Raw genomic sequence first — 57,238 nt, forward strand, 5'->3', positions numbered from 1 at the left:
TCCGGTGTGGCAAGGACGTAGCGACCGTTGAGATCATTATTAGGCAAACGAATTTGGCTCATTTGATCACGTATGATCGTGGAAATAATATGCTCTTGAGTAACGCTGTAACTTCCTTCAAAGACAAGTCTTCCAATCTTTTGCATAACTGGAAGAACTACTGAGAAGATAAAGTCTTGGGCACTAAGACTTAGCCTTAGAAACTCTATTTCATTTCTCACATTTTCAATTTCATATTTAGCTAATGCCGAAAAGAGCTTATCAATCGATTGATCAACCTTGTCTTCTTCCGACAGGCTTGACTCACTAATGGCAAGACTCAACTCTTTGAGCTCATCTAGTGATAGCTTGGCCACCTTAGAGATCGTTTGTCCTGACTTTATAAGAGAAGCAATCATCTTGGCACGGGCCAAGTCTTCTGGGCCATACAAACGTTGACCGGCCTCATCGCGAATTGGGCTAAAAGCATTATATCTCTTCTCCCACATGCGAATTGTGTGAGGCTGAACACTACAAATACCTGATATTATTCGAATTGCGACATTTTGCTTCATTTTTAACCTCAATATCTTACAATTAAGTGTTTAACTGTTGTATATTATATTATATATACAAGACCTATACAAGGAGTAATTAATGGGAATTCTAATTACTGGTGCAACAGGGCTTATCGGCCGTGAATTAATTCATGAATTGGCCATTCATGGCCATGAAGATATTCGAGTGCTGAGTCGAAATCCAGAGAAGGCACAGGCCTCTTTTAATATTCCAATAAAGTGTTTCTACTGGGACCCTGAAAAAGCTCAGGTTGATAAGGCCGCATTTGATTCAGTTCATACTATCATTCATCTTGCTGGTGAAAATATTGGAGCAAGAAGATGGTCGAAACAGCAAAAAGAAAAGATCATTAACTCACGTGTGCTATCAACTCGCCTACTTGTGAATACCATTAATGAAAATAATACTTTGAAGATTAAGAAGTTTATTAGCGCAAGCGCCATCGGAATCTATGGCAATCGAAGTGGAGACCAAGTCTTAGACGAGCAAGCAGATTATGGAAGTGACTTTCTCGCTAAGACTTGCATTGCTTGGGAGAAAGAAACAGCTAATATCCAAAATAAAGAAATTATCGTCAATCATGTAAGAACAGGTATAGTCCTTTCCCGAAATGGTGGAGCACTAGAGAAGATGCTTATTCCATTTAAGCTAGGAGTGGCAGGAAAACTAGGAAGTGGTGAGCAGATGATGAGTTGGATTCATCTTGCGGACATGGTTTCGATTTATCGCTTCTTAGTGGAAAATGACTTTGGTGAAAATGTATTCAATGCAGTAGCACCTAAGGCCCACTCAAATTCAAATTTTACGAGAATTATGGGGAAGGTTTTGAAACGTCCAACATTACTTCCAGCTCCAGGTTTTGCATTAAAGATCGCTCTGGGGGAAATGGCCACACTTGTGCTTGATGGACAAAATGTATACCCAAAGAACCTTCTAGAAAAAGGCTACAAATTCAAATTTGATCATCTGGAAGACGCACTTACAAACCTCGTTGGCCCAGAACAAGAATTTAAGCAAGTACAATGGGTGGAGCATCCATTAGATGAAGTTTTTGACTTCTTTAGTGACGAAAGAAATCTTGAAACAATCACACCCGACTCACTTAGCTTTAAAGTTCTTGGAAAAAGTACTGAACAAATTGAGGCCGGTACAATCATTGACTATAAATTAAGCCTCTATGGTTTACCATTCAAATGGAAGACTGAGATTTCGAATTTCAATCGCAATAAAGAGTTCACTGATACACAGCTTAAAGGGCCATATAAGAAGTGGGTTCATACTCACGGCTTTAAGAAATACGCCAATGGAACATTGATGACTGATAATGTTTCTTACAAAGTTCCTATGGGTGAGATCGGAAGTATCGTTGCGGGCGCCTTTGTTAGAAAGGATATTAATAAAATTTTTAATTATCGTAGCCAAAAATTATACAAAATTTTTGGTGAGACTAATAAACATGTTGAATAAAATTATAAAGGAGAAAAAATGAAGAAGCTCATGTTACTTATTGCCGTTTTATCAAGTTCACTTACTTTCTCTGGATCTTCACTCCCCCTGGATACAGTTGATTATGTCGAGCTACAAAAGTACCTTGGTAAATGGTATGAAATTGCACGCTTTGAGCAAAGCTTTCAAAAAGGTTGTGCCGCAGTTACTGCTAATTACAGTCTGAGATCTGATGGAGATATCGAAGTTCTAAACACATGTCGCCAAGACTCTCCATCTGGAGAATTGAAAACGGCCAAGGCAAGAGCTTGGGTTGTTGATAAAGAAACAAATGCAAAGCTTAAGGTTCAATTCTTCCTACGTGGAATTAAACTACCTATCTTTGCTGGAAATTATTGGATCTTAGACCTAGGTGATAATTACGAATATGCCATGGTTGGAGATAAATCTAGAAAGTATCTATGGATTCTATCAAGAACTAAAGAACTTAATGAAAAGATCTACCTTGAGCTAGTTGCCAAGGCCAAGGATCTTCACTTTGATACTTCTAAACTAATAAAAACAAAACACTAGTCACTAATAAGGAGAACCCAATGTCTTTGCGACCAAAAATTGCCATTAGCTCTTGTCTTTTAGGTGAGAATATTCGCTACAATGGCGGTCACTGCCGTGAAGACTGGGTTTTCTCTGAACTTTCGAAGTTTGTAGACTTTGTTCCAGTGTGCCCCGAATTTGAAATGGGCCTAGGAGTTCCACGAGAAGAAGTACATTTATTCAAAGTTGATAAAGACTCTAACGAAGTTCGCTTAAGATCGAAATTTTCTAAAAAAGACCTCACAGAAGAGGCCAATAAAGTATATCAAAAGATTCAAGAACGAATTTCACATGAAAAAATAAACGGCCATATATTTACAAGAAAGTCCCCTACTTGTGGAACTGATAATGTAAAAACAATCACCCTTAGTGATGAAAATTATGTCACAAAGTCCACAGGTCTTTATGCTCAATATATCATGGAGGCCATGCCAACCCTTCCCTATATCGATAGTGGAAGAATAAAGAACCTAGAATTAAGAGAGAATTTTGTAAAAAAAATCTTTTCGCATTTAAGATTTCAAGAACTTGATGGGTCAATTCGAGAGCTTCAACTCTTTCATCAGATGTATAAGTATTCCATCATGGAGCATAATCAGAATAATTTAAGATTACTCGGAGCAATTGCGGCAAATCACGACAAGCTAGAAGCGAAAGAAGTCTATGTGAAATACTTCAACCTCTTTATGGAAACACTAGATATACTTCCAACGAGAAAGAATCGCCTCAATGCCTGTTTTCATGTATTCGGTTACTTTAAAAAAGATCTAACTTCTCATGAAAAAGATATCCTGATAAAAATGATGGAAGACTATAAGAATGGTATCTCTAACTATCTAACAGTGAATTCCTTTTTAAACATTCTCACAAATACACACAAGAAAACTTACCTTCAAGATCAATATATTTTTGGGCCTTACCCAAAGGACTTGAAGCTACTTAAGAATATTGCGTAAGATGAAAAAGAAAGAAGAAGTTAATATATTTTGGTTTAGAAGAGACCTAAGATTAAAAGATAATCGCGGACTTCTCTACGCACTCCAGTCTAAAAAAACAGTCATACCTATTTTTATTTTTGATAAGAATATTCTTTCTAAATTAAAAGATGAAGATGACCTGAGAGTAAGCTTTATCCATGATGCAATCAAAGAGATTAAAGATGAGCTCAATAAGATGGGGAGCGATCTCTTAGTCTTTCACTCAACTCCTGAAGATGCATATCAAGAATTATGCAAAAGTTATCATATAGAAGAAGTCTTTACTAATGAAGACTATGAGCCCTATGCAATTAAAAGAGATAATAAGGTAGAGCAAATTCTTAAAAAGAACGAGATAAAGTTTTCTCGCTACAAAGACCACTGCATCTTTGCCAAAGATGACATTCTTAAGGAAGATGGCAAGCCTTATGTCGTTTACACTCCTTTTAAGAATAAATGGCTATCAACTCTATCTCCCAAAGATATTGCGACAATTGAGACACATAAATACTTCGATAACTTTCACAAATTTAAAGCGAAGTATTTCCCAAGCATAGAAAAGTTAGGCTTTCTCTATAATGAGAAGGCAAAAGATCAGGTTAAAACGATAAAGGGCAAAGTTATTGATAGCTACGATCAAAACCGTGATATCCCTGCTCTTGATGCAACTTCTAAGCTAGGCATTCACCTACGTTTTGGAACAGTTTCTCCAAGAAAGTGTGCACAGGTTGGTTTTAAAAGAAATCAAGTTTGGCTAAGTGAGCTTATCTGGCGAGAATTCTTTATTCAGATCATGTATCACTTTCCTCATGTCGTTGATGGGCCATTTAGAGAAAAGTATAATCAAATTAAATGGGACAATAATAAGAAGCTATTTAAGAAGTGGTGTGAAGGAAAAACCGGCTACCCTATCGTTGATGCAGGAATGCGAGAGCTAAACGAAACTGGACATATGCATAATCGCGTTCGCATGATTGCGGCTTCATTTCTTGTCAAAGACTTACTTATCGACTGGAGATGGGGAGAGGAATATTTCGCCCGTAAGCTTAATGACTTTGAACTGGCCTCTAATAATGGCAATTGGCAATGGGTTGCTGGAACAGGCTGTGATGCTGCTCCTTACTTTAGAATTTTTAACCCTTATACTCAGCAGAAGAAATTTGATCCTGACTTTAAATATATAAAGAAATGGGTACCTGAATATGGAACATCAGAATACCCAGATGAAATTATTGATCATAAAATTGCTTACCATGAAACGCTTAAGGCCTACAAGGCCTGTAGTTAAATGCTAACACATGGACCGATATTACGAGTCACACTGAAGTCTGATCCATAGTCATCACTTAGCTTATATTCCACAACGATTTCGTCGTTTGAATACTCATCTGTAGCAAGATTTTCAACACAACTTAGTATTTCGATACGATCGTGTGAGCCTTGGTAATAGCGTCCATTCATGTCATTAGCTGCTTGGTAGATCTGATGACAAACTTGAGTTGCTTCGCCTACAAAACAAAATAGACGTGCCCTGATTTTATCATTCTCATTGTAGTTAAAACTCGAGTCACTAAAACCAATAATGGCCCCAAGCTTTAAATCCGATGTAACGATAAAAGTAGAATTTGGTGAATTTGCAAATGCTGAAACAGCACTCACAAATATGAGTGTTTTTAAAATGTTTTTCATATTGAGCTCCCTAATACTAAATATGCTTGGCAATTTCTAGCATGGTAAACTCAATAAATAAAATATTAATACAATCTTAACGAAATCTAAAAATTGATAACGAAAGTAGTATTCTCACTTTCATTGTCGATAAATAGCTTATATCCGGAACGTTCAATAATCTGCTTTGTAATGGCAAGTCCTACACCATGGCCCTTACCGCTTTTCTTTCTTGTATCACCTAATTCAAAAATCCCTTCTTGAACTTGCATAGGAATACCTGTTCCACTATCAATGATCTTAATAAAGCGCTCTGTGGAAGATGTAACAACCTTAATCCAAGGTGAATCTGTTGTCTTTATCTCATCTAAAGAGTTTTTAATTAAGTTAACTAGGCAAAGACTTAACTCAGTCTCATTTCCTTCAATAGCAAAGTCATCTATTTCAATATCAACCCTCACACTATGTCGTGCAATCTTGTCGTCAACAAGCTCAAGTGCTTCCTGTGTGATATGAGAAATTGAAATTTTTTGTTTTGAAGATGAGTAGTTCTTTTTAAAGATATTCATATAGAGGTCAGTTACCTCAAGAATCTTACCGATGTGGCGACGTAGCTTTTGCGTATAAGGAGAAAGATCTTTATCGATCATTTTATCAAGTCGATCATTTGTCGTATTTAGAACAAAGAGATGATTTCTAATATCGTGAGCAATACTTGCAGAGGCAAAACCAAATTGGGCGACCTTTGAAAGCTTAACCATATCTTTTTCAAGGTTATACATCTTAGTAAAGGCCAAGTCCTGGTAGTACATATTAAAACGCATCGATTCAAATACATAACCAAGATAATAGATCGGCACAAGGTAACCAATTGTTTCTGTTCCAATCATCGTATCCCAGCAAGACACAAATAATGTGAGAAGAATACCTGCCTTGAAAAGATACTCCTTGCCTTCTCTCTTATTAAGCTCGTTCCAAATGACAACCGTTGTATAAAGAATTGTAATAATTCCGAAGAATCCAACAACAACAACTAAATTGCTTGGGTATATTGTTAAATTTAAGGCCTGAGTAAAAAGAGTTGCTGGTGGAGTTGCGCGAGGAATAAACATAAGGTCAATATCAGTGAGAAGGTAGAGGAAGCCTCCAACGACCTGGAAGATAGAATGACCAATACAGAAAACCTTAGCTGGTTTTAAGAGCTTTATATCATGGCCAAAGAAACCTTCGATTGCCTTGATATAACAATAGTAAGTAAAGTATGCGAAAAACCAATAGGTAAGAAGTAGGAAGTTTGAAAGCTTGATATCTGTAATATGAGTATTAAAAGCAATTAAGATGGCGTATGAGCCCGCACTTAAGCACATAGCGATATGCCAGAAGACCTTGCGACTAAGCAACTTCCTAGAGGTATAAACCCCTATCGAAGCTTGGTACAAGAAAAACGCAAATGCGAAGGTCGTAACATATCTAGTAAGTACCTTGTATTCTTCGATGCTCATAAATTAAATATACTATATTTAAAATAATTAAAACACCTAAAAATACCCGAATTTATTAAAATTATCTCAAGACAGTTGGTAAAGGTCTTATCACACCAAATTTTGACTCAATTGAGTTCTTCTTAATACTCTGTTTCTTCATTAAATCGACAATTTCTAAAGCGCTCATATTCGGATTTTGTTCCTTCAGATGAGCTGCCATATTAAGTGCCATTGGTGATGCCATCGAGGTTCCAGAATGACGAATCTTCATATCTCCAAGAAGAGCGGCCTCAACTTTTGTACCAGGGGCAAAGAAGTCAACATAGTTAGAGCTATAATTTGAAAAGTCGGCCATCTCATAATTTTCATCACGACGCCACTCACTATCAGTTGTTGCTCCAATCGCCACAACATTTGGATAAGAGTAACAAGCTGGGTACATACAATCACGACTACCATTTAAGAAACGCCCATCATTTCCTGCGGCAACAAAGAAGACCACATTAGGGTTATTTAAAAACATATTTTGAAGGCTGCGATAAGTCTTACGATCCACAAGTCCTAGGGATTGATGAGGAAAAGAAAAACTCATATTCACAAAATCAACTTCTGAATTTTGTAGTTTTTTAGAAATCATATCCAAATACTTCGACTCTCCGAAGTCTCCAGCAAATGCAAGAAGTGAAGCTGATTTAAGTCCTTTTAGAGCAATTGAAGAGACATGTGTTCCGTGAGAAGTAATTGGGCCAGTTGTCCCCTTTGCTTTAATCGTCTCAAAAGGAATACCATAAATACCGGCCTTCTGACTTGATGCACCTCCTGTACGAGGAAGGAAACCAGAAAAAGGATTCATAAATTTGATATCGCTGTCTCCATCAAAGTGGACACCTAGAATATTGTCGACAAAGCCGTCACCATCATTATCTTCTTTATTAAAAGATTCAATGGAGTTGATGAGGATATGGTCTTGAATATCTTGGTGATTATGATCAAAGCCAGAGTCAATAACAGCTATCTTAACAGTTGCATCACGAGGCCCGCCAGCGACCTCTCCTATTTCATTCTGAATATAATCACCAATCTTGACGTCATTATTATTGAAGACATCAAAACCGATAATGCGTTTATCATCATAGATAAACTTATATTTAAAGTCCTCTCCATCAGGGTTAATCACTTTTCTTTCAACAATTAAGTCATCAGAAATTGTATCGATATTTTCTAAAATATGAGTTCTCTTATCAAATCCATACTCTTTAAGGACAATTTCTTGTTCACCGATTTTTTGAATTAAAACCTTAGATTGGACGTGATTATTTTGAGTGTTAAATACCGTCTTATAAAAAGTGGAGTCACTTTTGTACTCATAAGTAACTCTTGAGATCTGTTCTCCTTCTATCGTGTAGAAGTTTTGCTTTATCAGTCTATTATTTAAAAAGAATTCTTCGGATGAAATTTTATTATTCTTTTCAAAGTATTTAGAAATACTTTTCTTAGTACCGTCAATACATGTTTTGACATTACCATCAAGAGTGCATGACTCTGTTGCTAAAATATTTGTAACTGAAACAAGGGAAATAAAAAAAGGGATTATTTTCATAATCCCTTTATATCTTAATTTTGAATTTTATATTTGAACTTTGAAAATTCTATGTCTAAGTTTAAAATTTAGACACTTCTTAGTTTAGCTCACAAGTGTAGTTAATTTCATTCTTCTTAAATAGAAAACAACGGTAGCTAATATCAATTGAAACAGAATTTGCATCGATAATAATTTTCTCTTTGTAATTAGAAGCTCCACCGAAATCACCACAAGCATCACCACCTGGACGATTAGAGTTTGTTGAAACTAAAAGTGTATCATTATCTAAAAGTTCTGCGCGATCAAGAAGAGCAACAGAAACTGGATTTGCATATAACTCAGGAGTATCAAACTCTACTCTTACAGCGTCACTATCACTCTCAACAAGAACAGTACAATTACCTCTTTCTTCACCATTCATCATAACCTTTCCAGATTTACCATTTAGGTCATTTAAATCTGAAACGAAGTTATCTAGATTAGAGTTTGCTGATACGTTTGCAGAAAGTGCAATTAAGACTGCTAAAGATAGTAATTTCATATGATTCTCCTTCGATTTTAATGTTTTATAGAGAGTCTTATACCGAAGAAATAAAATTTAATCAGCTTAATATGTAATATTAACCTACCTGTCAAAAGTTTATGATAAAGGTTGTATTGGGCATATTTCGGTCCAAATCCAGCTCAAATCCGGCCCGTCCTAGTAATTCCTTAGTGATAGCAAGTCCAATCCCATGGCCACCATCGTTATTCTTAGTTGTATAACCTAATTTAAATAGCTCTCGTTTACTGACATTCTGTATCCCACTTCCACAATCAATAATCGATAGCTTCCTCTCTTTAGAGACTGATTTAAGCTTAACCCAGGGAGATGTGTATTTTCCTTCATTTGAAACTTCCTCCAATGCATTTTTTAGGATATTAACCAAGCAAATTGTCACTTCCGTCTGATTACAACTCAATTCAAAGTCTTCAACTTCTACGATTAATTCCACCTGTGCTTTTTCAAACTTTTCCTTCAACAACTCTAGAGCTTCTTCAATAACGACATTAATCGATGTCAGAGCTTTCTCATTATTCGTATTTTTCTTAAAAACATTCATGTAGAGATCTGTAATTTCAGTGACTTTGTTGGTGTGCTTATCAATTGATAAGTAGGTTTTTTCAATATCCATTGGTCTCTTTTTAATCAGCCTTTCAACAGATGTTTTTATGATGAAAATATGATTTTTGATATCATGAGCAATACTGGCCGCAGCAAAGCCAAATTGCGCAATTTTAGAAAGTCGAATAACCTCGCTTTCAAGGTTGTACACTTTTCGATAACTAAGATGGCGATAATAGACATTGAACCTTACTGCCTCAAAAGCATTTCCAAAGTAGTATAGTGGCAAGATCGCACCTGTTACCTCAAGCCCAAGAAGAGAATCATTTAAGACCACAAGAAAGCTTACAACAATACCTATTCGTAGGAAGAGTTCTCGCTTTCTTAAGCGATTTAATTCAAGCCAAATCATCGTACACGAGTAGAAAACGACAATAGCACCAAGTCCTCCCAGGAGTTTTCCTAAAAGATTAGGAGAGACATTAAAATGCATTGTTTTGGCAAAGAGATTATCTTTTATGTAATGATGATTATCAAAGAGAAAGTTATAGTCAAAGAGAGTCGTAGAAAAGGAGCATACTAGAAGGATAGAAACAAAGCTTAAACAGTACAACTTAGCAAATGAAAGTCCTCTAACCTTGTGACCAAAATAAACTTCAACCGTTCGCAAATAACAGTAGAAGGAACTATATGCACAAATCCAAAATATAATTAAAATAAAGTCAGAGAGCTTTTGATTTATAAAATGAGTGTTAAAGGCAAAGACAAAACAATAGCAGGCCGTTGATAAACACATTGCTGCCGGCCAGAGTATATTTCGATCTCTTATCTGATAATAATTCGTTAGACTCGCAAAGAATTGATAAACGAAGAATGAAAAAACAAAAGTCGTTAAATATCTTGTAAATGATATATATAAGTCAAGTTCCACAAACGTTCCTCAAAAATTAATGACTTACTTCTTAGTATAGTTGCTATCAAAATACAATTTATCAGAATAACAAAAAGAACTTGAAAACCACCAAGGATATTAACCACTTACAATAGATTTATTCACTCAGATCAATCGTAAAGGTTGTATTGGGTGATTTATCATTTAGCCACAAATTAAAGCCGGAGCGACTTAAAAGCTCCTTAGTGATGGCAAGCCCAATTCCATGACCGCTGCTCTCCTTATTATAGGTGAAGCCAAATTCAAAAATATGCTCAGCAGTACGAGGCTCGATTCCGCCTCCACTATCAACGACATGAATAGATTTATCATGCCCTTTAAAGATTAGCTTCACCCACTTATTTGTACCTTCATGACCTAGAACAGCTTCAAGAGCATTTCTGATTAGGTTAACCACTGAGATAACTATTTCTGTTTTATTACAGTGAATGGTAAATTCATCGGCCACAATTTCAAACTTCACATTAGTGGCCTCAAACTTAGGAGACACTAATTCTTCAATATCTTGAATAATTTCTAAACTAGAATAGTCCTCTTTCTTTGAGCCAATATTATTTTTAAAAATATTCATATAGAGATCAGTTATCTCAAGAAGTTTATCATTGTGTTTTAAGATATCCTCATAGGCCCTCTGCTTATCTTCGATTTTATTTCGAAGAAGCGAGCTAATCTTTACCTTGATAACAAAGATATGATTCTTTATATCATGAGCAATGCTTGCAGCAGCGAAACCAAATTGGGCGACCTTGGAGAGCCTAATGACTTCATTTTCAAGATTAAATAATTTTTCAAAGGCAAGCTTTCGATAAAAGAAGTTAAATCTAACGGCTTCAAAAGCATTTGCTAAATAATAGATTGGAATGAGGGCCCCTGAAACCTCTAAACTTAAGCATGTGTCATTAATTACCGATAAAATAGTTAAGACAATCCCTATTTTTAATAAGTATTCTTTCGAGTTCGACTTCTTTAACTCTTTCCAAATAACAGCACTTGCAAAGAAAACAGAAAGTGCACCTAGGCTGCCGACAATTTGTCCGAAGATATTAGGAGACATTGCAATCTGGGCCGACTGATAAAAGAATGACTCATTTACAGTACTCTGGCCTGTAAAGATAAAGCTATTGTCAAAGATGATATAAGATCCCAAAGAAAGGAATTGAACAATAGTAAGGACGAAAATAACAACTTTAGGAATCTTTAAAAATCGTAAAGCCTTACCCAAGAATGCTTCAATTGCATGCATATAACAATAGAAAGCGATAAATGCAAAAATCCACAAGAGATTTAAAATGGCGTTAGACATCTTAATATCTGTAACATGAGTATTTATAGTGAAGAATAGACAGTACATAGCAGAGAAGAGACACATCTGCGTATACCAAAGACTAGAACGTTCCTTAATAGTGTAAGAGCTAACCAGTCCTGAAAAGAATTGATAAGTGAAGAAGGCCAAGAAAAATATCGTAAGATAACGTGTAATATGAATATAGATATCAAGGCTCACGCCATCTCCCTCTTAGCAGAATACACAAATATTATGTACCTTACGTATCAAACATTCAAGAATTACTGTAGATTCTCACCCCCATCATCCATGTGTTCAGGACGCTTCCAATAACTATACTGCGGAGTCCAGTCACTTGAAGAGACTCCGGCCAATGTTAAAATATTCCACATTGAACAAAATTCATCCCCAGGACCGAAAACCGCAGAATTCTTTCGATAGACCTTAGTGCCAACTTTTTGATAACAGACAATTCCAGGCATATTCACCTCACCCGCAACGACGCTTTGTTCTTTTATATAATCTCCTCCCCCATGAGATAATATATTAAAGCGCCACCCTCTCTCATTTGCAAAGCGACGTTGAATTTCTGGATCATCCTTAGAAACCAAAACCAACGAACACACACTCTCAATATGAGAAACAAGGCCGTTAATTCCATCTCCCCACAACGTGCAATAACGGCATGCTTGTCCCATATTATGAATCATAATAAGTTGATCTTTATCCCCAAAAAGATCATATAAATTCACGGCACCAGTTGTGCTTCGAAAAGTGTAATCTTTTACTTCTTGAGCTGGTTGATCTTTACGCAAAGCTGCAACCTTTTGAGTTAACTCAAATAGCTCTTTTTCTGCTTCTTTTAGTGCTGAAACATTTCCCATATAAACTCCAATCGAATGAAGATATATTCGTTTGTGGATACGGGGCCGTCAATTTACGAAAAGGTAAAGAATTGGAAATCTATTTTAAACAATTGATTAGTTCTGTAATAAGCTTTTTTGTATCTCTATTTTCAAGATAGTTTTGCCTGACACAAATATAGATACCATGACTACTTTCTTTCTTCTTATAGATCTTTAGCTTTTTAGATTCATTAAAGCTTGATGAGGGAACAACACAAAAAAGACCACCAACTTCACAAAGAGTCAGCATTGCTTTGTGAGAGTTTACACAGCCGACTGCTTCAAATTTTGATCGCCAACTCTTTCCTAAAGAACGAGACAAAAAGTTTTCGGTATAGAGATCTTCTTTACGATAAGTAACAAGCTTTCTTTTTTGCTTGCAATCTTCATTTAGAGGGCCAACTAAGAATGTCCCATCACGACAGACCTCAAAGGCGGCCAAGCTTTTTTGCGTCGGAATAACATGGGTCATAATAATATCTAATTCACCTGCTTGTAGCTTTTCAATCAGGTTAACGGCAGAGTCAAAATGTAAATCAAAGTGACCAATATTCTCCCTATCGTGTAATTCACTTAAGGCCGGCAGTAGAAACTTCTCTCCAGCTTCAAAAATACTTCCGACCTTTAAATCAATTCTTTGGGCTTTATTTTGAATAGCACCACTTATTGTATTAAAGCTTGGAAGAACTTGATCGAGGAAAGCCTGGCCTTTAACAGTTAAAGAAGTTGTTTTATTTGATCGAACAAATAGCTCATAGCCTAGCTCATCTTCTAAGAGCTTGATCTTACGAGAAATCGCAGGCTGAGAAGTATTAAGCTCTCTTGCCGTTTGCGAAAAATTTAAGTTCTGCCCGAGATGGCAAAAGACTTCAATATAGTTGAGATTTATATTCATGCCATTTCATACCATATCATTATGATATTTCAAAACAGCATCCATACTCTTTCATTATTACATGTAAAAAAAGGGAGCATGAAGCTCCCTTTAAATTTTTAGTAGCAATAAGCGTTTTGAGTAAGTAGAACTTTTTTTGAGTCCACTAGGTAAACCATTTCCTGCTCGCAATCTGTTTTTACAGGAACATAAATTTGCTCACCTTCATCATAGTAAACATCAGTCGTCTCTTCTGACCATAGGACATTGAAGAAGACTTCTTTATCTTCTGCACTACTATTTGAGTAGTATACGTAAGTTTTTGGACCAAAATATGCTTTTGCAGTTTTTTCAACAGCTTTCTTTGCTTGTGCAATTACTGAGTTTGAAACAGGTGCTGCAACTGAAGTAAGTGATAGCATCGCTACCATTAATAATTTTTTCATCTTATTCTCCTCATAGGTTTTTTGTCTAAATAACAATTTTTCTATTTAAACGTCTACGAGTATTCGTAGGTATGTAATTTATTCTTCTAAATATTTTAGATACTTATAGTGTCTACTTTTTTGACTCCCTCATGATTATTTACACTTATCACCACTTATTTCACCACTAAGCTATATTGCACGCATGAAAAATATAAGAAAGATCGTAACTAAAGGTATAATTTTATCAACTCTCGTATCGAGTGCTTTTGCACAAGAGAATAACTACTTCTGGCAACAGGAGTCTTTTAATCCTCTCCAACATAATTGTGAGTGGCGCTATGAAGGCTGTGTATCCGTAGATGAAAGTCAAATTGATATGCGCTCTCAAGCAAAGAGGATGCTAGATGAAATCTATAGCTGTAAGAATACTATTCAAGGCTGTAGTGATGAAGAACAAAAACGCATTGATGATATGGAAGGTATCAAAGGGCGTATTGGTAATGAAACCATTCGTGGTGGAATGAACCCAAAAGAATTCTCTGAATTCCTAAGAAAGTATGATCCTAGTGATAATAAGAAGGGTTACTTTATTCCTCTAGGTCTAAGCGATAAAGAAGCACTTATGCTTGCCGCTTCCACTTCTCTTGGACTTGTTATGTTTGCTTCTGATGAAGAAACAATGGACTTCATTCAAGATCATAAGAATGGCTTTACTGAAAAACTAGTATACCCAACTAATAATCACGAGCGTCTCATTATGGGAGGTGCTGCTGCAGGTTCTTACTTCATGGGAGTAGTCCTTGAAGATGGAAAGCTTAAAAAAGCAGGTCTCTATGTTGTCACATCTCAAATTGCGACACAAATTGTAACGGAAGGCTTTAAGAAAACTTTTGGCCGTCAAAGACCAAATAAAGATCTTGGAGCATATGCATTTGGAACGGAAGGAAAATCATTCTTCTCAGGCCACTCTTCAGGAGCATGGTCATTTGCAACTGTATTTGCTGAAATCTACAAAGACAATAAAGTCGTCCCATACCTTGCCTATGGTGTTGCGGCCCTAACTTCATATGGACGTCTACACGACAGAAAGCACTGGTTATCTGACGTATTTGCAGGTGCTATCGCAGGTCACCTCATCACAAAGCTTGTTATCAGAATGCACGAAAGTGATGATAGCGAAGGTGGACTAATGGTTTTTCCAAGCTGGAATGCTGAATCAGGAACATTCATGGTTAATTTTGAATGGACTCCTAAGAGAAAGAACTCGCAGGGAGAATTTCAGTGTAAAAAGATGCCTGAAGGAAAAGAGAAAATCCGTGCTTGTATCTATGAAGCTTACTTAAGATCACAAAACTAAAACCCGGGCCAGCAAAGCTGGCCTTTATACGTATAAATTTTATCGACTAACTATGATAAATTTCGATATCCCCCTATAATCAGGCAACTTGGAGATATTATGAAGAAGTTGAAATCCCTAGCTCTATTAGCTCTTATTGGTATTAGCGCTCAAGCTCAAGCGGCCCGTATCTGGTCATCAATCCCCTTTGTAAGAGGAGCGGATCTTTGCGCCTATAAGCAAGCCTACTCGCAAACTCGCTCAGAGTATATGAGTGAGATGACAGGTTTAGCATCAGAGCTTATGCAATCAGGAGCAAAAGGAAGCGAGGCCTTACAAATGCTTGTTACTTTCGATGCCTTATACGACAAGAACGTAAGACTTGCCACTCAACATAAGTATCTTGATGTGACGCTCGAAAATACATTAAAAGCATATTTTGATGGTTACTATCGTGACTTTCCAGTGGTTGATAGAAAACTAGAATTCGTCCAAATGAATAATATTCGTTATATCTTTAATTCAATCAATAATGGTCAAAGACCTGGATGGATTCCTGATAATGCAGGAGAGCTTGTTGATTATATGGCCTATGGTTCATATTCATTTGCCCCTAATTGTCGAGGAAATATCCAAGTAACTCTTACTCTTGTAGGATCAGATGGATCGACAAAGAATTATCAGGGAATAGGACAACCTTCAGTTGTGATGTCTCAAATTGCTTCACGTATGTTTGAGGACTTTCAAAGAACTCAATTTCCATCAACACTTAGAGTGAATGGAAGAAAGCTTACAATTATTGGAACTCATAATGGATCAGTCGGAAGAGTAACATCATTAAGACAAGCAGAACGAGCTTGTGACAATATGTATGCAAGACTTCCTAATGGATCTGAACTTGAGGCAATTGATGCTTACGGTGATTGGAACGGTGGAGTTTCAATTCATCAAAATATCTGGGCACTTCGTGGTGGAAAGGTATATCACCCAGGACTTATGAATCCCTCACCAGTACGTGATCCATGGTCAGTGAATGCAAAAGTCTTGAATTACTACTGTGTTCGCTAGAGCTTAAAAAGCTTTTTAATTTCAGTGTCGGGTTTAACCTGCCCGGCACGATAATCCATAACTTTCTTTCTCTTCTCATTAAAGTAGTGATGAAGATGAATAAGAACTCCAAATTTATCGTCAATTTCCATTTTAGAAATAAGAAAGCCGGCCTTAAGCTTTGGGATAATAACCGCATTATTGGTAGCGCAGTGGCGAGAATAAACCATTTGAAAGCCCTCTGCCTCTAAAATAGCGAGAGTCTTATCAAGCATGGCCCCATAAATACCATGGCGACGATACTCAGGAAGAACGGCCGAGTTACACATATAATAAGTTGTACTATTTTCTTGGAAACCCCAACTCCAGCCAATGAAATTCTCATCCTTATCGAAGGCCGCAAGACAGAGTTGATATGGACTGCCCATATTCTCTTTTAGTCTTTTAATATTAGCTAATTCTTCTTCTGAGAGAATGTCCCAAAGAACATAACTATGGTCTTCTTCAAAGACTTCTTCTTTGTGTGCTTGATAATACTTATCAAATTCTTTGCCTTCTAGGATTCTAATTTCAAATTCCATCATAGAGAAATGATACAGGAAATACGGATGGGTGCAAATGAATTAAGCAAGATTTAAAGAGGAGGCTACGCCACATAACCTCCCCCATTTTAGAGTCTTAGAATCTAAAACCAATACCGACACCAACAAGGAGAGGATCGATATCAACTTCAGCATTCACAACTCCAGATCCAGTATCAACTGTTGCATCTGTTTGTAAGTAAAGTTTTTTTACGTCAAAGTTTAGATACATATTTTGTGCAACCTTGATATCTGTACCAAGCTGTAATGCATATCCAAATGAATCATCGTACTTAGTTGAGGCCATGTCTCCAGGAACTTCTCCATAAAAGATTGTGTAGTTGATCCCTGCCCCTACATATGGTTTAAAAATACCAAAGTCCATATGGTACTGAGCAAGTAATGTTGGAGGTAGAAGAGAAACACTTCCAAGGCTTCCTGTTCCATTTAGATTTACGTCATGAGTTGCTGTTGCAAGAATTAATTCAACAGCAAAGTTTGGATGGAAGAAGTAAGAGAAGTCGACTTCAGGTACTGATTCGTTATTAATTGCAATATTACCACCAATATTATCACTAACATCAGGGCTTACACCAAGTGCTCTTACACGCACCATCGCGTTTTCTTGCGCGAATGAAAAAGAATTAAACATTAAGAAAAATAGAATTGAAATGATTGATGTTTTTTTCACAAAAACTCCTTATGTGTTTTTTATATAAAAAAAATAACAAAAGAGTTTTTAAATTTTTATGAGACAGATCAGAGATAAAAATAAAAATAAAAAAAAGCCTACTTTTGTAGGCTTTCATTTTTAATTCTTAGTAATGGAATCCCCACTGTTGCATGAATGCATGATCTGAATCATCAAACATTGGCCACCAGCCTTGAGAACCTAGCTGCTCACCTGTTTCATAATCGATCGTATGGTTGATCCAACCTGTTGGCTCTGGCCCAACAAAACGACGAAGAACAATTCTTCCATCAACAATATAATCTGAGCGGTGATACGTTACAGTGAAGACAGAACCGTCGGCCTTTCTTCTAAAGAAACGAATAACTTCACGATCAGTTAGATTATCACCAAGGTTCCACATAAGAGTTGTGTCACCAAAGTCTTTTGCCTTATACCAATCACCTACTAGGTAATCGTGCTTCATTGTTGAAACCATCGAACGAAATTCTTGGTATTCAGTCATAAGTGTTTTTGCGTCTGGGTGGTTATAACCAAAAACAAGGCAAGGCAGCATTGCCAGCATTAGAATGATAGATTTCATTAACTTCTCCTTTAAATTGAACGAGTATTTTCGCAATAAAGATCATGGAATGGCAATAAATGACAACTTAAGAAAGTTAAATTTATTGATTTTCAAATACTTACAACACCATAAATAGCAGTAATTCTTATAGGATTGAAGAAGGATAGGGCCATAACATACCTATTTATGGTAGTTATAGCGCTATGCAAGTAAACGTAAAATACCTCGACAATTTAAAAATCGAAGCCAGCTTCGACGACTTCAAAATCATTTCAGACCAGCCTGTTCGCTACAAAGGTGACGGTACAGCTCCTGGCCCATACGACTATTTCCTAGCATCATCTGCCATGTGTGCAGCCTACTTTGCCAAGGTCTATTGTAATAGTCGTGATATCCCGACAGAAGATATTCGTATCAGTCAGCAAAATATTGTGGATCCCGATAATCGTTACAAACAATCATTTGTGATTCATGCAGAACTTCCAGCTTCAATATCTGAAAAAGATAAGAAGGGAATTCTTGCATCAATGAACCGCTGTACTGTAAAGCGTGTGATCCAAAATGAAATCGACTTTAAAATCGAGGCCAAAGAAATCTTAGGAAATGATGTCAAACTTGAATATGAAGTAAATGACGCTAAGACCATGATTGCAGGAAAGGACTGTTCTCTTGAGGAAACAATTGAGAATATGACTTCGCTTCTTGCAGATCTAGGAATAAAGATTGAAATCGCCTCTTGGCGTAATCAAGTCCCTCATGTTTGGTCTGTTCATATCAGAGATGCAGACTCTCCAATGTGTTTTACCAATGGTAAAGGAGCAACAAAGGACGCTGCCCTTGCCTCGGCCCTTGGTGAATATCTTGAACGTATCAGCACGAATTACTTTTATAGTGATTACTATCTTGGTGAAGAGATCGCTAATGCAGACTTTGTTCACTACCCTAACGAGAAGTGGTTTGAAATACCAGAAGATGACACACTTCCAGAAGGTCTAATGGATAATACCCTAATTGCTGCTTATGATAATGATGGTGAGCTTTCAGCTTCTCACCTAGTTGATACAAACTCAGGAAATTATGAGCGCGGTATTTGTGCACTTCCTTATGAGCGTCAATCAGATGGTCAAACGGTTTATATCCCGGCAAACCTTATTGCCAACCTATTTGTAAGTAATGGGATGAGTGCCGGGAATACAAAGTATGAAGCGCGCGTACAATGTCTTTCTGAAATTTTTGAAAGAGCAGTAAAGAAACAAATTATTGTCGATGAAATAACTCTTCCAGATGTACCAAAAGCAGTTCTAGAAAAGTACCCAACAATTATGGAAGGGATTGCTAAACTTGAAGAAGCTGGCTTTCCAATTGTCATTAAAGATGCTTCTCTTGGTGGCCGATTTCCTGTCATGTGTGTGACGCTAATGAACCCAAGAAACGGTGGAGTCTTTGCTTCTTTTGGGGCACACCCTCGTTTTGAAGTAGCACTTGAGAGATCATTAACAGAACTTCTGCAAGGAAGAAGTTTTGAAGGAATGAATGATACTTTCCCACCAACATTTAACGAGTTTGCAATTCGTGAACACAATAATATTGTTGATCACTTTATTGACTCAACAGGTGTTATCTCGTGGAAGTTCTTTGGGGCAAAACCACAATATGAATTTAACGAGTGGAACTTCTCAGGAACAACGCAAGAAGAATATAACTACTTGATGGATATTCTTAAACAACTTGAGAAAGAAGTTTATATTGCCGATTACAATGAACTGGGTGCGGCTGCATGCCGAATTCTCGTTCCAAATTATTCTGAAATCTATCAGCCAGAAGATTTAATTTGGGATAATCATAATCAAGCTCTCGACTACCGAGAAGCGATACTTAATCTCCATGCTCTTGATGAAGAAGACCTGTCTGAACTCGTTGGCCAGCTAGAAGAAAGCTCATTGGATAATTACATGCCAGTATCAGAGCTTATCGGTGTGGCCTTTGACGAAAGTACCGTATGGGGACAACTTGTAATTGGAGAACTTAAGGCCCTGACTTATCTTGCACTAAAGCAATTTGAAGATGCCAAAGAACTAGTTGAAATGCTTGGAACATTCAATGACAATACGATTGAGAGAAGACGCTTCTATCAGGTACTTAATATCGCTCTCGATATTGAACTTGGTGAAGATCTAGAAATCACCGATTACAGCGAAAACTTAACTCGTATGTATGGTAGCGAATTAATGGAGCGAGTAACTAAGACAATTACTGGAGAGAATCGTTTTGATGGACTTACACCAACAGGAATGAATCTTGAAGGAATTGATAAGCATTTAAAGTTAATTGAAAGTTATAAAAAGCTTCAATTAGCACGCCACAACTTTCTAAAATAAATCTTTATGGTAACCTCTTAAAAAACTTTAGGAGGTTACCTATATGAATCTAAATACAATTCACTTTAAAGATGGCAAAGGACTAGATAAGACACTTAAGGACTTTGATGCCAAGGCTTATCTTATTGTTAATGTTGCTTCTAAGTGTGGACTGACTCCACAATATGAGGCGCTACAGAAACTTTACTCTGAGTATAAGGATCAAGGCCTAGAAATTTTGGCCTTCCCAGCAAATGAGTTCCTTGGGCAAGAGCCTGGAACTAACGAAGAGATTCAACAATTCTGTAATCTAGAGTACAACGTAACTTTTCCAGTAAATGAGAAAATAATAGTTAAGGGTGAAGGACAGCATCCTTTATACAAGGCCTTAACAGAAACAAAGAAGGAAGCTGTTAGAAATGACAAACCGGACTTTGAACAACTTCTGATTAGTAAGGGACTTATCTCTGGCCAACCTCATGACATTCATTGGAATTTTGAAAAATTCCTTCTCGATAAGAATGGAGAGATTGTTGAAAGATTCTTCCCAGATATCGCACCAACAGATGAGAAAATCACATCTAAGTTAAAAGAGCTTTTATAAGTGAGACCTGCACTAAGCAGGTCTCTTTCTTATGTCACTAACATTTTTATTCATCAAGAAGCGAATAAAATACTTATAAAAGAATTTTCTTATTCCTTTCGGATTTGTTCCAAATTTCTCATAGAATTCATCCGGTGTTTCATATAGCCCTAAATCTCTGACAATACCTTCTTTTTGAATATAAGTTGAGTTTCCACCTTTCCAGTCAACTTCGGGGTTTTGTAAATCCTTACAAGCAACCCCATAGCCACAAAAAGAGCGTACATTTTTTCCGGCCATCTTTTGAATTGCTTCAAGATAGTCAGTATCGAGAATGAAGCCTTCAAGGTTATACCACTGCCCCTGATATTTCACTTCTACCCAGCTATGAAGGATTTCACGTGGGGCAATTTTATAAAAGATTCCGGTAATGGCCCCATATTGTAACTTCTTATCAATTGTAAAACCGTGTAGTCTATTTTCAATCCCACATGCCGTTAACAGACTCATTAGCAGCGTGGCCTTTGTATTACATTGGCCATAACCATCACGTAAGACCTCAGATGCAGTCAAATCATCACTCGAATTATAGCCAAAATTAATCTCATCTCTAACATAGCGGTAGCAAGCTCCAATGATTTGAGACTCATCTCGAGAAAACTCGAGAATTTCATTTTTTAATGCAACGATATCGGGATGGTCAAGATCGAGTAATTTTGATTTCATATATTCTCCTTAAGAAGATCATACGAACTTTTGTTATTCTATTCTTGTATAAACTGGCTATTTTTAAAGATTTCCTTCGGTGATAGGCCAAAGCTTTGTTTAAAAAATTTTGAAAAATGAGCAGAGTCACTAAAGCCAGCAGCGATAGCGACATCCGTAATACTTCTTCCTTGCGCTTGAGCTTCCACTGCCCTTTTTAATTTTTGCCAAAGGATATACTTTCTAAATGTAACCCCTACTTCATCCTTAAATAAGTGTAGTAGCCGACTTTCTGAAAGGGCAACTTTAGTGGCCACATCCTTGAGCTTTATTTCATCGAGGTTTTCATAGGATTTAATGATATCAAATAATTTAACAATTCTTTGATCCATCTCTTTATCTGAAAGAAGCCCCAGCTCCTTTAGGAATTTTTCAACACTATTGTGATTGATATCTTCAAGCTCTAAGTCCCTAAGCTCAATAACCTTAGGATCTAATTTAAAACTAGCTTCATCATCTATGAGAATATTTAGATTGTGGCATGCTTCACTTAGAAAGCGATGTTTTTTTAGAGAAGGAAGATAGACGGCCATCTCTTCGAATACACCATCTTCTGTTTCGTATTTTAAGGGGCATGAATCGAGAGAGATCGAAATCTGTTGAGCAATATGAGAGTGAAACTCAACATTTAAGGATTTAGATTCAATAACAGTGAAATAGTCGAAGAGGTAAATTTTACGATTCATGGCCCTATTATAAGGGCCATTTGAATCAATTGCTAGTTTGTTATGCTGCGATTTTTTCTAATTTTTCAACAGCTGTTTTAATTTGTTCACTCTTTTTAACAAGGTCTTCAACTTCACGAGCAGAAGTCTCTTGCGAACTCTTTAGTTGCCACTGAGATTCATTAAGAGTGTTAATCGATGTATTTACATCTGCAATACCATTTTCTTGCTCTGAAAGTGCACCAAGAATTTCATTACACATGCTAGAAGATTCCATTGATTGGCCAACCAGCTCCTCAAGGGCATCACGACAATCAGACATTAATTTCTGACCTTCAAGTAAATCCTTTTCTGTTACCTGAACAAGGTTTTCAACAGTCTTAGTCGTCATATCTGTTAGCTCTTTCACTCGACGAGTTGACTCTTCAATGATTGTTGCAATTTCAATGGCAGACTCACCGCTGACTTTAGCAAGGCCTCCAATTTCCTCGGCCACAACACTGAACCCCTTACCGTGCTCACCTGCTCTCGCCGCTTCAACAGATGCATTGAAAGAGAGAAGTTTTGTTTGGAAAACGATATCACTAATGACTTCAGTCTTTTCTTGAATATCATTAATTGTATTTGAAATATCATTTAACTGAACACTATTGTCACGAATAACTTGAATAACTTCTTCATTATCTTTTTTAATAATATCAAACGATTGAACTAGTCTTAAGATTTTCTCTTTAGATTCGTTTGAGATATTTGCAGTATGTTTGGCAAGGCCACTTGATCGATCGGCGTTATCTCTTGTTGAATCAACCATTGACTTGATTTCAGTGATGGCCGCTGCAACATTGTCCACAGAGTCAGTTTGCTTACTGGATACATCGAGGATTTGCCTTGAGCTCGAATTAATATTATTCGCAATGCGCTCTAGTTCAACATATTCTGTCTTAAGATTTCTAATCACGTTTTTAATTGGCGAAATAAAGTTTGCATACATTGAGTGGGCATTCCATAGAGATAGCCCCAGAGCAATGGCAACACAAATCATAAGTCCAATAAGAGTACTCTTTTTAGCTTCAAAGACGGCAACCTTTACGTCATCAATATAAACACCAGTTCCGATAACCCATCCCCAAGGAGCGAAGTATTTGATATAAGAAGTCTTTTCAATGACATCACCTTCTTTCTTACGAGCGCGGTAATAAGTGAGAGGCCCTTCCCCCTTTTCAAGTCCAATTTTTAGAAATTCTTTATAGAGATAAGTTCCCTTCCCATCTTGGTACTTGGCCATATTATTTCCGACTTTATAAGGGTCAGCACCATGAGCAACGACATTTAAATTCTTATCACTAACAAAGAAGTAGTTTTTGCCATCGTAACGAAGGGCCTGTAGTAAATTCTTAGCATGTAGTTTTGCTTCTTTTTCTGTAATCTTTCCGGCCTGTGACTCATCATAAAGATACTTCACCATACTATAGGCGTTGTGAATTGCGACCTTTACGCTCTCATTCTTACCATTTCGGGCAGTCGAGTTAATCGATGGCAGGGTCACAGCAAATAGTAGGACAACAAAGACTGCCGATGACAAAATTGAATAAACTGACGCAGAAAAGAAGTATTTGATTCTCTCTCTTAAACTAACCATTAGTTTTCCTCCTAAATACCTCTTACTCCTCGTCAGTTTACAGAACAAATTAATGAACCAAACTCAATTATTTTTATGATTTTAATCAGGGTTAGAAAAATGTAAACTTTAATGAAGTTGATGCTTATCCCTAATGGAATTATCTTAATAAGGATGTTTTTAATGAAAAAGCTAGTTTTCTTTGTCCCAAAGGCCAATGCAGAGGTCGTCAAAAATGCGGTTTTCGATGCAGGAGCAGGGACAATTGGTAATTATGACCGCTGCTCATTTGAAGTAGAGGGTGTGGGGCAATTTAGGCCAAATCAAGAGGCCAATCCACATATTGGAAGAAATGGTGAAATAGAGAAAGTTGTCGAATTAAAAGTTGAGACAATTTGTCCAGATAATAAAGTCAAAGAAGTCTTGGAAGCGCTCAAGAAGGCCCATCCCTATGAAGAGCCTGCTATTGACCTCTACGATCTCGTTAACTTTGATTAGTTTGGAGGAGAATAGATGACAGCACTAAGTGAGAAAACTTGTATCCCATGTCAAGGAGGAGTTCCTCCCCTGCCAATGGATGAGAAACTTCAATTAAAGGATCAACTTGATCCTCGTTGGAGCTTTTCTAATGACAAAAGAAGACTCAGTCTTGAGCTCTCATGTGACAAATTTGATCAACCTATGGCCATAGCAAATGAGATTGCAAAAGTTGCAGACGAACAGTGGCATCATCCAGACCTCTTCATTAGTTTTGGAAAATTAAAGGTTGATCTATGGACACATAAAATTGATGACCTCGTTGAGAGCGACTTTATTTTTGCCAGCAAGATTGATCAGATTTTAAAGTCACATAAGCTTTAGTGCTAAGTTATAAACAAATGGTATAACCTCGATCGCAATTAGGATGATAATAATGATCTCCATTAAGTGGCTTTTGCGGTTATTTACTTCTGCCATATACATCTGAGAAACATCTAGAAGGTTCTTAAGTTTCTGGTCAACAAGAGATTGCCATTGTTCTACTTGTAAACGCTTTAAGCAGATTCGAAATAAGCGAGCATAGTAGATATCACCAATAACTTTTACAGAGTTCTCAATTCGATCAACTAACTCACTTGTCTCAAAGTACAACTGACTGGCATCCTTAGCAAGCACTGATACCTTACTAAAGATGGATGGGTTCTTTTCAACAACTTTTCGATATAGCCCAGATAATTTCTTATCGAGAAGATCATCGAAATAACGTAGTTCAAGAAGCTGAATATTTGCAAACTCAATAACATCACAAATATCATGGCCATCAACTTCAGAGTAGACAAAGGCATTATCCCAATCAATTGCCACAAGATCGTCAGGTCCATAACTAACAGTACAATCAACAACAGGTGCTAACATTGCCGGACTCAACTTTACATTCTTTTCCATCGCCAATAATTGATAGACGAAAGAATCTTCTAGCCAGTAATCTTTATTATGATACTTAGGAGAAGTGACAAAAATACTATATTCTTCACTTTGCTCCCATATTTTAGGCTTTACGAGTGACTCTCCTAGAGACTCAATAAAGAAGCTTATTCTTTCACGACAAAAATTCTCAACTGAATCCCCTTGAGACCAATTCTCAACCCATTCAATTAATTCTTTCTTGTCCACAAAGAATGGACATTCGATATCCACAGAAAAAGAAAGAGCACCATAGCTCCATAATTTTGCCGTGACGGCCACTTTCAAATTCTCAATCGAATGCTCTCCTAAGAAGACCACTAATGGTGGATCCTGAAAAAGCATATTCTTGGAAGGCCTATTTAGACTAAATTTTTTAAGAATAGTAAGGCTTTTAAGCTTTTCATAGGCCTTGTCTAATAATACCTCATGAGCAATATCAAAAATTCGATAAACCTTAAGGACACCCATCTTCTTATTCATAAATCACCGATACCAAGATTAAGAAAAAAGTGAAATAACACATTTAAGCTGTCCACTTCCATACTTGGCCATTTTTTCAAATTCATTAATCCCCACGGGGATATTAATATTATCAACCTTGTCCTGATTATCTTTCAAATCAGAGTCGTTAAAATAAATAAATTCATCATCGATATTCGTAATAACAATCCAATGAGGTACCTTCGTTTCAGTTAAGCGATAAGCACTTATTAGAACGAGGGCCAATCCTCCGCCTTCTATTATCTCACGAATTTTAGCGATGCCATAATTTTTAAAATGGGTTTTTACACTTACTTCTTTGAGCTTTTTTTCAAAATTTCGTTGAACGAGCTCAATAACCTCTTTCTTCTTTTTATCCCTGACAGAGTCTGTAAAAAGCGAAGACTTGCGATTAATATAAATCTCCGTTTTAAGCCCCCTCTTTGCTGCGGCCAGGGCAATCCCATGGGGGCCACATCCGCCATGCCCTGAGGCCATATAAATAGTTGTGGCCTCACGCCAGAGGTCTAGCTCAAGTTCTTGATTTAACTTTATCTTAGGTTTTAAAAATTTTAAGGCCATCATTAAGGCACTTGGCCCGCAGGTAAAGTCCGTCGTTTGCTGGTAGTAGGCAATATTTCTTTTGGCCTTGGCCGGAGCCTTACGGATACGCTTCTCATAGCAAAGAGCATCTTGGTGATCTTCATAATAATCTTGTTTTATTTTGAATTCTTTATAACCAAGTTTTTCATACAATGAGATAGCACCTTTATTCGTTCTCTTAACTTCAAGACGCAGGTATGAACAAGAGTGCTCTTGCCCCACCTTTTCTGCCAATAACATAAGCTTCTTGGCAAGGCCCTGTCCCTGAAAGCCACGACTAATAGCAATCGAGTAAATTCTCCCTAAGGATGTCCCACGATGGAAGAAAATGAGAACATAGCCAGCAATAACCTTGTTAACAAGGATCAGTTTTAGGGCCCCATGGGACTTAGTAATGGCGTATTTAAAATTCGTGGCGCTCAGGCGATCGCCATCAAAAGACTCCTCTTCAATTTTAAGGAGTGCGTTCAGATCTTCTAAGGTTGCATCTCTAAAAATATGCATAAAAAACTCTCGCTTTTTTTTTATAATTTATATTATTCTTAGATAAAAAAATATCTTTATTTTTATGTGGAGATAAAAAAAGATGGAAAAACTTGTTGTCATCGTTGATCGTCTAAAAGACTGGCAACCCTACTTCCCTACCGACCAGGTCATTACGGCCAAGGACTACCTATCAAAAGAAGAGTATCATCAACTTAAGAACCTTAGGGTTTTGAATTTATGTAATTCTTCCAAGTACTTATCCCTTGGTTACTATACTTCTCTTATTGCTGAGGCAAGAGGCCATAAAGTCATGCCCACAGTAAAAACCATTAATGATCTTTGCAAGAAGAAGCACTATACATATGATCTTGACGAGCTTCAAAGCTTGGCCCAAGAAGTGGCCACAAAGTATATCGACAATAAAGAGGAAGTCCGCTCAATTGCTTTTCGAGTATTCTTTGGAGAAACAAAAGAGAAGCTCTTTAGAAATATTGGCAAAGTAATATTTAATAACTACCCTGTCCCTATTTTTGAGGTACGTTTAGTATTTAACAAAATATGGAAAATCAACTCCATTGTACCTATTCACATAACTGACCTTAATGAACATCAGGAGACTTTCTTTGCCCAACATCTTGAACGTTTTAATAATCGTATCTGGCGTCTTCCAAATACCAGAAAACAATACAAGTATGACCTTGCAATCCTAGTGGATGATAAGGAAAAGCTTCCGCCGAGTAACCCTGAGGCGATAAGAAAATTCATCGATATTGGAAATAAGAACGGACTCTATGTTGAAACTATTTCCAAATATGACCTTGCACGAATCAATGAATTTGATGCCCTTTTTATTCGAACAACAACGTCTCTAGTAAACCCGACCTATGCCTTTGCAAAGACAGCTGTTGATGAAGGGCTCGTTGTTATTGATGACCCCAATGCAATCTTGAAATGTACGAATAAGATCTATCTTCACAATCTATTCAAGAAGAATGGAATTAACACAATAAAGAGTGAAATAGTCAGCGACTATAGTGATGCAACACTAGATCTTTTAGAAGAGAAGCTTAAGTTACCAATGGTTCTAAAAATCCCAGATGGAAGCTTCTCGATAGGAGTTTCAAAGGTTGAAACAAGACAAGAACTTAAAGAAAGTCTTAAGGAATTCCTACAAAAATCGGCCCTAATCCTAGTTCAGCAATTCCTATATACCGATTTTGACTGGCGTATTGGTGTTATTAACAAGAAACCATTCTATGCTTGCAAGTACTTTATGAGTAAGGAACATTGGCAAATCTATAATCATGCCAGTGGTGAAGAAGACAGCTCAGGGGATTCACAATGTTTAGCAATTGAAGATGTCCCACAGTATGTAATTGATACTGCGACTAAGGCCTGTACAAAAATTGGTGACGGACTCTTTGGCGTTGATATTAAAGATGACGGAAAGAAGGCCTATGTTGTGGAGGTTAATGATAATCCAAACTTAGACTTTGGTGTGGAAGACGAGTTAATTGGCGACGAGCTTTATGAAATTGTCATCAAGCATTTCATTCACAAAATTGAACAAACTAAGAATCTTTATTAGAACCATAAGTGTGGCCTAGCCACACTTTCTTTAATGCTTCATATAGAGCTTCATTAATATGCATTAACCTAGCATCTGAACTTTGCCCTAAGAGATATATTTGCTTAGCAAAATCCCCGATAACAGGTGCTTCATTTGGATCAAGTGTCTTTACTCGCTTAGGATACGCTTCTTTTAAGCGCTTACATATACTCATTGTTTTGCTCCCGTTCTTGTCACGGTAAGCAGCAACACCAAATGAGCGACAAACGGCAGGCCTTGTTAAATAATTCATACAATAACCTTTAGTCCCATCTTCAGAGTTACGATGATAAAAGACACAAGTTTTAGAAGGAGTCCCTTCAAGTTCTTCTAACAACTCTTCGACTCTTTCAATTCCTTCGTCATTAAGAAGACGAAATGCACTAGGTAACATTTCTGAAGTTGAAGCAGATATCTCCTGACTCAAGCAACATGCTCCACATCCACTAAGGCAAGGAAGTTCCTTGGTCAATTGATAGCTAGAGAAAGTCCTTGCAGACTCTTCAAAGATTGATTCAATATGCTTAGAGATCTCTTTATTTAAACTCACAAAACCTTCAACATGTAAAAACCGAAGGCCATTCTATTCATAAAAACTTAATTGGCAATAAAATTCGACATGCAAAACCACTTAAACAATTTCAACAACTTAACATTTAGTAATTTATACAACATAACTACTCTAGATAAATTTACTAGAGTATAAAGCATCCATGAAAATCTTAATCGCTACCCTACTTCTAAGTTTCACAACTTATGCAAAAGTCTTTAATGTTATGGCCCCATTACTTGTTGGTGACCCTAATAATTTAAATTCTAATTTTTCAAAATACCAAATTGAAGACTTTAAAAGACAGCTTCATGAAATAAAGGCCCTGGGGGCAACAGGCGTCAGTACAGATATTTGGTGGGGATTAGTTGAAAAAAATGATAACCAATTTGATTGGCAATACTATCAGCTCTTAAGTGATTTAATTATTCAAGCAGGTCTAAAGTGGGTTCCAATTCTTTCATTCCATCAATGTGGTGGAAATGTTGGAGATACATGTAACGTCCCTATTCCAAATTGGCTTTGGAAAAAATACGGACACGATGCCATGTCAAAATCAGAGCAAGGTAATTACTCAAAAGAATTCTTATCTGTATGGACAACTCAATATGCCATCGGAGAATTTTACGATGTCATGCACTCATTTAATTATCACTTTGGCCACAAGATGAATGATATATATGAAATCAATGTAAGTCTTGGGCCGGCTGGTGAACTCCGTTACCCATCATACAACTCTCATGACAATGGCACAGGTTATCCGACAAGAGGTGCAATACAAGCTTACTCAAGGCCCGCAATTGAAAGTTTTCAAAATGCAATGAAGTCAAAGTACAAGAGTGTGCAAAACTTAAATCAAGCTTGGGGCTTTGGGCTTCAAAACTTCGCTCAAGTTTTTCCACCAAATCCAAATTTCTTCTTTCAAAATAATGAACAGTATACTCAATACGGCAAGGACTTCTATCGCTGGTACTCTAATAGCCTTAGAGAGCACGGGAAGCGAATTCTATCTGCGGCCATTGATGTCTTTAGAATCCATGTACATATTCAACTTGGCTTTAAAGTTCCCGGTATACACTGGCGAGTTGCCCCAGGAGGAGACCGTCTAGCAGAACTGAATGCAGGGCTCATTTCAACAGATAATGATATTTATAGCGACCAAACTGGCCATGGCTATAACCGTATTATTGGCCTTGTTAACGAATTAAAGGCCGAAAAGAATTTTTATAATATCAACTTTCATTTTACTTGCTTAGAAATGGATAATTACGATGGGCCAGATCATGCTCAAAGCTATGCTAAGGCACTCGTTTTTTGGGTTGCCCAAGAAGCAAATCGCCAAGGCGTTAGAATTCTTGGAGAGAATGCACTTGCTGGAACACTCTACTCACAAAGAGCATGGGATAATATCGCCGATGCCCTATATTTCGGAAATTATGATGGTGTGACCTTTCTTAGAATGGGAACGATCCTAAGTAGTGGCCTTGCCAGAGATAATTTCTATCGACTTACTCATCCACACTAACTTTCTTTAGAAGAAAGTCCGTTCTTGCGCTAAGAGTATCGTAATTTTCTCTTGAGAGCTTCCCTCCCAAAAGAGAGAGCTCTCTTACGCTATCACCTAGAACAAAATCACTATACTTATTATTCAAGTAAATGACACTTGAGTTGACCCCTAAGACCATTTGATCGCGTCTTGTTATTCTCATGGACTGATCGATTGAAACCTTTTCTAAGTTTTTAAAATATCTTAAGAAATAATAATTCCCAACAATTGACCATTTCCCTTGAATAAACTCGGCCTTACTACTTGGTTTTTCAGAATAATTAGTCTCAGAAGAGAACCAATCATTCATTGAATCGCATTTAAAACTTCCAATAACACGAGAAGCATAGGTATAGAGTCCTTGCCAACGAGCGATGCTCAAAGACTTTAAATTATCACATTCCAAAGAAGATGAATTTTCACTTTCCGTTTGCGCAAATTCAAATGGATGATAATCAAAATTAGATGGACTATATTCAGTTTTATTAATGACACTTACGATCCAAGTTTTATAATCCGGTAAGAATGTATACATCCCTTTTCCAGAAGAGCAATCGAGGTCCTCAACACCATCAAATGCAGCCTTAGCATACCCTTGAGTTGCACCAATTAAGAACGTCTGATTATCAATTGTAATTGTAGCAGGACCACCTGAATCCCCACGGCATGCTCCACTCTCATCTTCGTATAGAAGAATTGAGCGCTCTAAAAGATTACGCCTAATGGCCGTAGCTGTAACATCAACTTTTTTAGGCTTACCAACAACGCCGTTTGCATCTTGACCGAAGCCAATTAGCTTAACTTTCTTATTTAGAACTTCATGACTTTCTGATGCCTCAAGAATTTCAATAACCTCAGCACTCTCCGGAGCAGCTTCTTCTAATTCTAAAATCGCAATATCAAAATTGTGACCAAAGTCTCCTCTTACACTTTCCAGACCATGCATCTCTAACAACGCATCCTGTGCGAGGTATGCTTCTTTGATATTAATAAACTTAGGCACCTCAGAAACAAAGGCCACCTGCATATTTTTATAAGAGCTACCAATTAAGCAATGGGCCGCCGTAATAATATGATGTTTTGAAATTAAACTTCCTGTACAAAATGATTTATCAAGATCATTTTCTTTAGTAATGGCAACTGTATATTTGAGTTCATTGGCCTGAGCAGAGAGTTTCTCTCCACCAATAATGGCACCTGATTGTGTGTTAACTTTCAAGCCCCTTTCAGAACAAGAAATAAGTGATAGAAATAGGACAATAAATAATGGGGCTTTTCTCATGCTAAGAATGTAGCAAAACAAGAGAGTGACATGTGAAACTTGGCCTAATTCAGATAGTAATTATATGTAAAAACCTTAGTCAGAACTAGTCATTTCAAACAGTTAAGAGAACAACGAGATAAGTAAATCTTATCCACTCCCTATTCATAACTACTTTATTTTACTACAAAGCAATATGAGAAAAATAAAACTTCTATTCCTAGCACTTATTCAATTATCAATCTTTGCCATCTCGTTTGAGGGTCGAGTTCTGTATATTCACGATGGTGATACCATGACAATTTATAGTGACTTTCTAGGAAAGAAGAAAAATATTCGCATGCTAGGAATTGATACACCCGAGGTCGACTTCAACGGAAGTACTCAAGGGCAGATCTCCCTTGATGCCAGAGACTACCTCAGAAAGCTTGTTCCAATTGGAAGTACTGTTGTCATTGACTTGGGAAGAGATGGAGACCTAAACACGCGTCGTCTACTTGGTACAGTTCTATACCAAGGCCAAGATATAAATTTAGAAATGCTAAAATCAGGATTAGCTGTACCTTACTTTATTGAACCTTTTGATAAAGACATTATGTACGAATATATGGCCGCTTCTGAAAAAGTCTTCCTTGAAGAAATTGGAATTTACGCTCTTAACGTCCAGCTGCCATATGAATTTCGCATGAGTGTTCAAAATCGTATTGGAACAAATTACGTCGGTGACTTAGAGACAAAAATTCTTTATTCACCTGAAGATGGCCACATGGTCCCACCTTACCGCAGGCTCTTCATCCGATCTTTTGAGAGAGCAAAGCAGCTAGGTTATAAGTTTTTTTCAAAATAAGTTATTCACATACGTGTCTAACAATTTCACTTACACCATCACCTGATTCAACTTCTGTTGTATAGATGAATTCATTGTCTTTTGGCCCGTATGCAATGGCCTCTTGCTGATAGAGCTTCTTAGTCGTTACGATTCTAAATTCACTCTTGGCATCTAACTTTCTTGCATTGAACTCTTTTAAAGAATTGAACTCAATATTAAATTCAAAAATAGCTCCATAAGTTAGAACAAGAAGTGTCTTACCGTCTTTAGAGATATCCATTGCCGTCGCAATTCTTCCCCAAAGGTTGTAGTTATAAAGATGATAAGGAAGATCAACTGTAGCGACCTCCTCTAATTCGGCCTTCTCATTTTTCTCGATAGCTTTAGCAACTTTCTTTTTGCCTAACTTAAAAAGCTTTGCAGGCATAGCACGGCGATTTTCTTCGTCCACAATCTTAGTTAAAATATAAATATCACCACTTGGATGAACAACCATACTCTCAGCATCGTACTTTTCTTTATTAGGATAAACGAAACGTAAGACAAACTCTGGCCCAACCTCAGTAGTATCCGCTTTCAATTTCATCTCATCGATGGCGACAATTGAAAGAAATTTTCTCTTCTTACGATTATCTCCAATATCTGCAATATAAACACACTTAAGATCACCACATGGACCTAAAGACATATCTTCCATATCATAAGGCTTGAAATTGTTGACCTTAACTTTCTTTGTATTCTTTCCAGAAATCGTTGTCCAAAAAATCTCTGGGCCAGAGCCAGAATCATTTAAGTTATACATACGATCATCATGAACTTGAGAGATTGCAATCCCAGACGTCTCATTTAAAACTGAAGTATCAAGGCTTCCAATAACCTGTGGACCAGACCATTTCTGACAAATAGCAAAAGTTGAAATTGACACTAAAGTAAGTGTGAGTAGACGTAACATAGCTCCCCCAAATTGTTGCTGGACTATTAAATCACTCGTCGTTTACTATGACAATACACATGCATGGAGAGATTAAATGCTAGACTTTAAGGCAAAACCAATAATTGCAGTTATTTATCTACGCCCACTACTTGGCTACACGAGTCATCCAGGAATAAATCAGGTCATTGATTACGCCCTTGAAGACCTTGAAGTTCTAAGAAAGTGCGGAGTCGATGCGGCCCTCTTAGAAAATGAGCACGACAGGCCTTATACAGTTGAGGCCTCTAAAGAAGTTATTGCAAGCATGAGTGTTGTGGCCAACATGGTCCAAAGACAAGCGGGCAACTACCCAATTGGCTCAGAGTTTTTAATCAATGATCCAGAAGCTTCCCTTGCAATTGCGAAGGCCGGTGGCAATTCTTTTATCCGTACTGATTACTTTGTTGATCGCATGGCACGCGAGGAATACGGCGGAGAGATGAAAATTGATCCTCAAGGTCTACTCAATTATCGCAAAAAAATCGCAGCAGACGATATTCAACTCTTAACAGATATTCAGGTTAAGTATGCAACCATGTTAGAAGAGAAAACCCTCGCCCAATCTGCTCGCGAAGCATACGAGTTTAAAAGTGCTGCGGCCGTTGTCTCTGGCCGCGAAACAGGAATCGCTCCAAGTATAAAAGAAATCATGGAAGCAAAAGAAGGCGCACCAGAGCTTCCAATTATCATTGGCTCAGGTCTTTCTCATAATAATCTAGATGAACTCTATCCTGCTCTTGACGGCGCTATCGTTGGAAGTGCACTTATGACAGACACTCGTATGGATTATGAAAAAATTGCACCATTTATGGATATCGTAAGAAGGCTTAGACAATAATGTATACCTTCATTGGCGATGCAGGTTTTGATGATTATACATCCGTACATGAAAGGCATCTTGGTGGTTGTTCTTTAAATGTGGCCACGCATTTTATGCGCAATTCAAATTCAAAGGCAACACTAATCTATCCCGCAGCAAGTGATGGCCAAGTAATTATCAACCATTGTCAAAAAGAAGGTATTCAGGCCGTTCCACTTTTTCGAGAGGGAAAGACTCCGGTTCAATTTATCGAGACCTTAGAAAGTGGCGAAAAGAACTTCACTGAATACAAAAGTGGTGTGCTTGAAAACTTTCAATTCACCAAAGAAGAACTTCAATTAATTAAAGAGCTTGAAGGTCATATCGTCTGCCCTCTCTACTCACAGATCCTTCCATTCGTAGACCAACTTATTGAAGCGAAACCTAGGGCAAAGTTTATTTTTGATTTTCATGATGCTAGTGAAATTGAAATTGAAAAATATCTAAAGCATGCGAGTCTCGCTCAGTTCGGATTAGTGACTGGCCATCCTCTTGAAGACTTCCTCTATGATTATGTAAAAAATCACGATATCAAAATTTTAGTAACAAGGGGAAAGGATAAAATTAGTAAGCTCTCAGAAAAACAAATCGAAAACTTTTCCCCAATCCCTTTAGTACCAGTGGTCGACTCAACTGGAGCTGGCGACGCATTCCTCGGTGCCTTCCTCGCTCTCAACAATATCGAAAAAGCATCTCATTACGCAAAATCAATTTTATCAGTTAGGGGCGCGGGTACGAATCGAGATTTCGAAGACTTATAAATCAAAATCTGTGTAATTAGCCCTCTTTTGCCCATACCCTATGAGATTTTAGCAACTAACTACTGGAATTCTCGATTCGTACCCGCGCCCCATTTTGAAAAATCTTAATATCAAAATGAAATTTAAATGCGTAAATGCCCCTAGGCACCTATTACCTCTACAAACAAGTGAGGTAAATATGAATCAACTACTAATTAATTTTAAAGAATCAAAAACAATAAATGAATTATCGGAAGTATTAGATACTGGATGGCAAACGTATAAAGACAATGCCTTAATATATAGTGGCTTTACACTGGCCTTCACTCTAATGGTCTGGATACTCTCCGCTATTCCATTTTCTTCGTGCCTTATCACACCATTTTACTTAGCAGCAACTTACACAGCGATCACAAGATCAGAAACACAAAAACAACTTACGATTTACGATTTTATTTCGATACCAAAAGAAAAATTCAATTTGATTTTTATAACGGGCTCTTTATCGACGCTGATTACTTTCTTTGGCGTTATTCTTTTTATTATACCAGGAATTTATTTCTTTGCTTCTTATCTCTTCGTTATGCCTTTAAGTCTTGAACAAGATGAACAAAATACAAAAGCATGGGATCTACTTGAGAAAAGTAGAAAAATCTTTTCAGAAAACTATCAAATTATATTAGCAGCAACACTCACCTACCTTGTTCTTGCTCTACTTGCAGTGCTTTCACTTGGACTAGGTCTTTTTATCGTAACACCTCTAATCGCATGTATTAATTATCAGCTCTATAAAAAACTTAAATTGCAAAATGTGGCGCTCTAAGCGCCATTTTTTTTTAGCGAGGAAGTAAGTAATGCCAAAGAAGAAGCTAATCCGACAAGGAGATTTTCCTTACCATGTGACGACACGAAATAATAACCGAGACTGGTTTAGTATTCCCATGAATGAAGTATGGGATATTTGTAAAGAGTCTTTAATTTATGCACAAGAGAAAGAAAAGGTACAAATAAACTGTTTTGTTCTCATGTCAAACCACTACCATCTCCTACTTACTACTCCCGATGAAAATATCGATCGCTTTATGATGCATTTTAACTGGAGAATTAGTTATTTAATTTCATTGAGGACAAGTAGAATCAATCATAAATTTAGTAATCGATATAAGTGGTCTATCGTGGCAGATCAAAATTATCTGTATAATGTTTATCGCTACCTTTACCAAAATCCGATACGGGCAGGAATCTCAGAAGCTTGTATTGACTATCCTTACACATCACTACACTTTTCAAGACTTGAGGCAGAGCTATTTCAGTATCGGCCACATATCGATTATGCAGGGGCAAAACAACTAATTGAAAGAAGGTATGATACTGAATTTGATGATTGTATTAGAAAGTCTTTAAAGAAGAGCTACTTCACTCCAAAGCAAAGTATATCTGCACTATATCTAAAAAGACTCAAGGACTTCAAAATTACAATATAAGTAATGGAATTCTCGATTGGTACCCGCGCCCCTTTTAAGGGACATAAAGCGGTTTAAGTTTTATTTCACCTTTTTCAAATACGATTTCATGAATTGAAGAAATAAATCGATGTTCACTATCTGCTTTCTTTTCTTGAAAGATAATATATTTGAAAACTTCAGAAACCACGAGGGCCGCCTCTTCTAAGTTGTAACCGTATGAGGAAACGACTGACTGGCGAATTAAGCGATCAATTGTATTAACAGGGCCACTACCTCCAGCACATGCAACACCAACGGCATTATTTCTAACGAGATCAATATATGGGTAACTCAATCTTTCATCTAAATAACTAAGAGTAATATAATCACTCCTACTCTCTTCCGCAGCACTCATGACCTCAAGAATAGAGTCAGCATCTTTTCCACGCGGCATAAGCCTTGTCACTAAGTTTCGATAAAAAACGATCGATGGAGTGGTTTCAATTGAAACCAGTGTCTTCTCTTTTGGCAGAAGGTTTAGAATTGTATTATAAAGAGTCGTCTTACCTGAACCAAAGTCACCTGCACAAAGAATACCTCTGTTTGATTCAACAATTCCTGTAATAATCTCTTTTCCTTTTTCTGTAAGTGCATTTAATGAAATATAATCTTCTAGAGATAAAATTTTCTTAGGTAGTTTTGTTAACTTAAGTGCTGGTCCTTTGATTGATATAGGCGAAAGAACAACTGAAACAGTTAGCACTTCTGTTATGTACCTAGAAAAAGAAACCTGTTTATCAGTTATACCGAAATTTTCCTTAAGAGAATTGATCACTCTTTCGTACTCATCTTTATTATTGAAGCATTGAACAGAGTGCCACCCATCAACTCTTTTTACCGATACATCATGATAGGCACCGACACTGATCTCATCAACAGATTCATCACAAACAAATTTGTATAAACTTCCAAGTACTTCTTCTAATTGATCTTTCATCATTTCTCCTACAGTTATTATCTACTGTAAGCTTATTTGTTATTTCAAAATAATTCACCTAGGGACCTCCCTAGGACGCCTCTAACCATTTGAATTTTAGAGCATTTGTGACAGCTTCAGTTCGCTTACTAGCTTGCGTTTTTTTGAATATAGAGCTCATATGATACTCAATAGTCTTTTCTGAAATCGAGAGAGCATTGGCCATCTCTTTATTTGTGTAACCAAGTGAGACCAACGCCAGCACTTCTGCCTCTCTTGCTGTTAAGGGGTTCTCTGGTGAGATCGCTGATTGATCAACTGATTTTGTTAAAGATTCCAAGGTTTTAGCTACACGATTTAGACATAGTGATTGATTTTTACCACGTGAGTAAAGACGACATTCTTTAGCTAAATTGAGTAACTCTGCCTCTAAGGTTTTTATAAAAATCTCCCCATTAAACCAAAAACTTCTAAATAAAATATCTCCTACTATTCCTATCGGTTACTAGTCCCTAAATAATTAACTTATCTGAGCAACAATCACCACTAACCCACTGAAATCTCGATAGGTACCCGCGCCCCTTTTAAGTAAGTATTACAAGAAGCAGTGTCAAATAAACTAAATAGAGTTAATTAAGTAGGTGTATCTAAAAATGAGAGGGACAAATGAAGATTTTATCGTTAATTGCCATTCTATTTACTCTAAATGCATCAGCAGGTTGCCTAGAGGATCAAACAAGTTGCGACTATGAATTTCAAGGCTGTGTGAACTTTGCGATTCAAATGCCATATGAAAAAGATATCACTCCAATGCTCTATCGCTGTCAGGAGAAATACTTAACAGTAATCACTTATGAACAATGTATGTCAGTGGCAGAAGAAATGATCTTTATGAGAGACAAAAACAAGGCCCGCGCAATTTGTGGCACACAGTTTGGTGGAGCTTTTAACTTTGATCAATGCCTAGCTCATGCTGAGGCACAGGCCTACACAGAAGATATCACTCGCCTTGGGCTTGAATGTTTTGAAAAACAGAAAGAAACAATCACCCTAGCACAGTGCTCACAAGTAGCAGCACTTATGCACTTTATAAAAGATAAGAATTATATAAATCGTTATTGCTTTGAAAAGTATTTTTAAGAAATGCCTCCGAACGGAGGTTTTTTTATTTTCGTATTAATTCGATATAAGCGAACATTGCTCTTCGTTTAAGCTTTTTCGAAAAGCCAAGAACCTCATTCGTCGATGAAACACCAGCATAAACTGATATTTTCTTTTTCTTATAATATTTTAAGGCCTCATTATATAAGAGTTTTGAAACGCCTCGCCCTTGAGCATCTGGGTGAACAGAGATTGACATAATATGGCCAACATTAGTCCTTGAAATACTTGGAACAATAAAGCCAATCGCCTTACCATCCTCAACAGCAACTAATGCATCGACATTATACTTGATAAGGTTCTCGACAAAACCAAGAAACATCTTACGAGGAAAGTTCTCACAGCGTGATGTTGTGCTGAACTTGTGAGCAAGATATTCAATATCGGCTACCTCGTCACTTAAGTCTTTGTTGAGTTTCACGACTTTAACATCTTTATCATACTCATATTTTGAAAGATACTTTAGGCCATCATCAACACTTGCCAAAAGTTCCTCACCACGACTTCTCCCACCTAAATCGAGCAAATGATTATATAATCGAGAATTTACTGGAACATAGAAATGGGCCCTTTTAATGCGTTTAACATTATTAAACACATCCTCAACCATGGCCTTCGTCTCACCTAGAGACCATTTTGGAGCAACTTGAACATCAACTTTTATAATTCTTAGACCTATATCGTATGAAGGAAAGAATTGATAAAAGTATTTATTTTTCTTCTCATCATGACGAGTATATATAGACTCATCACTTAAGCTCTTTTTAATATCATTTTTACGAATTGATGAATATTTCCTTGGTACTGAAATGCCCTTACTTTTGCAAAACTTAACGAGTGCTGAACTGTCATATAACAAATCAAGAAGTATCTTTTTCATTAAATTTCCAATAAGCTCTTAATAATTGGATTATTCATTTTCTCTAACTCTGCCTTGATATATTTCATCGAAGTTGCAAAGCTTCCATCATTCCAAATGCTTGAAGCATTCTCTTCTTTTTCTTCAATTAATTGCTTTGATGTCAGTCCAATCTTTTCAGTTTGAATTCTAGTAATCACTCCAATTAGCTCTCCAGTATTGCGGTCAACGATTGGAGACCCTGAATCTCCACCAGAAGCATCACAGCCTGTTGCAATTGAGAAGACCTTATCAAGCTTTTTAACTTTATCATCACCAAAGATGATTTGGCAGTCGTTAGAGTTTTCATAGCGAGCAAGTCCTAGTTTTTCATTATCAAAGAAACCAAACCCTACTGTAGTTAGAGGTGTTCCCTCTTCAGCTACTTTATCGAAGTTAAGCTTAACTGCAGAAACAGTCTTCATAAGGATTGCTTCCTTATCTTCCATATTGATTGATACAATTGCAAAATCAATATCATCGCTATAGAAGATTAGCTCTTTTGCCTTCAAAGAAAATTTTGGCCCTGCAATAAAATGAAAGAGCATATCATTGAAATTCTCACGATCAATAACATGGGCGGCCGTTGCAACAAGGTGCTCACCTTCATACTTACCAAGATAGAAAGCTGTTCCAACATTTTTAAGTGTCAACTTATTCGCTGTATTCACAACACCAAGACCAGTAATAAGGATTGAGCTCTTTAGCTCTTCAACATCTGGAGTGTCATTTTCACCAATATGAATACGATTCCATTCATCACCAACTACATATTCTTTAATATTGAGGTCCTTTCTTTGATTTGAAAGAACATATTTTAAGTAAACACTAGGATAGTTGATATTTTCGTAAAGCTTAATAATGGCCCTATAGATCGAAACTGAAGAACAAGTTCTTTCGATACGATTAACCTGTGTTACATAACCCCTAATACGATCTTTTCTTAGATCCATAAGATTCGTAATATAAACGCCATCGACACTCATCACTTGCATTATTCTTGCAATTTCTCGAAGCGAAGATAGTTCTTGCTCTTCACTACATAATTCTGCATGAGAATTGAAAGTAATTAAAATAGTAATAAGAAGTGATAATAATTTAAAGCGCATTTTCAATTAAACCTTTATTAGAGTTAAGCTTTTTCTTTGTTAGACGGATTAAACGATTAAGAGAGATAAACTTTTCTTTTCCCTTACGTTTACATAGGCCATCATCTTGAGTCGCTATCTCAATTACGGCCTTACGTACATCTTCGTATGAATAATTTGTATTCTTATATTTGCGGTTGACGCGATTAACGAATGTAAAAAAGAGGTTATTTTCGCGGCTATACTTATTCTCTTGTAGCTCAAGAACTTCTTCTTCTATTTTTGAGTCAACATCCTGATTAGCAATTTCTTCTTCTGACAATTCCGACATCTTTAAAATGATATAAGTTCCAATGATCCCTTTCTCGTTCTTCAAAATATCAAAGAATGAAGCAACCGCTGTAATTCCGAGAACAACAGGTATAGAAAATGGAACAAAGGCCACAATGAAAACTGCAACAGGATGACTAACAACCTTTGCTAGCCAATAATAGCCCTTTAACTTATATACCCAATCATTCTTGTCCTCATTGGCCGACTGATCCTTAGGGTACAAAGACTCAATCTTATCCTTATAAGCATCCATACACTGATAATCAAAAGTGTTGGCCTGAACAGTACTCCATAAAATTGAAATACATATAAATAGAGTTTTAAGTAGTTTCATCATAGTTGTAAGATTGAGATTAAATGATTTTTTGATAAATTACTTAAGATTTGAAATATCTACGCCTGTGTACATAGAGTGAACGGCCTTTAATTTCTTGTAATACCAATAACTTGAGTTAATTATTTAATTAAACATTCTTTAATCCATTCTATATATGTCGTTACCGAAGAAGAAGTTGTGAAAAACAAGCTTAATCTCGACATTCTCTTAGAAAATATTGATGGCATTGCCTATCGATGTCTAAATGATAAGCATTGGACAATGCTCTTTATGACCTCAGGGGTTGAGAGGATCCTAGGTTATAAGGCCGAGGAATTTATCAATAACAAGGAATTATCTTTTCCAGATATTTATCACCCTGAAGATATAACAAGGGTCTGGAATGAAGTACAGATGGCCATCGATAATAAGACGTTCTTTACTATCGAGTATCGGATAAAGCATAAGAAAGGACACTATATTTATGTTTGGGAGCAAGGAATTGGCATATATGAAAATGACGAGCTGGTGGCCCTAGAAGGATATATTTGTGATATCACCATAAGAAAGCTTACTGAAATGGAGCTTATGGAGATCGTTGAGAAGCAGGCAAAGGAGCTATTAAAGAAGAAGGAAGGTGAAATAGAAAGGGCCAACTTTCAGCGTATTCTTGAACTAACAAAAAGCATGGCCCACGAACTTAAAAACCCGTTAACTCTTACATTAAACTCGTATCAAATTTTAAGAGCGGAAATTTTTCGAAAAGAACAAAGATTAGAAAAAATTGAAACCCTACTCTCTGTGATGAGGGATGCTAACAAACGTATTAATGATATCGTTGAGACAATTGATCTTACATTTCGCTCCGTCTCTAATGTAAAAGAAATCTTTAATGTAAAGAAGCTAGTCGATAAGAGTATGACCATTGATTTTAAGCAGGAGCTAAAAGAACAAGAAATCAAGCTAACTCTTCCTGAGGACATCAAGGATTATAATTTATTTATTACTGGGCCAAATTTTATCCAGGCCCTAAAAAATATTCTTAAAAACTCAATTAACGCAATAAAAGAGGCAAAAGAAAGTATAAAAAAAGAAATAAAAGTTAGCATTGAAGTTAACAAAACAAACCAAGCACTCTTAATCAAGATACATGACACTGGTATTGGTATATCTGAAGACTATGTTAAAAATATCACTCTTCCATTTTTCTCCTCAACGTCCCAAAAGACAGGAGGAGGCCTAGGCCTTGCAATCGCAAAATTCCTTCTTCAAAATGATAAAATTGATATCTCATTTAAGAGTGATATTGGACACTGGACAGAGGTGACCCTAAATATCCCTAAAGAGCGATGGAGGCATAGCGATGGCGACTAGTATACTATTTGTAGATGATGAAGAGGCGCTACTCGATCTTATTGAAATGATTTTCGAAGAGGATGTCTTAGATGGAAAGTTTAAGACTCACTTTGCTCTTTCTGGGGAAGATGCACTTAAAAAGCTTCATAGTGAAGAAGGAAATGATATCACTGTTCTTGTGACAGATATCAACATGCCTAATATGAATGGAATTGAACTTGTTAAAGAAGTAAAAAAACAATTCCCTAGTATCTTAATCTACATGATGTCTGCATATGGAGATCAAAAAACTTTAGAAGAAGTCAGCAAGCTTGAGATAAAACACTACTTCAATAAGCCTGTCGACTTTAGTGAATTAAAGAGAACCATCGAAGAGGATGTTGCCTAAACATGGAGAAGATATAAGTTGCATTCCGTTTTTTTCATTATATCCAACGTTACGCTTCCTAGTGATAAGTGCTCAAAAATATAGTGTTGGGGTTTCAAAACCACAAGGTCTGATTTTTCACTTCTAATGAGTTCTTCTAGTCGCTGTCCGGGTTCAGCATTCAAAATCATCTTTAACGTATAACTTGCATCAATCCCTTGTTTTTTTAGGATTGCCACTGCCTTTTGTAACTCATCTTCGGCCCCTTTATGAAGTTCAGACATTTCGTTAGTTAGGACTTCTCTAGGATAAGGCCCATCAGGAAAGACTTCTAAATTATAACTAACGAAATTTAATGGAACGATACAGTCCATATGTACCTTTGCATTATTACACTTTGCTAAATTAGCGACTGTTGCAAGGTTTTCCTCATCAAGAGACTCATAAGGTATTAGATAAGTAATTTTCTTAAAATTTTCGACAGAGGTCTTAGTGATGAGTACATCTCTATTTAAATTGAACAATGACTTCTCCGCAAATGTGTTTAGAAAGAAGCGATGAAGTTCACCGTGATGACTAGCACCGACCGATATGATTTCCATTTCCGGGTCTTCACTTAAGTGCTCAATCCCTTCATTTATTGAGCCTTCAAAATTTTCAAATTCAATATCTTCTTTAGAAATATTGAGTCGTCCCAAAGTTGCATTCACCATCTCAAGTGAGGTTTCTTCAATATTCTTTCTCCACACAGGATCCTTAATTCGACGGGAACGAGTGGATGTCGAGTGAAATTGTTTTTCTAGCTGAGGAGAGATTGTATCAATATGATAGAGCGAAGGTTTTAACCCGAGTGCTTTGGCAAAGTTATAACCTGAACGAATATTTTTTTCAGAACCTTCATGAAGGTCTGAACAGATAACCAATTTTTTCATGATGCCTCCACTCTCTATTTTATTTGGCATAGGCATTTAATAAAACTTAAATTAGCTCTATATATTCCTAGAAATTCAAAGAATCAGTTGGCATTAGACTTGCGATATATAACTTCATGAATTTGAAAAATACCCAAAATCACATCGTTAGCATGATGTACGCCCTATTTCTTTGTCTAATTCTTGGACAGCAGTCTAGTTACTGTGCGGTCACAAATACCTCTACAGAGGATGATGTCTATGCATCTCAACTAGATAAGGAACGATATGAATTTAAGGTACTTGTTGACGAAACAGGGAGCAACTTCGGAATTGACTTGAGTGATCAAGACCTTGATGAGCTAGCGGAAAGTGTAGGTAATTTTAAAATCTCAACTCTAAGCTTCTCTAAGAATCGCTTTAATCGAGATGGTGCCGTCGAGTGGTACCATAATATAAGAAACGTTAGTAAAGTATTTTACAACGTTATCACTGATCATAAACGTTATAACGAGCATACTGCTGTTAGGGCCTCGATCAACATGGCCCATCAAGTAGTCTCTTGGTGGATTTCTCGTACAAATTATACCTTAGTTCACGAGGTGGCCCATGCACAAGCTGTAAAAGAATTCGGTGGAAGTGAGATTCAATTATGGGTTGGCGATGAAGCATATCATAGCGTTGGTGCTTTCTATCTGGCATTTATGTCAACCTATAATCGCGGTGCTGTAAGCTACTCTATTGATGGGGCAACACCTAATCAGGAAGCAGTAATATCAGCGGCAGGAATTAATTCCCAGATAAGCTTGGCCGAAGATATTGCAGAAGAAAGTATCATCAATCGAAGATTTGATCAAAGTGATGCTCTTCACTATATTTTAAACAAAGTTATCTCTACTATTTACTATCAGTATGACCCAAACTCAAATATGAGCGACTTGGCCCACTATGCCCATGCCCTTCATCAACAAGGCCTAATTGAAGAAGATGAAATCAACTCAACAAAGGAATTCATTTCCAATATCTCATTCTTGGCCACTCTCCTTTCCGGTAGAACTTGGGAAGCTGTAAATGCCTTTAGTGATGAGATTATGCTGAATAAGCATTACACTGATACTTATACCTTTGAAACACCTCTTGGGGAGATCACTTGGCCAGAATTTGCTGCATTCTTAAATGAGAAAGGAGTTAGCGGAAAAATCTCAGCTAGTTTACTAACACAATCTCGAATGACTTATCACTTCTCTTTTGAGACATCTCTTTTAGGAGAATCGGCCAACGAAGTGGGTCTGGGCTTTACATATAAAGCTAACGACTGGCAAACATCTGTCAAAACATATTTTAATGATCAAGATGGCCGAGGTATCTCAATTAAGTCAAAGTATGATGTTGGTAGAGCGAACGGTTTCTCTTTCTTTGCTGAAGCAAAAGCAGACAATGGAACACTCAATCAACGTAGACACCAGTATAGCCTTACGGGACAAGAGAGTAATGAATTTGAGACGAGCTTTAGTATAGGTGTTGAGTATCGATTCTAAGTACTATAGAAATTTACAACACGCCCTTCCTGTTTACGACTAGTATGGGACTCTATCTTTTTTAGGCCAGAGAGATTATCGAGTGCATTTAGCATGATCTCATCCCAACCAGAAATAAAGAGTAAGTAGAATTTTGATCCAGAATCAATTAGCTCTTTAAAATGAGAAACTAACCTTGGAACATTCTCAGTGCCGACGGAATCATAAAGGTAGTAAACATCATGGCCTGCAAAGGCTTCAGGGTTTTCTAAGAAGTCGCATGTTTGAAATTTAACGTGATCTAATTGGAAATGTTCAGAGACAGAGTTTGTAAATTGAACTCTCTCATCGACTAATTCAAGTCCTAGATAATTCAATTTCTTATTCATCATAAGGGCCATATACAAGAGAGCACGGCCGGTGCCTGATCCAAGATCACATACGCTGTTAATATCATCTCTTGAATTGATGAAATTAATAAGAAGATCAAGGTCGTCATAACAAGCTGTGTAGACATGGTAATTTTCACCAAAGATCACATTATCATCATCACCATTACACTCATTCCCATCTTCATATTCTTCTGGATATAGGTGTTCAATATCAATAATACGTAGGAGTCGGTCATAGATTAAGTCACGAAAACTAGGATCAAACTCTCCACGAGAAATGATCGTCTTCACAGACTTAAAAATTTCGGCCATTAGCGGGTAATCAATACCATCGAAGTATCGCTCTGTAAGAACAAGCGAGTCTCGTTTATTGATCTTGCAAATTTTATTTAAAAACTTACTTTGTTTATCGATTGGTTCAGCTAGAACCTTTTTCCATTTTTTATCAGATTTTTGAAAGAACATGATTTCAACGTAGCACTTATTTCTAAATGAGGTAACTAAAAATATTGGATAATGTAATGCTTTCTAATTTAATTCGGGATAGCGTTCCGTCATTAATTTCATAAGCTTTTCAAAGTCGACGGGTTTCTCAAAGTAGTCAAGAGCACCTAATTCTGATGCCTTTTTCTGGTAGGCAGTGCTTGAGTAACCAGAAATCATAATTGTATCGATATTGGGAAATCTTTCATTGACTTGCTTTAAGAGTTCAAATCCATCGAGACCTGGCATGTTAATATCCGACAGGATCAGGATAACATCATGGCCATTTTCGCTTTCAAGAATTTTTAGTGCTTCAGCACCAGAAGTTGAAAATGAAAGGAGCATCTTATTTGCTCTAACCCAATCTTCAAAGATATGCTCAAAAATGAATAGGATATCCTCTTCGTCATCAACGAGTAAGACATGAACCCTTATCATGAACTCTCCCTAGGAAAACGAATCTTGAAAATTGTAAACTCTCCTTCTTTTGATTCGACAAAGATTTCACCATTATTTTTTTCTACAATTGATTTGATAATCGACATCCCAAGGCCAGAGCCTTCTCGGCCTGATTTAGTCGTAAAGAATGGTTCGAAAATATTATTTAATATACTTTCGGCAATCCCTACCCCATTATCCTTAACTTCAATTAGAATATCTTGATCTTTTTCATATGTATGAACTGAGAGAATTGCCTGCCCTTGTGAACGACTAAATTTCTTATGAAGAGCGTAAATAGAATTCTCATAGAGGTTAATAAAGACAGATTGGATATCGTTAGTAAAAACATGAAGGTCCTCACTCGTATTTAGAGAGTGCTCAAACTTAATTTCAACCCCATCATTGTGTAAACTTAGAGCATGTTGGGCATACTTATACGACTCTTCAACTAGCATCTTTAATGAATATCTCTTTTTACCGTTTACTCGGGTATCTAACATAATTTCGAGGATATTCTTTATCCTCAAGCTATGAGTTGTGATAATATCGAGGGCCTTTTTGAGATCTTTTAGCCTCTTATTATCACCTTCTATCAGACGTGTATTAATGGAGCTAGCAACCTTACCAGCATTTAAAATAAGATTAAGTGGATTTCTTATTTCATGGGCAATCCCTGTTGTCAGACGGCCAAGGGCCGCAAGTTTTTCTTGTTCAAGAAGTGTCTCATGGGTCTTCTTAATCATCTCCTCTTTTTCTTTCACCTCCTTAGCAATTATCTCATTGAGATCATCAATTCGTTGATTAGCACTAATCATGGCCAATTCAACTCCTATTCGACTTGCAAAAAGGTCAACGGTAGCTTCCACAAAACTAGGATCTTTAATAGGGTTAGTACTTAAAAATACAATTAACCCAAGAAAGTCTCCAGAGGGAAGAAGTATTGGAGCTCCAATATAAGCATCAACATCCATATCCTGTAGCATTAGGTCTTCTGGAAATTCTAAGCATACATTATTAGCGTGCATACAAACGCGCTTACCGGTGATAACATCATGACAGGGAGTACCTTCTAGATCATATTCAAGATTATCAATAAATCGGCCATTAGATATCGCAAAATCTGTAACGATCACACTAGATTTACCTTCCTTTGGTCTTCCTACTAGAATGAAGTCGATATCTAAATATGTAGCGATATTCTTTAACAGTTCTTTAATATAATCTTCACCACTAACGTGTTGATTTATATTAAAAATCTCTTTTATGATTTTGAATTTATCTTGATACTCACCTTGGCCTTGCATATTGCCTCACTTAATTAATGATATTTCATTATAAGAGAAATATGTAAGACATGTGTTTAAGAAATCTAAAGAAAAGTTTGTCCTAAAAACTAGCGTCGGCGACGTCCACGATAACGCTTCTTAGACTTAGGTTTTGTAACGGGGTAGTCGTGATGAAAGGGATGATCTAGTACCTGAGTAATTTTCGTTCCAATTAGCTTTTGTATATTTCTAAGAAATGGTAGGTCTTTTTCGCTACATAGGGATATAGCGGCTCCCTCTCTATTGGCCCTTGCTGTTCGTCCAATTCGGTGAACGTAATAAGTGGCATCTTCTGGCATATTATAATTTATGACCATGTCCACATTATCAATATCAATTCCACGAGAGGCAATATCTGTTGCAACGAGGACGCGTATCTCACCATTTGTGAAGTCTTCAATGGCCTTATTCCTTTGCCCCTGTGTTAGGTTACTATGAATTTCTCCGACACTAATGTCGCTACGATTAAGTAATTCGACAAGTTCAGCTACAGCGTACTTGGCCTTACAAAAAATAAGAATACGAGACTGTGATTTATCTTCGAGTAAACTTAAGAGCAAATAGTTCTTATTTTCGGCCAATGTAAAATAAACAGATTGCTTAATCTTATCAACAGTTGATGACTCTGGAGTAATCTCGACTTTTATTGGATCTATTAGTATTGCATGCGCGAGGGCCTCGATTTGTTTTGGCATGGTTGCCGACAGTAGAATTGTTTGACGAGAGATCGGAATCTTTTTTGCAATGTCATTAACTCCTTCATAAAACCCCATATCAAGCATCATATCGGCTTCATCTAAAACAAAGAACTCCGTCTGCGAAACATTAATGGCACCATCATTCATAAGATCAATGAAGCGGCCAGGGGTGGCAATAACAATGTCCACACCTGTACGCATGGAAACTATTTGTGGATCTTTACTGACTCCTCCAATAATTAAGGCAGCTCTTAAGCACGTCCCCTTTGCAAATGAGATGATGCTATCATTTATTTGGGTAGCAAGCTCTCTAGTGGGAGCAAGTATAATGGCACGACAATGGTTAGGAGCAACCTCTATCTTATTCTTAATAAACTTTTCAATAATAGGTAGAGAAAAGGCAGCAGTTTTCCCGGTACCAGTTTGCGCGATACCAAGAAGATCAGCCCCCTCCAGTAATGGTGGTATCGACTTTTCTTGAATTGGTGTAGCTTCAATGTAGCCAAGACCAGTTAGGGCCTCAAGTGTTGAGCGAGATAAATTTAGAGTCTTGAAACAAGTCATTTACTTTGAAATTGCACGACTATTTGAAGACGGCGAAACCTCAACTTCATCAACAACATGCCCGTTCTCATAGAAGTACCTAAGAACACCTGTTTCTTTTGTTGAAGGCCTAAAGACACGGCCATCACTTGTCGTACATGCAGACTCAGTAGCATTAGGTTCACAAAAGACCTCATGCTTGATTGATGTTGTCATATTACCAAATTCTTTTTGAATTTCCTTACATTGAGAATTCTTAGTTGGGACAAGCTTTCCGGCCTTATAATTAAAATCACATTTATTTGAAAAATTCACGCCTTTAAGAGATTGCGTAACTGATTGAACGTTTCCTTCTTTATTATATTTAAATTTCGTTGTAACTTTTCCAGCATTCTCTTCTAGTAGATAATCTCCACTCTTCCAATTTGCAATTCTAAATGAATACTCAGGGTGAACCTTCCCTGAGTCGGCCACACAACTAAATGTAGTAGTCTTATTCTTCCCATTCACTTCCGTTAGTTTATAAAGGTAACCATCCGGACACTTTTGAGAGTACTTGTAGTGGTCAACTTCGTTTCGAGCAAATATGGAAGTAGCTAAGAATAAAAGAACGCTTATTTTTTTCATAAGTCATGTATCGGTTCAGTTTTTAAAATACTTTAGCAAAGCACTCAGGCAAGTATATAAAGGACTAATATTATTAAGAAATTATATTTTATGTAACAATTTAGACCTCCTCTACGAAGACCTAACAAACTTAACAAGAGGAAGTAAAATGAAACAAATATTATTCTTATCAATATTTATTATCACGTCCTGTACGAGTACTAGTCCAGTATCAGATCTCTTTGGTACTAGCCTAAATTCTATCAAGTACTTTGGGAAACAAAAGCCTAAGGAAGAAGTCATTACACTGGGACAAAAGTTATTCTACGACACGAGATTAAGTAGAGATGGAACCGTAAGTTGTTCCAGATGTCACCTACCACAACTTCACTTCTCAGATGGCCTGAAAAAGTCGAAGGGTACTAAAGATCGTTCAGCACCTCGTAATGCTCAAACCCTCATCAATACAGCAGGACAGATTTCACAGCATTGGGATGGAAATCGAAAAAATGTCGAAGAGCAGGCAATTAAGTCATTCTTTATCAAAGTACCTTTTAACCTTGATAATGAAGAGCACCTAAAAGAGAAACTCGTTAGCAATAATTATGCACAGGACTTCTCTAAGGCATTTGCTATAAATATCAAAAAGGAAGATGCTAAGAAGCTTGCCCAACTAAGTGCCCAAGCAATTGGTGCCTTTGAGCGCACACTTGTAGGTCCCTCTCGTTTTGATGATTATCTTGATGGCGATGTACAGCGCCTAACAACAAAAGAAGCAAGAGGCCTGAAGAAGTTTGTGGAATACGGCTGTATTGGTTGTCATAGTGGCCAATTAATTGGTGGTGAAATGTATCAAAAATTTGGTGTTGTCGAAGACCCTTACCAATACACAAAATCTATTAAAAGAGATCTTGGACGCTATAATTTCACAAAGAATGAAGATGATAAAGAATACTTCAAGGTTCCACCTCTTCGTAATGTGACAAAAACGGCCCCTTACTTTCATGATGGAAGTGTGGCCAGCTTAGATCAAGCGATCTATATCATGGGAAAGGTTCAGCTTGGGATAGAAATTGAAAAACAAGATCGTGAGGACATCATGGCCTTTCTTTCAACGCTAGAAACAAAAGAAGAAGTTATGAGAGAGCTAACAAAAATACCTAGCTTACCTTAGATTAAGCTCTCCAATTTGGATTTAACTTACTTGTTAGGATATGGTCTTGCCACTTACCTGCTATCATTAAGTAGTTTTTGGCAATTCCATGTTCTTCAAAGCCAAGGGCCTTTAATACATTTCCACTACGTAAATTCTGTGGAATATAATTGGCCTCCACACGGTGAAAATTAAGTTCATTAAATAGATAATCAAGACCAGCAGAGAGGGCCTCTCTCATATAACCGTATCCTTGAAACTTTTCACCTAATTTGTAGCCAACACGACAATTCTGAAAAGGTCCCCTTTCAAGAGTTGTAAAATTAACCATACCGATGAGGTGGTTGCTATCCTTTAAGAATAGATTAAAACGAACAGAAGTCTCATTTTCAAACTCCTCTTTTGCGGCCTTGCCCTTATTCGCCCAATAATCTAATGTGTAGAAGTCATCAGGCTTCTTAGGATCCCAAGGGGCCAAGTGCTCTTCATTTTCTCTATAGAATTCGAGTGTCGCAACTTCATCCCCAGCTTTAGGGATGGCCAAAATAAGACGTTGAGTTTCAATTTTCATGAACAAAATATATTAAAAAGTAAAAGTTATGACAATGATGAGCTAAACTTTCTTAAGCCTTGTTTTTACTAATCTTACTTTGAGAAAATTCTTATTAATCATTAACCTAAGTAAATGACGGAATTATATAAAGAATTTCAAGATCGTTTTATCGCTCAAAACACAGGTTTTTCGAAGGAAGTTATCGATGCCTACTATAGCGTTCCACGCCATATGTTCGTCCCTTACCTCAGAGACTATCCAGATAAGTGGATCACCATAACAGATGAAAATCTTGAAGAGTATCTTTCCATACTTTATGCTGATCATCCCCTTGCTATCTTTGGAGATGAACAGGTCATATCTACGATTTCACAGCCTTCGTTTGTCTTAACGATACTCGACTTTCTAGAGCTCAAGCCAGGGCACAAAGTTTTTGAACTTGGCTCAGGTAGTGGATGGAATGCGGCCTTAATGGGCCATATTATCGGAAAGGATGGCCGAGTTATCAGTATTGAAATTATTCCCGAACTCGTAGACAGGGCCAACGCCTGCTTAGACAGACTTCATATAAAGAATGTGAAGATTATGCAAGGTGATGCCACAGAGGGATATATCGAGGACGCACCTTATGACAGGGCAATCTTTACAGCAGGTGCTTATGATCTTCCTGCCGTTTTTCATAAGCAACTTGGTGATAGGGCCGTTCTAATCTTTGTCCTCAAGGGCGATCTTAATTCTGATATTTTATATGTGTTGAAAAAGAATGATGAAGAAGGCTGCTTTATCTCAACAAAAGCCGTGGCCTGTAGCTTTGTCCCTGTGACGACGACAACAAAGCATAAGGTCTCTGAATTTAATCATCCAATGGCACTAACTAGTACATTAAGAATTTATCCGAATAAAAAGGAAATTGATATTTCCTGTCGCCATATGATGAAACAGAATGAATCAATATTTGTATGGTTGTGAGATAATGACCTTCGTTCCATTTCCAAGTTCAGAAACAAAGCGAACATGTAGCCCGAGCTCACGACAAACTTTACGAATGATGAATAGGCCAAGTCCTCTTCCCTTCTCACCATGTGTTCCAACCGTACTCTTAAAGATCTTATCTTCATTTCGATTGATTTCATTCACTAAACTTGCCTCAATCCCAACACCGTGATCTTTACAAGAAAGGTAGAATTCACTACCAGTTACTTCTAGCTTAAATTTAACTTCTGAGTTTTCAGGAGAAAATTTAATCGCATTTTGAAGGATATTTCCTAAGACACTATCTTTTAGTGCTTCTTTATTTGTCCTTATCGAAAATTGCGCATCAACATTTGAATCGAGAACTAATTTAATATTCTTCTCTGATGCCTGATCCTGATATTCAAAAATCAGCTCTTCCAGCATTTCCTTAATCGAAACATCAGACATATTAAATGAGTTTGAATTGTCATCGACAACATTTCTCGTATTTTCAATGATCGCCTTTACTGACTTATAATAGAGATCCAATTTCTGATTGGCCTTTTCTACTTCTCCGCGAGAGATAAGCCTTTTCACATGCTCAACAATAAGCATCTTATTTGCGATATCATGGCTAATAATGCGATTGGCAAGTAAGACTTCTTTATGGGCCTCACGAATCTTTTTTTCGGCCATCTCTAGCTCAAGATTTGCTCTTTCCAATTCGTTATTATGCTGAAGGTTTTCAATAATAAGATTCTTATAATATTTATCGAGTTTAAATAGTCTTAAAATAAATATCTGAATAGTAGCAAAAATAGACGGTGCGCTTGAATACTCATCAACGTGGTATATCAAGACATTCTCATTTTGAGTAATCTCCACATCCCAAGACATGGACTCAGAAACCATTCTTGGTAGGGCCAAGAAGACAATACGATACATATCAACAAAGACTGGAAAAATATCTTCAGGTCGATCAAAGGTAAGCTTAATATCAAAAGAAGTTTTCCCTGTTTCAACCAGCTCTATCTTCACAGCATCTGTATAGAATGTTTTAAACGAATACTTTAAAATGAAGTCACCTACAAAACGAAAGCTAATCATTCTTGAAAGAATATCAAGGACTCGTTTAACGTACTTATTTGTTAGGCCGTGTTTAGTCATTCCTTCATAGAACTTATCGTATTTGTCATTAAGAGATTCCGTAATGAGGCGGTAATCATTCCATGTCATATACTTTTTTTCATCACTAATAAGAGAATAGTCATAACCTAGGCTTTCAAAGAAAGACCTTGGGTCATCATTATTTTCAACGATGTAATTAATGTATGCATGGACTGCTTTATTACTAATATTCAAATTTTCCTCAATATAGAGAACGATATTACCCCATAAGACTTATTTAATCTAGAGGACATAGAGAAACTTATCTCAAGGAATCCTTAATACTCAACACTTACATAGCAATGTAAGATTTAGAAGAATTTAACCAAAATTAAATCTATGAATTTGTTTTGCTGATAATATGTATTTAGTGTTAGTTCTTGTTTGAGAATGACCACTCTGCGTACAGCACATCGTTGCGTGTGCGGCATAACAAAAAAGCCCTTTTCACTGATTAGGGCTTTTTTATTTCTTATCTCTTAGTTTACAGCTTAAACCAATTATCCTTGCAGCTTACTAGTTGATCATTTCTTAGTAAGCAACTTGTGAATCTCTCTTCACCATATGCGCCGACATAGAAATCAACTTCTGTGTACTCGCCATTTTCTTTTACTTGATCAAGAACAACGTAACCTTCAAAGCGTAGAGCATTTTCTAGAATATCAATTAGCTGCTTGTCTGAAGCAGCAAACGAGAATGATGACGATAAAAATAGTACAGATAATAAAAGTGATTTCATAAATGCTCCCCTAATTTGTTATGAGTCCTATTGCTACGTCGAAAACAATACTTTGGCCATGGCCTTGTACAACTTATCCATTAGCTTATTCCAATAGATTCAATCGATAGATAAAAAATACCCTTAGTGAACATTGATCACCCCTAGTGCTACAATAATAAATTCAACAACATACAATCAAAAAAGGATATTGATGTTAAAAAAAGTATCAGCATTCACATTTCTACTCTTAATACTCACTTCACTGCTTACCTCGTGTGAGCCTGGTGGGGATGATGGACCCAAGGCCAATGGTGGTAATTATGGCTGGGGTGCAAGTAGCCTTAGTATTGAGAAAGTTAAAAGTAAAATGAATATGGTTCCAGCTATTTCAGCAAAGCCGAGCTCGACTGATGGTGGAATATATATTTCTAGAACACAACACTATGAAGAACCTGCATGTCATGGAAGGCCAGCTTTCTGGTCAGATCATTTTGAGATCGCAGCAGATAGCGATAGTGTTCCACGAAGTATTCTACAAAAGATTGTAGCAATGGCGGAAGTTAACCTTGAGATGTTTGCTGGCCATCTCAACTTAAATAACACAGATCTAATTACTGTTGCCTATGGTGGAAGGATTGGTATTTGTGTCTTAAATAGAACTTCTTCCCATGGATCAGGTCATGGGTCGGCACTTGTCGTTAGTGCCTATAATAGTAACGCTGATAATGGATTTAGTTATGAGTACACTCTCCATAAGCATGAACTAATGCATATTTTAGACTCTCAATTTAATCATAATGAACATGGCTTTAATGTTACACCAGGTTGGTGGGTTGAAGGTTTAGCAGAGTTGTCATCAGGTGCTCCAATTCTGAGTGCTAAACAGTGGGCAAGCTATCACAGCAAGTATGCACCATCTCGCAATATTGTGGCCGACGGCCAGGCCGAGTCAGGAAGTTACAATGCCTACCCTTTATATACGACAATCGTGGCCTACCTCCAGTCACAAGGTTTAGGGACAAGTGGCTTTAAACTATTTATGCAAACAGATCGTTGGCATGGCCTTGATACAATCGATACAGCACCATGTCCTTCTGATCGAGTCTTTACTGGTGCCTGTGTTGCTCCTGCCAATGTGATGAATAATTTTGAATATCAATTCAATGATATCTTAAATAGCTCAACCTCCCCCCTCTCGAGCTATGGTGAATTTGAAACAAGTTATTACAACCTTGTTTTAAATTGGCTACAGAATAGATAACATTCACTAGGCCCTTATTTAAGGGCCTTTTTATTTCATGACATGCTGTTTAGCTTACCTTAAAATCTGATCATGAACTTGGCCCTATTTGATTTTGATGGAACAATAACCTTCAAAGATACATTCACTGAATTTATCTATTACTCAGTAAGTAAAAAGAAGTTACGACTTGGAAAGTTTCTACTTTCTCCATTTGTTATTGCCTACAAATTAAAACTTCTATCAGGGCCTACAATGCGCGCCCTCATCGTCAAGTATGCCTATACAAGACAGCATGCTTCTAAACTTGAAGAGCAGGGCCTTAGCTTTTCTAAGTCATTTCTTCCAAAAGTCATTAGAACGAACGCACAAGAAGAAATTGAGCGACATCGAAAGCTTGGCAGTAAGATTGTCATCGTTTCGGCATCTTTAGATCTCTACCTTGCTCCATGGTGTGAGGAAAATGGGTTTGAACTTATCTGCTCATCTCTAGAAACGAGAGCAGGCATCTGCACAGGAAGCTACCACAAGGGTGATTGTACTGGTCATATGAAGGCCAAGAGAGTCAAAGAGAAGTATAACCTCTCAAGCTTTGATAAGATCTATGCCTATGGTGACACAATTGAAGATCAGCAGCTTCTGGAGCTGGCCGATGAGGCCTATATGTGTTGGGAAAAAGTTTAAAATTCTAGGTCAATAATTAATATATAGCTTTATTTATAGACTGTACTTTCCTTGGTTTTATCAACTATATTAAACAAAATAAATTACACCTAGGAATCATTATGATCAGAAAAGAATTTATCATCTTTGTACTAATCTCTTTAACTTTTGCGGCCAATGCCTCAGAAAATGAGCTATGTAAGAAAATTGGTAAGAAGTATCCTCAAGATGCTTCACTTTGTAAGAAGGTCATAAAAAATGGTGGCCCACTAGATGCCAACGTTATTCCTGTTTGTTCTGAAATTGCAAATTTCTCAATTTTCTATGCAATGACTTGTGTACGAAAAGCTGTAGGAAAAAGCTTTCCAAAGAATGCTGCTCAAAACTGCATTGATATTGCTAAAAAAGTAAAAGAGAATTCAGTGAATGCGGTTGCCTGCGTTGAGGTTTCTGTAAATAACGAATTTGATGATAATATCTTAG

61 protein-coding genes (2 of these 61 cut by a window edge) are annotated in these 57,238 nt (G+C 36.9%); 26 read left to right on the forward strand and 35 right to left on the reverse strand.

Translation table 11 applies throughout. The annotated features are described in order from the left end of the window. Nucleotides 1-554, reverse strand: the 5' portion of a protein-coding gene (locus ABMA78_RS02095; RefSeq protein WP_392856572.1) for a MerR family transcriptional regulator. Its footprint begins 352 nt before the window's first position; only the first 554 of its 906 coding nucleotides appear in the window; its start codon is at nt 552-554; its stop codon lies off the left edge, out of view. An 82-nt stretch (nt 555-636) separates the two neighbouring features. Between ABMA78_RS02095 and ABMA78_RS02100 the strand changes: the two genes are divergently transcribed. Genes ABMA78_RS02100 through ABMA78_RS02115 form a run of 4 tightly spaced genes read left to right on the forward strand, consistent with a single transcriptional unit; the run spans nt 637 to nt 4,863 of the window. Further along, nucleotides 637-2,025, forward strand: coding sequence for a TIGR01777 family oxidoreductase (locus ABMA78_RS02100; RefSeq protein ID WP_392856574.1), 1,389 nt, complete (start codon nt 637-639; stop codon nt 2,023-2,025). A gap of 18 nt (nt 2,026-2,043) precedes the next feature. After that, a complete protein-coding gene (locus ABMA78_RS02105; RefSeq protein WP_392856576.1) occupies nt 2,044-2,577 on the forward strand; it encodes a lipocalin family protein in 534 nt (177 codons plus the stop codon). A 20-nt stretch (nt 2,578-2,597) separates the two neighbouring features. Beyond that, nucleotides 2,598-3,554, forward strand: a complete 957-nt coding sequence (locus ABMA78_RS02110) for a YbgA family protein (protein ID WP_392856578.1) — start codon at nt 2,598-2,600, stop codon at nt 3,552-3,554. A gap of 1 nt (nt 3,555) precedes the next feature. Then, on the forward strand, nt 3,556-4,863 hold the full coding sequence (locus tag ABMA78_RS02115) for a cryptochrome/photolyase family protein (protein ID WP_392856580.1): 1,308 nt from the start codon (nt 3,556-3,558) through the stop codon (nt 4,861-4,863). Here the strand turns inward: ABMA78_RS02115 and ABMA78_RS02120 are convergent. The 9 genes from ABMA78_RS02120 to ABMA78_RS02160 all read right to left on the reverse strand — a co-directional run bounded on the left by ABMA78_RS02120 (nt 4,860) and on the right by ABMA78_RS02160 (nt 13,876). After that, complete coding sequence (locus tag ABMA78_RS02120; protein WP_392856581.1) at nt 4,860-5,264, reverse strand: hypothetical protein; 405 nt, start codon at nt 5,262-5,264, stop codon at nt 4,860-4,862. The two genes, ABMA78_RS02115 and ABMA78_RS02120, sit on opposite strands and share 4 nt — an antisense overlap. An 86-nt stretch (nt 5,265-5,350) precedes the next feature. After that, a complete protein-coding gene (locus ABMA78_RS02125) occupies nt 5,351-6,745 on the reverse strand; it encodes a sensor histidine kinase (RefSeq protein ID WP_392856582.1) in 1,395 nt (464 codons plus the stop codon). A gap of 61 nt (nt 6,746-6,806) precedes the next feature. Beyond that, entirely contained in the window at nt 6,807-8,327 is a 1,521-nt protein-coding gene (locus ABMA78_RS02130; RefSeq protein WP_392856583.1) for a S8 family serine peptidase, read from the reverse strand. A 79-nt stretch (nt 8,328-8,406) separates the two neighbouring features. Further along, nucleotides 8,407-8,850 (reverse strand): hypothetical protein, encoded by a 444-nt coding sequence (locus ABMA78_RS02135; RefSeq protein ID WP_392856584.1) that lies wholly within the window; start codon nt 8,848-8,850, stop codon nt 8,407-8,409. Between the two features lie 91 nt (nt 8,851-8,941). Beyond that, complete coding sequence (locus ABMA78_RS02140) at nt 8,942-10,345, reverse strand: sensor histidine kinase (RefSeq protein WP_392856585.1); 1,404 nt, start codon at nt 10,343-10,345, stop codon at nt 8,942-8,944. Between the two features lie 118 nt (nt 10,346-10,463). After that, complete coding sequence (locus tag ABMA78_RS02145; RefSeq protein ID WP_392856587.1) at nt 10,464-11,870, reverse strand: sensor histidine kinase; 1,407 nt, start codon at nt 11,868-11,870, stop codon at nt 10,464-10,466. Nucleotides 11,871-11,932: 62 nt separating this feature from the next. Continuing rightward, nucleotides 11,933-12,535 carry a DUF899 family protein gene (locus ABMA78_RS02150; protein ID WP_392856589.1) on the reverse strand — a complete coding sequence of 201 codons (603 nt, stop codon included), beginning with the start codon at nt 12,533-12,535 and terminating at the stop codon, nt 11,933-11,935. Between the two features lie 79 nt (nt 12,536-12,614). After that, nucleotides 12,615-13,451, reverse strand: coding sequence for a LysR family transcriptional regulator (locus ABMA78_RS02155; protein ID WP_392856591.1), 837 nt, complete (start codon nt 13,449-13,451; stop codon nt 12,615-12,617). Nucleotides 13,452-13,549: 98 nt separating this feature from the next. Further along, nucleotides 13,550-13,876, reverse strand: coding sequence for a hypothetical protein (locus ABMA78_RS02160; RefSeq protein ID WP_392856594.1), 327 nt, complete (start codon nt 13,874-13,876; stop codon nt 13,550-13,552). A gap of 184 nt (nt 13,877-14,060) precedes the next feature. Here ABMA78_RS02160 and ABMA78_RS02165 point away from each other — a divergent pair, with 184 nt between their 5' ends. After that, nucleotides 14,061-15,215, forward strand: a complete 1,155-nt coding sequence (locus ABMA78_RS02165) for a phosphatase PAP2 family protein (protein ID WP_392856595.1) — start codon at nt 14,061-14,063, stop codon at nt 15,213-15,215. Between the two features lie 99 nt (nt 15,216-15,314). Beyond that, nucleotides 15,315-16,262 carry a hypothetical protein gene (locus ABMA78_RS02170; protein ID WP_392856596.1) on the forward strand — a complete coding sequence of 316 codons (948 nt, stop codon included), beginning with the start codon at nt 15,315-15,317 and terminating at the stop codon, nt 16,260-16,262. Here the strand turns inward: ABMA78_RS02170 and ABMA78_RS02175 are convergent. The 3 genes from ABMA78_RS02175 to ABMA78_RS02185 form a co-directional block, all read right to left on the reverse strand. Continuing rightward, complete coding sequence (locus tag ABMA78_RS02175) at nt 16,259-16,825, reverse strand: GNAT family N-acetyltransferase (RefSeq protein WP_392856598.1); 567 nt, start codon at nt 16,823-16,825, stop codon at nt 16,259-16,261. The genes ABMA78_RS02170 and ABMA78_RS02175 overlap by 4 nt on opposite strands. Nucleotides 16,826-16,919: 94 nt before the next feature. Continuing rightward, nucleotides 16,920-17,513: an OmpW family protein gene (locus ABMA78_RS02180; RefSeq protein WP_392856599.1), complete on the reverse strand. Its 594-nt coding sequence runs from the start codon at nt 17,511-17,513 to the stop codon at nt 16,920-16,922. A gap of 127 nt (nt 17,514-17,640) precedes the next feature. Beyond that, nucleotides 17,641-18,096 (reverse strand): hypothetical protein, encoded by a 456-nt coding sequence (locus tag ABMA78_RS02185; RefSeq protein WP_021266502.1) that lies wholly within the window; start codon nt 18,094-18,096, stop codon nt 17,641-17,643. A 185-nt stretch (nt 18,097-18,281) separates the two neighbouring features. Here ABMA78_RS02185 and ABMA78_RS02190 point away from each other — a divergent pair, with 185 nt between their 5' ends. Both ABMA78_RS02190 and ABMA78_RS02195 read left to right on the forward strand, forming a co-directional pair. Beyond that, nucleotides 18,282-20,456, forward strand: a complete 2,175-nt coding sequence (locus ABMA78_RS02190) for an OsmC domain/YcaO domain-containing protein (RefSeq protein ID WP_392856602.1) — start codon at nt 18,282-18,284, stop codon at nt 20,454-20,456. A 43-nt stretch (nt 20,457-20,499) separates the two neighbouring features. Continuing rightward, the gene (locus tag ABMA78_RS02195; protein ID WP_392856604.1) at nt 20,500-21,039 is read left to right on the forward strand and encodes a glutathione peroxidase; all 540 of its coding nucleotides are present in this window, start codon (nt 20,500-20,502) and stop codon (nt 21,037-21,039) included. A 12-nt stretch (nt 21,040-21,051) separates the two neighbouring features. On the opposite strand, the gene ABMA78_RS02200 is transcribed toward ABMA78_RS02195, so the two are convergent. From ABMA78_RS02200 to ABMA78_RS02210, 3 genes are read right to left on the reverse strand one after another with little or no spacing between them, the layout of a single operon-like run. Beyond that, the gene (locus ABMA78_RS02200) at nt 21,052-21,744 is read right to left on the reverse strand and encodes a transglutaminase family protein (RefSeq protein ID WP_392856606.1); all 693 of its coding nucleotides are present in this window, start codon (nt 21,742-21,744) and stop codon (nt 21,052-21,054) included. A 38-nt stretch (nt 21,745-21,782) separates the two neighbouring features. Then, nucleotides 21,783-22,469: a helix-turn-helix domain-containing protein gene (locus ABMA78_RS02205; protein WP_392856608.1), complete on the reverse strand. Its 687-nt coding sequence runs from the start codon at nt 22,467-22,469 to the stop codon at nt 21,783-21,785. Between the two features lie 40 nt (nt 22,470-22,509). Beyond that, entirely contained in the window at nt 22,510-24,087 is a 1,578-nt protein-coding gene (locus ABMA78_RS02210; RefSeq protein ID WP_392856611.1) for a methyl-accepting chemotaxis protein, read from the reverse strand. Between the two features lie 162 nt (nt 24,088-24,249). Between ABMA78_RS02210 and ABMA78_RS02215 the strand changes: the two genes are divergently transcribed. Both ABMA78_RS02215 and ABMA78_RS02220 read left to right on the forward strand, forming a co-directional pair. Next, nucleotides 24,250-24,564: an NGG1p interacting factor NIF3 gene (locus tag ABMA78_RS02215; protein ID WP_392856614.1), complete on the forward strand. Its 315-nt coding sequence runs from the start codon at nt 24,250-24,252 to the stop codon at nt 24,562-24,564. Nucleotides 24,565-24,579: 15 nt separating this feature from the next. Then, entirely contained in the window at nt 24,580-24,927 is a 348-nt protein-coding gene (locus ABMA78_RS02220) for a 4a-hydroxytetrahydrobiopterin dehydratase (RefSeq protein ID WP_392856617.1), read from the forward strand. On the opposite strand, the gene ABMA78_RS02225 is transcribed toward ABMA78_RS02220, so the two are convergent. Next, complete coding sequence (locus ABMA78_RS02225) at nt 24,913-25,992, reverse strand: hypothetical protein (RefSeq protein ID WP_392856620.1); 1,080 nt, start codon at nt 25,990-25,992, stop codon at nt 24,913-24,915. The two genes, ABMA78_RS02220 and ABMA78_RS02225, sit on opposite strands and share 15 nt — an antisense overlap. Before the next feature lie 18 nt (nt 25,993-26,010). Then, nucleotides 26,011-27,099, reverse strand: coding sequence for a GNAT family N-acetyltransferase/peptidase C39 family protein (locus tag ABMA78_RS02230; protein ID WP_392856622.1), 1,089 nt, complete (start codon nt 27,097-27,099; stop codon nt 26,011-26,013). 82 nt (nt 27,100-27,181) lie between these two features. Here ABMA78_RS02230 and ABMA78_RS02235 point away from each other — a divergent pair, with 82 nt between their 5' ends. After that, nucleotides 27,182-28,669: a RimK family protein gene (locus ABMA78_RS02235; RefSeq protein ID WP_392856624.1), complete on the forward strand. Its 1,488-nt coding sequence runs from the start codon at nt 27,182-27,184 to the stop codon at nt 28,667-28,669. Here the strand turns inward: ABMA78_RS02235 and ABMA78_RS02240 are convergent. Next, nucleotides 28,653-29,240: a YkgJ family cysteine cluster protein gene (locus tag ABMA78_RS02240; RefSeq protein WP_392856626.1), complete on the reverse strand. Its 588-nt coding sequence runs from the start codon at nt 29,238-29,240 to the stop codon at nt 28,653-28,655. The genes ABMA78_RS02235 and ABMA78_RS02240 overlap by 17 nt on opposite strands. A 163-nt stretch (nt 29,241-29,403) precedes the next feature. Here ABMA78_RS02240 and ABMA78_RS02245 point away from each other — a divergent pair, with 163 nt between their 5' ends. Beyond that, nucleotides 29,404-30,765, forward strand: coding sequence for a family 14 glycosylhydrolase (locus ABMA78_RS02245; protein WP_392856627.1), 1,362 nt, complete (start codon nt 29,404-29,406; stop codon nt 30,763-30,765). On the opposite strand, the gene ABMA78_RS02250 is transcribed toward ABMA78_RS02245, so the two are convergent. Further along, the gene (locus tag ABMA78_RS02250) at nt 30,749-32,068 is read right to left on the reverse strand and encodes a S1 family peptidase (protein WP_392856629.1); all 1,320 of its coding nucleotides are present in this window, start codon (nt 32,066-32,068) and stop codon (nt 30,749-30,751) included. The two genes, ABMA78_RS02245 and ABMA78_RS02250, sit on opposite strands and share 17 nt — an antisense overlap. 175 nt (nt 32,069-32,243) lie before the next feature. On the opposite strand from ABMA78_RS02250, the gene ABMA78_RS02255 reads away from it, so the two are divergent. Next, complete coding sequence (locus ABMA78_RS02255) at nt 32,244-32,894, forward strand: thermonuclease family protein (protein WP_392856631.1); 651 nt, start codon at nt 32,244-32,246, stop codon at nt 32,892-32,894. 1 nt (nt 32,895) lies between these two features. Here the strand turns inward: ABMA78_RS02255 and ABMA78_RS02260 are convergent, their stop codons facing one another. After that, nucleotides 32,896-33,828 (reverse strand): hypothetical protein, encoded by a 933-nt coding sequence (locus ABMA78_RS02260; protein ID WP_392856633.1) that lies wholly within the window; start codon nt 33,826-33,828, stop codon nt 32,896-32,898. Between the two features lie 76 nt (nt 33,829-33,904). Between ABMA78_RS02260 and ABMA78_RS02265 the strand changes: the two genes are divergently transcribed. The 4 genes from ABMA78_RS02265 to ABMA78_RS02280 all read left to right on the forward strand — a co-directional run bounded on the left by ABMA78_RS02265 (nt 33,905) and on the right by ABMA78_RS02280 (nt 36,932). Further along, nucleotides 33,905-34,687, forward strand: a complete 783-nt coding sequence (locus ABMA78_RS02265) for a BtpA/SgcQ family protein (RefSeq protein WP_392856634.1) — start codon at nt 33,905-33,907, stop codon at nt 34,685-34,687. Continuing rightward, nucleotides 34,687-35,469: a PfkB family carbohydrate kinase gene (locus ABMA78_RS02270; protein WP_392856637.1), complete on the forward strand. Its 783-nt coding sequence runs from the start codon at nt 34,687-34,689 to the stop codon at nt 35,467-35,469. The genes ABMA78_RS02265 and ABMA78_RS02270 overlap by 1 nt, the downstream gene beginning before the upstream one ends. 178 nt (nt 35,470-35,647) lie before the next feature. After that, entirely contained in the window at nt 35,648-36,271 is a 624-nt protein-coding gene (locus ABMA78_RS02275; RefSeq protein WP_392856638.1) for a hypothetical protein, read from the forward strand. 31 nt (nt 36,272-36,302) lie between these two features. After that, entirely contained in the window at nt 36,303-36,932 is a 630-nt protein-coding gene (locus tag ABMA78_RS02280; RefSeq protein ID WP_392856640.1) for a transposase, read from the forward strand. Nucleotides 36,933-36,966: 34 nt separating this feature from the next. Here the strand turns inward: ABMA78_RS02280 and ABMA78_RS02285 are convergent, their stop codons facing one another. Beyond that, entirely contained in the window at nt 36,967-37,890 is a 924-nt protein-coding gene (locus ABMA78_RS02285) for an ATPase, T2SS/T4P/T4SS family (protein ID WP_392856642.1), read from the reverse strand. Between the two features lie 70 nt (nt 37,891-37,960). Then, nucleotides 37,961-38,209 carry a response regulator transcription factor gene (locus tag ABMA78_RS02290; RefSeq protein WP_392856645.1) on the reverse strand — a complete coding sequence of 83 codons (249 nt, stop codon included), beginning with the start codon at nt 38,207-38,209 and terminating at the stop codon, nt 37,961-37,963. Nucleotides 38,210-38,535: 326 nt separating this feature from the next. On the opposite strand from ABMA78_RS02290, the gene ABMA78_RS02295 reads away from it, so the two are divergent. Next, the gene (locus ABMA78_RS02295; protein ID WP_392856647.1) at nt 38,536-39,009 is read left to right on the forward strand and encodes a hypothetical protein; all 474 of its coding nucleotides are present in this window, start codon (nt 38,536-38,538) and stop codon (nt 39,007-39,009) included. 25 nt (nt 39,010-39,034) lie between these two features. Here the strand turns inward: ABMA78_RS02295 and ABMA78_RS02300 are convergent, their stop codons facing one another. The 3 genes from ABMA78_RS02300 to ABMA78_RS02310 are packed head-to-tail and all read right to left on the reverse strand — an operon-like array spanning nt 39,035 to nt 41,686. Then, nucleotides 39,035-39,910: a GNAT family N-acetyltransferase gene (locus ABMA78_RS02300; protein WP_392856649.1), complete on the reverse strand. Its 876-nt coding sequence runs from the start codon at nt 39,908-39,910 to the stop codon at nt 39,035-39,037. Continuing rightward, a complete protein-coding gene (locus ABMA78_RS02305; protein WP_392856651.1) occupies nt 39,910-41,037 on the reverse strand; it encodes a serine protease in 1,128 nt (375 codons plus the stop codon). Before ABMA78_RS02305 ends, ABMA78_RS02300 begins: the two co-directional genes overlap by 1 nt. Continuing rightward, nucleotides 41,027-41,686, reverse strand: coding sequence for a hypothetical protein (locus tag ABMA78_RS02310; RefSeq protein WP_392856652.1), 660 nt, complete (start codon nt 41,684-41,686; stop codon nt 41,027-41,029). The genes ABMA78_RS02305 and ABMA78_RS02310 overlap by 11 nt, the downstream gene beginning before the upstream one ends. Before the next feature lie 177 nt (nt 41,687-41,863). On the opposite strand from ABMA78_RS02310, the gene ABMA78_RS02315 reads away from it, so the two are divergent. Beyond that, nucleotides 41,864-43,039, forward strand: coding sequence for a PAS domain-containing protein (locus tag ABMA78_RS02315; RefSeq protein WP_392856654.1), 1,176 nt, complete (start codon nt 41,864-41,866; stop codon nt 43,037-43,039). Continuing rightward, nucleotides 43,029-43,409 (forward strand): response regulator, encoded by a 381-nt coding sequence (locus tag ABMA78_RS02320; RefSeq protein WP_392856656.1) that lies wholly within the window; start codon nt 43,029-43,031, stop codon nt 43,407-43,409. Before ABMA78_RS02315 ends, ABMA78_RS02320 begins: the two co-directional genes overlap by 11 nt. On the opposite strand, the gene ABMA78_RS02325 is transcribed toward ABMA78_RS02320, so the two are convergent. Next, nucleotides 43,406-44,320: a universal stress protein gene (locus ABMA78_RS02325; protein ID WP_392856657.1), complete on the reverse strand. Its 915-nt coding sequence runs from the start codon at nt 44,318-44,320 to the stop codon at nt 43,406-43,408. The genes ABMA78_RS02320 and ABMA78_RS02325 overlap by 4 nt on opposite strands. A 116-nt stretch (nt 44,321-44,436) precedes the next feature. Between ABMA78_RS02325 and ABMA78_RS02330 the strand changes: the two genes are divergently transcribed. Beyond that, complete coding sequence (locus ABMA78_RS02330) at nt 44,437-45,837, forward strand: hypothetical protein (protein ID WP_392856658.1); 1,401 nt, start codon at nt 44,437-44,439, stop codon at nt 45,835-45,837. Here the strand turns inward: ABMA78_RS02330 and ABMA78_RS02335 are convergent. The 5 genes from ABMA78_RS02335 to ABMA78_RS02355 all read right to left on the reverse strand — a co-directional run bounded on the left by ABMA78_RS02335 (nt 45,834) and on the right by ABMA78_RS02355 (nt 50,325). Then, nucleotides 45,834-46,673 (reverse strand): methyltransferase domain-containing protein, encoded by an 840-nt coding sequence (locus ABMA78_RS02335; RefSeq protein ID WP_392856660.1) that lies wholly within the window; start codon nt 46,671-46,673, stop codon nt 45,834-45,836. The genes ABMA78_RS02330 and ABMA78_RS02335 overlap by 4 nt on opposite strands. 63 nt (nt 46,674-46,736) lie before the next feature. Continuing rightward, nucleotides 46,737-47,129, reverse strand: coding sequence for a response regulator transcription factor (locus ABMA78_RS02340; protein WP_392856662.1), 393 nt, complete (start codon nt 47,127-47,129; stop codon nt 46,737-46,739). Next, on the reverse strand, nt 47,126-48,436 hold the full coding sequence (locus ABMA78_RS02345; RefSeq protein WP_392856664.1) for an ATP-binding protein: 1,311 nt from the start codon (nt 48,434-48,436) through the stop codon (nt 47,126-47,128). The genes ABMA78_RS02340 and ABMA78_RS02345 overlap by 4 nt, the downstream gene beginning before the upstream one ends. Nucleotides 48,437-48,525: 89 nt before the next feature. After that, a complete protein-coding gene (locus ABMA78_RS02350) occupies nt 48,526-49,719 on the reverse strand; it encodes a DEAD/DEAH box helicase (protein WP_392856666.1) in 1,194 nt (397 codons plus the stop codon). Continuing rightward, entirely contained in the window at nt 49,720-50,325 is a 606-nt protein-coding gene (locus tag ABMA78_RS02355) for a hypothetical protein (protein ID WP_392856669.1), read from the reverse strand. Between the two features lie 148 nt (nt 50,326-50,473). On the opposite strand from ABMA78_RS02355, the gene ABMA78_RS02360 reads away from it, so the two are divergent. Beyond that, entirely contained in the window at nt 50,474-51,478 is a 1,005-nt protein-coding gene (locus ABMA78_RS02360) for a cytochrome-c peroxidase (protein WP_392856670.1), read from the forward strand. Between the two features lies 1 nt (nt 51,479). On the opposite strand, the gene ABMA78_RS02365 is transcribed toward ABMA78_RS02360, so the two are convergent. Further along, nucleotides 51,480-52,028, reverse strand: a complete 549-nt coding sequence (locus tag ABMA78_RS02365; RefSeq protein WP_392856671.1) for a GNAT family N-acetyltransferase — start codon at nt 52,026-52,028, stop codon at nt 51,480-51,482. Nucleotides 52,029-52,142: 114 nt separating this feature from the next. On the opposite strand from ABMA78_RS02365, the gene ABMA78_RS02370 reads away from it, so the two are divergent. After that, the gene (locus ABMA78_RS02370; RefSeq protein WP_392856673.1) at nt 52,143-52,979 is read left to right on the forward strand and encodes a protein-L-isoaspartate O-methyltransferase; all 837 of its coding nucleotides are present in this window, start codon (nt 52,143-52,145) and stop codon (nt 52,977-52,979) included. Here the strand turns inward: ABMA78_RS02370 and ABMA78_RS02375 are convergent. Then, complete coding sequence (locus ABMA78_RS02375) at nt 52,959-54,326, reverse strand: ATP-binding protein (RefSeq protein ID WP_392856674.1); 1,368 nt, start codon at nt 54,324-54,326, stop codon at nt 52,959-52,961. The two genes, ABMA78_RS02370 and ABMA78_RS02375, sit on opposite strands and share 21 nt — an antisense overlap. A gap of 289 nt (nt 54,327-54,615) precedes the next feature. After that, entirely contained in the window at nt 54,616-54,870 is a 255-nt protein-coding gene (locus ABMA78_RS02380) for a hypothetical protein (protein ID WP_392856676.1), read from the reverse strand. Nucleotides 54,871-55,063: 193 nt separating this feature from the next. Here ABMA78_RS02380 and ABMA78_RS02385 point away from each other — a divergent pair, with 193 nt between their 5' ends. The 3 genes from ABMA78_RS02385 to ABMA78_RS02395 all read left to right on the forward strand — a co-directional run. Further along, the gene (locus tag ABMA78_RS02385; RefSeq protein ID WP_392856678.1) at nt 55,064-56,113 is read left to right on the forward strand and encodes a hypothetical protein; all 1,050 of its coding nucleotides are present in this window, start codon (nt 55,064-55,066) and stop codon (nt 56,111-56,113) included. A 72-nt stretch (nt 56,114-56,185) separates the two neighbouring features. After that, nucleotides 56,186-56,776, forward strand: coding sequence for an HAD family hydrolase (locus tag ABMA78_RS02390; RefSeq protein WP_392856679.1), 591 nt, complete (start codon nt 56,186-56,188; stop codon nt 56,774-56,776). Nucleotides 56,777-56,877: 101 nt separating this feature from the next. After that, on the forward strand, nt 56,878-57,238 hold the 5' portion of the coding sequence (locus tag ABMA78_RS02395) for a hypothetical protein (protein ID WP_392856681.1). 272 nt of this gene lie beyond the right edge of the window; only the first 361 of its 633 coding nucleotides appear in the window; its start codon is at nt 56,878-56,880; the stop codon falls past the right edge of the window.

This window comes from Halobacteriovorax sp. RZ-2, from assembly GCF_043196685.1.
Classification (GTDB): Bacteria; Bdellovibrionota; Bacteriovoracia; order Bacteriovoracales; family Bacteriovoracaceae; genus Halobacteriovorax_A.

Excerpts from the sequence above, each read along its gene's own strand:
- ABMA78_RS02215 (WP_392856614.1), top strand. The coding sequence starts at position 24,250 with ATGAAAAAGCTAGTTTTCTTTGTCCCAAAGGCCAATGCAGAGGTCGTC.
- ABMA78_RS02210 (WP_392856611.1), bottom strand. The coding sequence starts at position 24,087 with ATGGTTAGTTTAAGAGAGAGAATCAAATACTTCTTTTCTGCGTCAGTT.
- ABMA78_RS02150 (WP_392856589.1), bottom strand. The coding sequence starts at position 12,535 with ATGGGAAATGTTTCAGCACTAAAAGAAGCAGAAAAAGAGCTATTTGAG.
- ABMA78_RS02245 (WP_392856627.1), top strand. The coding sequence starts at position 29,404 with ATGAAAATCTTAATCGCTACCCTACTTCTAAGTTTCACAACTTATGCA.
- ABMA78_RS02195 (WP_392856604.1), top strand. The coding sequence starts at position 20,500 with ATGAATCTAAATACAATTCACTTTAAAGATGGCAAAGGACTAGATAAG.
- ABMA78_RS02325 (WP_392856657.1), bottom strand. The coding sequence starts at position 44,320 with ATGAAAAAATTGGTTATCTGTTCAGACCTTCATGAAGGTTCTGAAAAA.
- ABMA78_RS02250 (WP_392856629.1), bottom strand. The coding sequence starts at position 32,068 with ATGAGAAAAGCCCCATTATTTATTGTCCTATTTCTATCACTTATTTCT.
- ABMA78_RS02155 (WP_392856591.1), bottom strand. The coding sequence starts at position 13,451 with ATGAATATAAATCTCAACTATATTGAAGTCTTTTGCCATCTCGGGCAG.
- ABMA78_RS02340 (WP_392856662.1), bottom strand. The coding sequence starts at position 47,129 with ATGATAAGGGTTCATGTCTTACTCGTTGATGACGAAGAGGATATCCTA.
- ABMA78_RS02130 (WP_392856583.1), bottom strand. The coding sequence starts at position 8,327 with ATGAAAATAATCCCTTTTTTTATTTCCCTTGTTTCAGTTACAAATATT.
- ABMA78_RS02330 (WP_392856658.1), top strand. The coding sequence starts at position 44,437 with ATGAATTTGAAAAATACCCAAAATCACATCGTTAGCATGATGTACGCC.
- ABMA78_RS02320 (WP_392856656.1), top strand. The coding sequence starts at position 43,029 with ATGGCGACTAGTATACTATTTGTAGATGATGAAGAGGCGCTACTCGAT.
- ABMA78_RS02285 (WP_392856642.1), bottom strand. The coding sequence starts at position 37,890 with ATGAAAGATCAATTAGAAGAAGTACTTGGAAGTTTATACAAATTTGTT.
- ABMA78_RS02345 (WP_392856664.1), bottom strand. The coding sequence starts at position 48,436 with ATGCAAGGCCAAGGTGAGTATCAAGATAAATTCAAAATCATAAAAGAG.
- ABMA78_RS02360 (WP_392856670.1), top strand. The coding sequence starts at position 50,474 with ATGAAACAAATATTATTCTTATCAATATTTATTATCACGTCCTGTACG.
- ABMA78_RS02350 (WP_392856666.1), bottom strand. The coding sequence starts at position 49,719 with ATGACTTGTTTCAAGACTCTAAATTTATCTCGCTCAACACTTGAGGCC.
- ABMA78_RS02270 (WP_392856637.1), top strand. The coding sequence starts at position 34,687 with ATGTATACCTTCATTGGCGATGCAGGTTTTGATGATTATACATCCGTA.
- ABMA78_RS02190 (WP_392856602.1), top strand. The coding sequence starts at position 18,282 with ATGCAAGTAAACGTAAAATACCTCGACAATTTAAAAATCGAAGCCAGC.
- ABMA78_RS02265 (WP_392856634.1), top strand. The coding sequence starts at position 33,905 with ATGCTAGACTTTAAGGCAAAACCAATAATTGCAGTTATTTATCTACGC.
- ABMA78_RS02105 (WP_392856576.1), top strand. The coding sequence starts at position 2,044 with ATGAAGAAGCTCATGTTACTTATTGCCGTTTTATCAAGTTCACTTACT.
- ABMA78_RS02135 (WP_392856584.1), bottom strand. The coding sequence starts at position 8,850 with ATGAAATTACTATCTTTAGCAGTCTTAATTGCACTTTCTGCAAACGTA.
- ABMA78_RS02280 (WP_392856640.1), top strand. The coding sequence starts at position 36,303 with ATGCCAAAGAAGAAGCTAATCCGACAAGGAGATTTTCCTTACCATGTG.
- ABMA78_RS02170 (WP_392856596.1), top strand. The coding sequence starts at position 15,315 with ATGAAGAAGTTGAAATCCCTAGCTCTATTAGCTCTTATTGGTATTAGC.
- ABMA78_RS02255 (WP_392856631.1), top strand. The coding sequence starts at position 32,244 with ATGAGAAAAATAAAACTTCTATTCCTAGCACTTATTCAATTATCAATC.
- ABMA78_RS02100 (WP_392856574.1), top strand. The coding sequence starts at position 637 with ATGGGAATTCTAATTACTGGTGCAACAGGGCTTATCGGCCGTGAATTA.
- ABMA78_RS02300 (WP_392856649.1), bottom strand. The coding sequence starts at position 39,910 with ATGAAAAAGATACTTCTTGATTTGTTATATGACAGTTCAGCACTCGTT.
- ABMA78_RS02260 (WP_392856633.1), bottom strand. The coding sequence starts at position 33,828 with ATGTTACGTCTACTCACACTTACTTTAGTGTCAATTTCAACTTTTGCT.
- ABMA78_RS02230 (WP_392856622.1), bottom strand. The coding sequence starts at position 27,099 with ATGCATATTTTTAGAGATGCAACCTTAGAAGATCTGAACGCACTCCTT.
- ABMA78_RS02385 (WP_392856678.1), top strand. The coding sequence starts at position 55,064 with ATGTTAAAAAAAGTATCAGCATTCACATTTCTACTCTTAATACTCACT.
- ABMA78_RS02220 (WP_392856617.1), top strand. The coding sequence starts at position 24,580 with ATGACAGCACTAAGTGAGAAAACTTGTATCCCATGTCAAGGAGGAGTT.
- ABMA78_RS02125 (WP_392856582.1), bottom strand. The coding sequence starts at position 6,745 with ATGAGCATCGAAGAATACAAGGTACTTACTAGATATGTTACGACCTTC.
- ABMA78_RS02185 (WP_021266502.1), bottom strand. The coding sequence starts at position 18,096 with ATGAAATCTATCATTCTAATGCTGGCAATGCTGCCTTGCCTTGTTTTT.
- ABMA78_RS02205 (WP_392856608.1), bottom strand. The coding sequence starts at position 22,469 with ATGAATCGTAAAATTTACCTCTTCGACTATTTCACTGTTATTGAATCT.
- ABMA78_RS02310 (WP_392856652.1), bottom strand. The coding sequence starts at position 41,686 with ATGATGAAACTACTTAAAACTCTATTTATATGTATTTCAATTTTATGG.
- ABMA78_RS02235 (WP_392856624.1), top strand. The coding sequence starts at position 27,182 with ATGGAAAAACTTGTTGTCATCGTTGATCGTCTAAAAGACTGGCAACCC.
- ABMA78_RS02390 (WP_392856679.1), top strand. The coding sequence starts at position 56,186 with ATGAACTTGGCCCTATTTGATTTTGATGGAACAATAACCTTCAAAGAT.
- ABMA78_RS02120 (WP_392856581.1), bottom strand. The coding sequence starts at position 5,264 with ATGAAAAACATTTTAAAAACACTCATATTTGTGAGTGCTGTTTCAGCA.
- ABMA78_RS02365 (WP_392856671.1), bottom strand. The coding sequence starts at position 52,028 with ATGAAAATTGAAACTCAACGTCTTATTTTGGCCATCCCTAAAGCTGGG.
- ABMA78_RS02275 (WP_392856638.1), top strand. The coding sequence starts at position 35,648 with ATGAATCAACTACTAATTAATTTTAAAGAATCAAAAACAATAAATGAA.
- ABMA78_RS02115 (WP_392856580.1), top strand. The coding sequence starts at position 3,556 with ATGAAAAAGAAAGAAGAAGTTAATATATTTTGGTTTAGAAGAGACCTA.
- ABMA78_RS02355 (WP_392856669.1), bottom strand. The coding sequence starts at position 50,325 with ATGAAAAAAATAAGCGTTCTTTTATTCTTAGCTACTTCCATATTTGCT.
- ABMA78_RS02160 (WP_392856594.1), bottom strand. The coding sequence starts at position 13,876 with ATGAAAAAATTATTAATGGTAGCGATGCTATCACTTACTTCAGTTGCA.
- ABMA78_RS02305 (WP_392856651.1), bottom strand. The coding sequence starts at position 41,037 with ATGCGCTTTAAATTATTATCACTTCTTATTACTATTTTAATTACTTTC.
- ABMA78_RS02295 (WP_392856647.1), top strand. The coding sequence starts at position 38,536 with ATGAAGATTTTATCGTTAATTGCCATTCTATTTACTCTAAATGCATCA.
- ABMA78_RS02335 (WP_392856660.1), bottom strand. The coding sequence starts at position 46,673 with ATGTTCTTTCAAAAATCTGATAAAAAATGGAAAAAGGTTCTAGCTGAA.
- ABMA78_RS02200 (WP_392856606.1), bottom strand. The coding sequence starts at position 21,744 with ATGAAATCAAAATTACTCGATCTTGACCATCCCGATATCGTTGCATTA.
- ABMA78_RS02110 (WP_392856578.1), top strand. The coding sequence starts at position 2,598 with ATGTCTTTGCGACCAAAAATTGCCATTAGCTCTTGTCTTTTAGGTGAG.
- ABMA78_RS02175 (WP_392856598.1), bottom strand. The coding sequence starts at position 16,825 with ATGATGGAATTTGAAATTAGAATCCTAGAAGGCAAAGAATTTGATAAG.
- ABMA78_RS02165 (WP_392856595.1), top strand. The coding sequence starts at position 14,061 with ATGAAAAATATAAGAAAGATCGTAACTAAAGGTATAATTTTATCAACT.
- ABMA78_RS02380 (WP_392856676.1), bottom strand. The coding sequence starts at position 54,870 with ATGAAATCACTTTTATTATCTGTACTATTTTTATCGTCATCATTCTCG.
- ABMA78_RS02370 (WP_392856673.1), top strand. The coding sequence starts at position 52,143 with ATGACGGAATTATATAAAGAATTTCAAGATCGTTTTATCGCTCAAAAC.
- ABMA78_RS02225 (WP_392856620.1), bottom strand. The coding sequence starts at position 25,992 with ATGAATAAGAAGATGGGTGTCCTTAAGGTTTATCGAATTTTTGATATT.